Genomic DNA, 54499 nt, shown 5'->3' on the forward strand with positions numbered 1-54499 from the left:
CAAGATATCCAACCCCGTTTCAGCTCCAAGGACACGCAGAGGCAGAACTGCGACCGAAGGACGGCCAAGGCCAAACGGGGCAGTAGGTGGCCGGGCACGGTCTTCGGTCACCGGCGCCACGAACCTAAAGCCAACGCCATGGATGGTGCGGATCACCTCCTGACGCTCACCATCATCGCCAAGCGCCACACGGGCCAACTTGATGCGACCGGCGATGCTGGCATCCGAAACAGCCGCGCCTGGCCAGATCGTTTCGGCCAGCTCACCCTTGCTGACCATGCGGTCGCACTGCCGCACAAGATGCAGAATGACGGCAAAGACCTGCGGCTCCACTGGCACGGGCAGGCCGGCGCGGGTCAGTTCATGCCGCTCCGGGTCAAGCCGAAAGGTGCCGAACGTCCAAACCATGCCAAATAATACACCGAATCCGGCAGTTCTTCATGAAATCTTCAGGGGTCGATCAAGCAGCGCCGGATTGGCCAGACTAGAGTCGTGCAAGGCTGGCAACCGGGAGGAACCGCCATGGATGCGCAAAAGATCAGGACAACCGCCGGGCGCGGACGGCTTTACGAGAGCGTTCTGGACACCATAGGCGACACGCCCGTGATCCGGGTCAACAACCTCGCGCCCGAAGGTATCCGGCTTTACGTCAAGGCCGAGTTCTTCAACCCCGCCGCCTCGGTCAAGGACCGGCTGGCCGTCAACATCATCGAGGCGGCCGAACGGTCGGGCAAGCTGAGGCCGGGCCAAACCGTGGTCGAGGCAACAAGCGGCAACACCGGCATCGGGCTGGCCATGGTCTGCGCCCAGAAGGGCTATCCGCTGGTCGTGACCATGGCCGACAGCTTCTCGGTCGAGCGGCGCAAGCTGATGCGGTTGCTGGGCGCGAAGGTCATCCTGACCCCACGCGCGATGAAGGGTACGGGGATGTACGCCAAGGCGGCCGAGCTGGCCGAAAAGCACGGATGGTTCCTTGCCCGCCAGTTCGAAACCGAGGCCAATGCCGACATCCACGAAGCCACCACTGCGCGCGAAATCATGGCGGATTTTGCTGGCGACCGGCTGGACTATGTGGTGACGGGCTATGGCACGGGCGGCACGCTGACGGGCCTATCGCGCGTGCTGCGCCGTGAAAGGCCGGCTACACAGATTGTCTTGGCCGAGCCGGCCAATGCCGCGCTCCTCTCCAGCGGCGTGGCGCAGGAACGCACCCCGGATGGCGGCCCCGCCAAGACCCATCCCGCCTTTGAACCGCATCCGATTCAGGGCTGGACTCCGGATTTCATTCCGAAGGTGCTGCAGGAAGCTGTCGATCAGCGCTGCTATGACCAGCTGGTGAAGGTGGCCGGTTCCGTCGGGGTGGACTGGGCGCGCAAGCTGGCCCGCCACGAGGGGATCATGACCGGCATTTCGGGCGGCGCCACTCTCGCGGTGGCGATGGGAATTGCCGAAACCGCGGCGCGCGGCACCGTCATTCTGGCGATGCTGCCCGACACCTCCGAGCGCTATCTGACCACGCCGCTGTTCGAGGCGATCCCCGAGGCGATGGACGACGCCGAAGTCGAGATTTCGCAATCCACGCCTGGATACCAAATGGGCTGAGGAAGCGACGATGACAGACCCGGAACGATTGGAAGAGGATGGATCGCTGAACCCGACCGATTGGCAGCAGCGTCAACGGAGCCGCAAGCAGCTTACGCACGGCGGCGGCACAATCCGATACACGGCGGGGACATATGCGCCCTCTGCGGCCTTTCGGCTGAAATCCTCGCACGGGTTAAAGGAACATAGGGGTGTTTCATGAGCATGCTTTCTGCACGCGCGGTGGCGACTTCTGGCGCCATCGATACTGTCTTCAATTTCTTCATGGGCTACCGCGCGGGCGTCGACGACATGAAGGTGCGCGCCGACCTCACCTTCGGCAATCCACATGAAATGCCGTTGCCGGCTTTGGTTTCGGCGATCAAGGCGCGGATGGAACCGCAATCCCCGGACTGGTTTGCCTACAAGACCAGCGAGTTGCAGCCCCGCTCGGTGATCGCAGCAACGCTTTCTGCCGAGCTTGGCCTGCCGTTCCGCTCTGAGGATGTCGCCATGACCCAAGGCGCCTTCGGGGCCATCGCTTTGGCATTCTCATTGCTGCTGGATATTGGTGACGAATGTATCATCCCACTGCCGGGCTGGTTCTGCTACGCCAGCATGCTGCGCGCCCGAAATTCAGTGCCTGTGCCGGTGCCGCTCTCCGAGGGCAGCTTCGATCTGGATGTTGCCGCCATCGAGGCTGCTATCACGCCGCGCACGCGCATCGTCGTGGTCAACACACCCCACAACCCCACCGGGGTGATCTACAGCCGCGCCCGATTGACCGAACTGGCGGATATGCTCACACGAAAATCTGCCGAACTCGCGCGCCCGATCTTCATCCTGTCCGACGAACCCTACCGCCGCATTCGCTTTGACAACGCGGCGTTTACCAGTCCTGCTGCCGTCTATCCTCACACATTGATCGACTATAGCTACGGCAAGGTCCTTCTCGCTCCGGGCCTGCGGATCGGTTATCTCGCGTTCAGCTCCGAAATGCCCGAAGCAGACCGGAAAGCCCTGCGCGCGGCGGCGTTGACATCGCAGATCGGGGGCGGCTGGAGCTTTCCCGATGCGCCATTGCAGTATGCCGTCGGCGATCTGGAGACGATTGGCATCGACATCCGCGCGTTGCAACACAAGCGCGACCGGCTCCACGCGGCGCTGACGCAATGGGGCTATGCCATGACGCATCCTCAAGGCACCTTCTACCTCTGGGGCCGCGCGCCGGGTGGGGATTCTCTCACTTTCACCCGGCGGCTGGCCCAACAGGGTGTGTTCATCATGCCAGGAACGCTTTTCGATCGGCCCGCGTATTTCCGCATCAGCCTTACCGCCACCGCCGAAATGATCGAGGCGAGCCTTCCAGCCTTCGAGGCCGCAGCAAATAGTTGATGGGTCTCCACAGGCCAGATGGCGTGGTTCCCGGCTGCGCGGATCACCGTCATCACCGAAACCTGCGCGCCTCAGATTTGCCGCGCAGGATTTCCCGCCACGCGCGCGCCGGATGCCACGTCGCGCGTAACAACCGATCCCGCCCCGATGAGCGCGCCGTCCCCCACGGTTACGCCCGGCAGAAGGATGGCACCGCCGCCGATCCAGACGTCCTCGCCGATGTTCACCGGCAGTGCGCGCTCAAAGCCGCGGCGTCGCTCTTCTGGCCCGTGTGCATGGTCAGCGCAATAGATATGCACGGCCGGGCCAAGCATCGTGCGCCGCCCGATCCGAACGGGCGCGGTGTCAAGAACGACGCAACCCGCGTTCATGTAGACCCCGTCGCCAAGCACAAGGTTTCGGCCGTAAGCAACGTGGAACGGCGCCTCGATGAAAACGCCCTTACCGAAAGAGGCGAAGATCGCAACAAGCTCTGGGGCGCAACCGCCCCGCAGCGCAGGGTCCATGCTGTTGTGCCGCCAGCAGGCTTGTCGTGCGCTGTTCCGCAGCGCCTCCAGTTCGGGCGTCATGCAGTGATACCATCTGCCATCAGCCAACTCGGCCAGTTCAGCAGGTGGAGGATGAGTGGCTGTCATAAGCGTCACGGCCTGACGTTGAATGTTCACCGATGGGGCTGCCCAATAAGAAAACTGTAACAGACCAGACGCTGCCTTGCGCGGATTCGTTCCGTCAGCTGGACCCGCCGCTGTCCTGCGGCCACCGCGCCTTAACCCAAAGAAAATCCAGCCATTCCAGCGCTTGCCGGTGATCGTACGGGCGATGCCCGACAGCGACTTTTGAAGCCGCCCTTGCCTATCAAAGCCGTCGGCAGCGACGGTGACGATCCGTTCGACGCCATGCCACTCGCGCCGCAACCGCGTTCCGGTGATCGGCCGGTCACGTGACACCCGCGACGGCCTGGACCAACACCGACTTCCCCTTGGCACCGTGGCCATGGAGGAAGACATAGTCCTGCTCGCTGGTCGAGCCCGTCAGGCAATAGTCCACAAGCCGGGCGAGGTAGGCCCGAAGATCCCTGTCACCGCCCGTGATCTCATCCAGGAAACTGCCTGTCACCTTTCAAAGGGTGAAACGCAGGTCTGCCTCGGTTCCGGCCTAGCGGCAATATCCCCGCACAAGAACTCACGAACCGGCTGGCGGCGCATGACCCGCGCACGCCGAATGATGGCCGGGAATGGCCGTCAGGCTGGTCCGGCCCTGGGTAGCAGGTCGGACAGCCGGATCAGTACCAGAGCAGTGCGGCAAAGGTGCCGGCCCAGGCGGCCAGCGCAACAAGGACCAGACCGGGCACAACGCGAAGGGCGAATGCCCATCCGCCAGCGGTCACGGCCATGATGATCTTGCTCAGCGTGTTGGAGGTCAGGCCCGCGATTATCGGAAGGACAGCGTCCTGGGGCAGGACTTTCCCCGACGCCACCAGCGACGCCACCGAGATGGCTGCCGCATGAGTGTCGACCAGTCCGGCAACCACGGCCGCGAGCAGAACACCGTCGTTGCCGAACCGATCTTGCAGGCCTGCCGAGATGACCAGGATGACCGCAAGGATCGAGCCAAAGGCCAGCGCTGTCTTCAGGCTGAAAACTCCGCCGGTCGGCAAGGTATCATTGCCTGGGATGCGCGCGGCCAGGAGCGTGAAGGCGGCCCCGTAGGCAAGGGCGGTGCCCCCGGCAAGCAGGAGGGGTCCCGACAAGTTGGAGAGGGTTGCAATGCTGGTGGCGCCAACGACCACTGCCATCTGGGCAATCGTGGCCACGGTCGACAAGACGGCACCGGCGACACATGCCGCCATGAGATCGCTGGACCTGCTCGCCCGCGAGCCCATCGCCCCGATCGTTGAAGTGCTGGAGATGAAGCCGGATATGGCCCCTGCGAGCGGCAATCCGAACCGCGCACCGAACAGTCGCACTGCCACATAGCCTGCGGCACTGATGGCCATGACCAGCACGATCACGATCCAGAGCGAGCGAGGGTTGAGCGCCAGATAAGGTCCCATCGGGCTGTTCGGCACCAGAGGCAGAACAACAAGTGTCGCGGCGGCAAAGATCAGCGCGTCATCCAGTTCGTCTTTTGAGATCGCGGCGATGACAAGGTTGTGCAACCAGGCCTTCGCGTAAAGCAGCACCGTCACCGCTACGGCAACAGCGGCAGCCGTCTGAGGCGCTTGCATGCACATGCCGCCCAGCAGTGCCGTCAGGACGAGAACGATCTCCGTAGTCAGGCCCGGATCCTGATCTTGGCTGCGCCAGTAGGACACAGCCACCAACACGGCAACGCAAGCCGTCAGGACTGCAAGCAGGACAGCCCCACCGACACTGAACGCAATGGCACCAGCAATCGAAGTGATCGTGAACGTCCGTATGCCTGCGGGGGATCGCGTTGGCCCCTCGCCCTTTCGCCGCTCTCGTTCCGCGCCGATCAGAGCGCCAACTGCAAATGCGATGACGAGATTCAGTACTGGAGGGCCAAGGCTCAGCGCATTTTCCATCAGGCACCACGTGGCCCTTGTCCAAGGTCAATGTCTATACCCGAGATATTCCCTTTGTTCATTCGGATCATCTACAATTATCAAATCGATCGGGACGATCTGACGAGTCGGCTCGCGCATGAAATTGGCAAGGGCACCAGTTCAAACCATCTTCGTGAACTTGTGCCGAGCCCAGGATCGGATCTGACATGTCACGCCTTCACACTCATCCGGAGTCCCACCTCGTCTCCCGCATCGGCTGGCTGCGGGCGGCCGTGCTGGGTGCCAATGATGGCATCGTCTCGACCGCCAGCCTGATCGTCGGCGTCGCGGCAGCTTCGGCCGCGACCTCCGAGGTGCTGGTGGCTGGCGTGGCCGGGCTCGTGGCGGGCGCGATGTCGATGGCGGCCGGCGAGTATGTCTCGGTCAGTTCGCAGTCCGACACCGAACAGGCAGACCTGGCGCGGGAGCGGGCGGAGTTGGCTGGCCAGCCCGCGTTCGAGCGCGAGGAACTTGCCAAGATCTATATCGATCGCGGCGTCGCGCCCGAGCTTGCGCATCAGGTGGCCGATCAGCTGATGGCGAAGGACGCACTCGGCGCCCATGCCCGCGATGAGCTGGGCATCTCCGAGGTGACGACAGCGCGCCCGATTCAGGCCGCGCTGACCTCGGCCGCGACCTTTGCGGTGGGCGCCGCGCTTCCGCTGGCGATGGTGCTGATGATGCCGAGCGAAGCGCTTGTCGCGGGTGTCTCGATCGCTTCGCTGCTGTTTCTTGCGCTGCTTGGCGCGGTCGGTGCCCGGGCGGGCGGCGCGAACGTGACGAAGGCGACGCTGCGCGTGACCTTCTGGGGGGCGCTGGCGATGGCGCTGACCGCCGGGATCGGGGCGGTTTTCGGAACTGTGGCATGATGAGGTCGGCGCATTGCAGCGCCCCGTCCTTGATGCCGGGGAGCGTGCATGGCCAACGTTCCCCCTGATGTGCGCTACTGGAGCGAGGATGCTGCCGCGCTGGCGGCATCTCTGGGTGCGGGACCGGAGGGACTCGGCTCGGAAGAAGCGGCCTCGCAGCTTGCAACCGTGGGCCCCAACAGTGTCGAGGATGCGCCGCGCCTGAGCGCACTGCGCCTTCTGCTGCGGCAGTTCGAAAGCCCGCTCGTCCTGATCCTGGCCTTCGCGGCAACCGTATCCCTTGTCCTTCAGCAATGGGTCGATGCCGGGATCATCCTGACCATCGTGCTGGGCAGTTCGCTTCTCAGTTTCTATCAGGAATACCGCGCCTCTACGGCGGTCGAGGAACTAAAGAAGCGCCTCGCGCTGAAGGCGCGCGTGCTGCGCGACGGGGTGGAGCAGGTGCTGCCGGTGACGCAGATCGTTCCTGGCGACGTCCTCCTTCTGTCTGCCGGAAATCTGATCCCGGCCGACGGAATCATCCTCGAGGCGCAGGATTTCCTCGTCACCGAGGCCAGCATTACGGGCGAATCCTTTCCGGTCGAGAAGCGCCCCGGCATCGTCGCCCCGGATGCCCCGCTTGCCGCACGGACCAACACCGTCCTCCTGGGCGCGTCGGTGCGTAGCGGCACGGCGAAGGTCATGGTGGTCCGGACCGGGCGGCGAACGGAATTCGGCGCCATTGCAGCGAAGCTTCGCGCGCGCCAGCCCGAAACCGACTTTGCGCGCGGCGTGCGGCAGTTCGGCTATCTGCTGATCCGCGTGATGGTCGTCATCGTCCTGTTCGTGCTGACGGTGAACCTGTTGCTGGATCGCCCGGTGATCGAGTCGCTGCTCTTTGCCGCGGCCCTCGCGGTGGGCCTGTCGCCCGAGCTCCTACCGGCGATCATCAGCGTCACGCTGTCTGCGGGCGCGCGCGCCATGAGCAAGCGCGGCGTGATCGTACAGCGGCTGGATGCCATCGAGAACCTCGGCAGCATGAACATCCTGTGCACCGACAAGACCGGCACGCTGACCGAAGGCACCATCGTGCTGAGCGAAGTTCTGGATGCGAGCGCCCGGCCATCAGACGAGGTGCGGCGGCTAGCGTTTGTGAACGCCGAACTGGAAACCGGGATCGAGAATCCGCTCGATGCCGCCATCGTCGCGGCTGGTGCAGCTGCCGGGCTGACCACTGTGGGTCTGACCAAGATCGACGAGATCCCCTACGACTTCGTGCGCCGGCGCCTGACCATCGTGGTGGCCGACAGCGCCGACCCCGGACATCACCTGATCGTCACCAAGGGGGCGTTCGCCGAGGTGCTGGCCAGTTGCACCGCATTCGAGCGTGATGGCGCCGAGGCGCCGCTGGATGAGGCCGCGCGCGCAGACCTCGAGGCCGTGTTCAACGCCAGGGGCGCGGAGGGTTTCCGCGTCCTTGCGCTGGCGGCACGCCGGGTCATCGCCCAGTCCGACTACGACCGCGAGGACGAACGCGACATGGTGTTTCGCGGCTTCCTCGTGTTCCTCGATCCGCCGAAGCCCGAAGCGCGGGAAACGATAGGGAACCTCGCCCGGCTCGGCATCGCCATCAAGGTGATCAGCGGTGACAACCGCCTTGTGACCGCCCACATGGCCGAGGCTGTCGGGCTGGACGCGAAGTCCATGCTGACAGGCAAGGAATTGGCCGGGATGAAGGACGAGGCGCTGTGGCATCTCGCGCCGCGCACCGACCTGTTCGTCGAGATCGACCCGCAGCAGAAGGAGCGCATCGTCCGCGCGCTGCAACGCACCGGCCATTCGGTTGGATATCTGGGCGACGGAATCAACGATGCACCGGCGCTTCACGCTGCCGATGTCGGCATATCGGTCGCCGGCGCCGTGGACGTGGCGCGAGAGAGCGCCGATATCCTCCTGCTCAGCCGCGATCTGGACGTGCTGCGCCAAGGGGTCGAGGACGGCAGGCGCACATTCGCCAATACGCTGAAATACATCTCGATTACCACCAGCGCGAATTTCGGCAACATGATCAGCATGGCGCTGGCCACACCGCTCCTTCCATTCCTTCCGCTGGCGGCCAAGCAGATCCTGCTCAACAACTTCCTGTCCGATCTCCCGTCGCTGGCCATCTCCAGCGACAAGGTGGACCCCGAGCGAGTGTCCGGGCCGCAGCGGTGGGGCGTCAACGACATCCAGCGGTTCATGATCGTCTTCGGGCTGATCAGCTCGGTCTTCGACCTGCTGACCTTCGGCCTGCTGCTCTATGTCTTCCACGCCGGAGAGGCGGTCTTCCAGACCTCGTGGTTCATGATCTCGCTGCTGACGGAACTGGCGGTGGTTCTGGTCCTGCGCACCCGCAAGCCGGCTTTCCGCAGCCGGCCCAGCGGCTTGCTGCTGTGGTCCACCCTTGCTGTCGCGGCGGCCACCCTTGCGATCCCGTTCCTGGGTTGGGCAAGTGCGATTTTCGGTTTCGTGCCGCTGTCGGCCATGGAACTGGCGGTCGTGCTGGCGATCCTCGCCGGGTACATCGTGGCCACGGAGATCGCCAAGGCCTCGTTCTTCCGGCATGAGAATGGCGGCTCACACGCAGCGGCGGCCGATCCGGGCGGACAAAGCTGATGCGGGTGCCGGAAAGCGAGATCCGCCGCGTTTTTCAGATCAGTCTCTGGCTGAAGGGCGCGCATAGTCTGCTGGAAGTCCTGGGGGGTCTTGCGCTTACCTTTGTCAGCCACGACCTCATCCTGCGGATCGTCTCCGCGCTGACCGCAGCCGAACTGTTGGAGGATCCCCGCGACCTTGTCGCGAACGCCCTGCGACAGTTGGCCGAGGGGTTCACCACCGATGCCCAGTCCTTCGCGGCCTGGTATCTGTTCAGCCATGGACTGATCAAGCTGGTGCTGATCGCTGCGGTGCTGGCGAAGCGCATCTGGGCCTATCCCGCCTTCATCGTCGCGATGATCGGTTTCATCCTGTATCAGGGCTACCGGATGAGCCTCGACCTCACGTTCATCCTGGTCGCGATCACCCTCCTCGATCTGGTTGTCCTGGTCCTCGCCTGGCACGAATACGGTCTTGTGCGCCGGGAGCAGCGGCAGAACCCGGATGCACATCGATGACCACGTGGAGCGAACACCTTAGGCAGCGCGCTTCGGAATTCTCCCGCAAACGCGGGATCGACGGGCTTCTGGCCGTACTGATCGCTGTCGGCGCCGTTCTGCTGTTCGTGTTCATAAAGCTCGCGGAAGAAGTCATGGAGGGCGAGACCCGCGCATTCGATGAAGCCATCCTGCTTGCCCTGCGCACGCCCGGCGACCTGTCGCAGCCGATCGGCCCCCTGTGGGTGCAGGAGTTGGTCCGGGATTTCACGGCGCTGGGAAGCACCGGCGTGCTGGCCATACTCACCCTTGGAGTGGTCGCCTGGCTTTTGTTTTCGGGGAAGCGGCGGACAGCGGGGCTGGTCCTTGTCGCGGTGCTGGGTGGGGTCGTCTTTTCGAGCCTGCTCAAGATCGGCTTCGCCCGGCCGCGGCCGGATCTTGTGCCTCACTCGGTCGCGGTCTTCACCAACAGCTTTCCCAGCGGCCATGCAATGATGTCAGCCGTGGTCTATCTGACCCTCGGGTTTCTGGTGGCCCGGACGCAACGCACGGTCGCACTCAAGGTCTACATGCTGGTCTCGGCGCTATTTCTGACATTGCTCGTCGGTGTCAGCCGCGTCTATCTCGGCGTGCATTGGCCGAGCGACGTTCTGGCCGGGTGGGCACTGGGTGCCTGCTGGGCCCTCATGTGCTCATTGGTCATGTCGCGCCTTCAGGGAGCCGGAAGGGCCGAGCCGGAATCCCCTTCTGCTTGATGCCCCCAGCCGGCTTTACTGCGCAACTCTGACCAGGTACGATTCACGTCGTGAATCCAAGCGGTTAGACTGGGCGCATGAGCAAGCCGATACCCGCCCGCTACCACACGACGAACTGGTCCAGCCATACCGCCTCGCTTCGCAAGCGCGGTCGCTGTTGGTCTGGTTGGACAAAGGCATGACCAGGCTCGCGCCGCCTGACAGCAGATCTGGTCGTCCTGCGGTGTTCTCGGATACACGCGACCGAACGCGGTCAGCCCGCCGCTCAGAAAGGCCGCGGTGCGCCCTATCGCGGACCGTAGTCGGGGTGGCGTACCGTTGCCGGGTTGCCGGCGACCAGCGCGCGGGGCGCGACCTTGCGGGTGACGACGGCGCCCGCGGCGATGACGGCCCCCTCGCCGACCTCGATCCCGTCGATGATCACCGCGCCGGTGCCGATGGTAACCTCGGCGCCGATGCGGCAGTTGCCCGAGATGAGGCTGCCGGGGTGGATCGTGCAGCACCGCCCGATCGTGGTGTGATGCCCGATCGCGGTGCGCCGGCCGATCCGCACATGCGCCCCGATCTCGGAGAACCCGGCAATCACGGTGCCCGCATCGACCGCCACGCCGGGGCCAAGGTCGGTGCGCCGCGACACGGTGGCCGAGGGGTGCACCAGCGTCGCGAAGGAGAATCCGCGCGCCTCCATCCCGGCAACCCACTCCTGCCGGCGTGTCGTGGCAAGCGCGCAGATCAGGTCGTGCGTCGGGCGGAGGTGGTCGATCTCCTCGAACCAGTGGACTGGAAGACCGAGGATGCGCTCCGCGCAGCGGCCACGGTCCAGGTTCTCGACGCATCCGGCGAAGCTGAGGCCGGGGATCGCCTCGAAACTGTCGATGAAGACGCCCGCATAGGCGGTCGTCCCGAGGACGAGCACCGGCCTCATCGCCCGCCCCCCGGTGCCGCAAGCGCCGTCAGCCGCGCCGCCAGGCGGTCGAGCGCGCTTTCCTGCGCCATCGTCGCGGCGATGCGCGCGCGGCAGGAGTCCAGCATCGCCAGGCGGCGCGGCTCGTCGGCGACCAGGCGCGCGATCTCCTCGACCAGCGTTTCGGTCGGGGCCTCGAGGTAGTCGACGCCGGGGCGCATCGGCTCAGGCACGCTTAGCGGTTCGCCCGCCACCACGGCGCCGTTCGCAACCGCCAGCATCCAGCGCATCCAGGGCGTGTCCCAGTCGAACTGGTGCAGGTGCAGCAGGACGCGCGCCCGGTTGACGAGCCGCGTCCGATCCTCGCCCCAGATCGGGGCCTCCGGCACATGGACCGACAGCCCGCGCGTCCGGGCCGCCGCAAGGATCGCGTCCAGCGTCCTGCGCCGTCGCGCGTCCTTCCGCGAGCCGATGAAGAGCAAGTCGATGTCGCGCGCAAGGCCGAGGTCGCGACCGAAGGCGGGTTGTTGCCCGACCGGCAGGAACTCCGACGCGATGCCCCAGCCGGCAAGCTGGCGCTGCTTCTGGAGGGTGCTGACGAAGGTGGCGTCGAGCCAGCCGCGGTCGGTGCCGCGGAAGGCAAAGCTCGCCGTGTCGAGGAAAAAGCGCAGCCGGCCGGCGGTCAGGTCGCGGCCGAGCCGGCGGGCCAGCGCGCTGTCATGGGGGCGGGAAAGCAGCCGCATGATCGGCCGCATCCAGCGCCGCCCGGTCCGGATCGCGCTGTAGCGGACGGCACGGCGCACCTCGGGCAGCGTGATCTCGGGCGGCGGCAGCGGCTCGAAAAGCCAGGCCGCGACGCGGGGCCGCGCGGGCCCCGCCCGCTCGATCGCGCCGATGGTGCGGCGCAGCGACGACGGCCCGCCGACGAGAAGGACCACATCTGCCGCCAGCGCCCCTTCCGCCCCGTCGGGCAGGACCCGCGCATCAAGTCCGCGCTGCGAAAGCCCGTCGGCGATCGACCGGCCGATCTCCGGTCGGTTGTGGCAAATGACGGCGACAGTGGCCGCGACCATTCAGACGCGCCCTCCGCCCGCCGGCGGGACACCGTGGCGCGCCGCGCGAGCCCTCATGCGGCTTCCCTTCGTCCGGCGCACCAGTCCAGCACGCCGTCGATGACCCGGTTCTGATCGCCCCCCAGCCCCACCCAGAGCGGCAGACGGAGCAGGCAATCCGCGGCATGGTCCGTGACAGTCATCGGCCCCGAGGGCCGTCCGAAGCGGCGCCCGGCGGGAGAGGAGTGAAGCGGCACATATTGCGGGGCGGCGACGATCCCCCGACGTGCCAGATGCTCGCCCAGGCTCAGGCGCGACCGGGCATCGGGCAGCATCAGGAAAAAGATATGCCCGTTGTGTTCGGTCTCGGGGGGCGGTGCGGGAATGCGGAAATGCCCCTGGCGCGCGGGCTCAGTCAGGGCGGCGGCGTAGCCCTGCCAGATCGACAGGCGGTCCGCGCGGATCGCGTCGGCGTGGTCAAGCTGTGCGCGCAGAAACGCTGCCGTGATCTCGCTCACGATCTGGGATGACCCCAGGTCCTGCCAGGAATAGGCGTTCACCTGCCCGCGCAGGAACCGCTCGCGGTCGGTGCCGCGGTCGCGCAGGATGCCGGCGCGCTCGACCAGGGCCGGGTCGTTCACGACCAGCGCCCCGCCCTCGCCCGAGGTGACGTTCTTGGTCCCGTGGAAGCTGAAGCAGGCGGTCGTCCCGAAGCTGCCCGCGGGCCGGCCGCCGCGCGTCGACCCGTAGGCCTGCGCTGCATCCTCGACCAGGGCAAGGCCCCGTGCACGTGCCAGGCGCGCAAGCGCGTCCATGTCGGCGACGACGCCCGCGTAATGCACCGCGAAGATCGCCCTCGTGCGTGCCGTCACCGCAGCGGCGGCCGCCTCGGGACAGATGTTGAGGGTCACCGGATCGACGTCGACGAAGATCGGCACCGCCCCCCGCAGCACCACCGCGGCGGCGGTGGAAACGAAGGTGAAGGACGGCATCACCACCTCGTCGCCAGGGGCGAGATCGAGAAGGACTGCCGACATCTCCAATGCGGCGGTGCACGAGGGCACGATCGCCGCCCACGGGGCGCCCACCGCCCGGCGGATCACCGCCTCGCAATAGGCGCTCTGGGCTCCGGGGCCGGAGAGCGCGCCCGAGGCGATCGCCTCGCCGATGTGGCGTAATTCATCGCCGGTGAGGTGGACACGGTTGAGCGGAACGGAGCCGGAGTTCATGACGCACGATTTCTGCCTGCCCGCGGCCTTGACGCTACGTCAGCGGGACGATTGGCCGAGTCATAATCTTGCGCAGAGATGGCGGGCAATGGTCTTTCGGCAGGTTTCCGCCGACACTGCGGCCGCGATGCACCTGCGCAACAGGCACTCAGGCGAAAGTGGTTCGGGCGCCACGGCCTTCAACCCTTCCGGGAAATCGGCGCCCCCGCGCCGGAAGCGGTGGTGGGTCGTGAGAGACTCGAACTCCCGACATCCTCGGTGTAAACGAGGCGCTCTACCAACTGAGCTAACGACCCGGCGCACCGGAAATAGCGCGCCAGCGCCGGCGGGGCAAGGGCAACTCGGCGGAACGCCCATTCCTTGCCGGCCCTGGAAAACGGAAACGCGCCCCGACGGACGCGCTTGGGGAAGGATGGTGGGTGATAACGGATTTGAACCGCTGACATCTTCGATGTGAACGAAGCGCTCTACCGCTGAGCTAATCACCCGTCGGGCGGCTAGGTAACGCTATTCGTCCGTCGCCGCAAGAGGCTCCTTGCCGGATTTTTCCGCGCCGCCCCCCGCCCCGGCCCCCGCCCCGGCCCCGGCTCCGCCCCGGCGCAGTTTCAAGGTCAGCACTTCACCCTTGCCTGTCTCCTTGCGCTTGGCGACCGTCAGCTTGCCGAGCGGCGGCAGCGTCAGGTCCTCGTCCCGGCCGAGATGTTCGGCCAGAAGGGCGAGCGTCGCCTCGACCACCTTCTTCACGTCTCCGGGCTTGGCCCCCGACGACGCGGCAACGCGGTCGATCAGGTCCTTCTTGCGCAAGGCCTCGCCCGGTTTGGGTTCGGGCCGGGGCTTGGCAGCGCCCGGCTTCCTTTGCGGCGTCTTTTCAGCTTTGGGCTTGGGCATGGCGGATTTCCGGATGGCATCGCACCCGTGATAGCGGAGTGATACCGCCCCCGCTACAGCTATCTGGCGAGGCGGCCGGGGAATCGCCCCCGGCCGCCTGCTTCGTTCAGTGTGCGACGGCGCCGGCCGCGTCGGACTTGTCCGCAAGCGCCGCCTTGGCCGCGGCCTCCTCGGCCGCCTCATCCCATTCCACCGGCTCGGGCTGACGCACGAGCGCGAGGCGCAGCACCTCGCGGACATGCGACACCGGGATGATCTCGAGCCCCGCCTTCACGTTGTCGGGGATCTCAGGCAGGTCCTTGGCGTTCTCTTCTGGGATCAGCACCGTCTTGATGCCGCCGCGAAGGGCCGCGAGCAGCTTTTCCTTCAGCCCGCCGATCGCCAGCACGTTGCCGCGCAGCGTGACCTCGCCGGTCATCGCGATGTCCTTCCGGACCGGAATCTGCGTCAGCACCGAGACGATGGAGGTCACCATCGCCACGCCGGCCGAAGGCCCGTCCTTGGGCGTCGCCCCTTCGGGAACGTGGACGTGGATGTCCACCTTCTCGAACCGCGGCGGCTTGATGCCCAGTTCGGGGCTGATCGAGCGGACGAAGCTCGACGCGGCGTCGATCGATTCCTTCATCACCTCGCCGAGCTTGCCCGTGGTCTTCATCCGTCCCTTGCCGGGCAGCTGCAGCGCCTCGATCGAGAGGAGATCGCCGCCGACCGAGGTCCAGGCGAGGCCGGTCACGACGCCCACCTGATCCTCCTTCTCGGCCAGGCCATAGCGGAACCGCTTGACACCCAGGAAGTCCTCAAGGTTCGCAGGCACCACCTCGACCCGTTCGACGTCCTTGCGGACGATCTTGGTCAGCGCCTTGCGCGCGATCTTGGCGATCTCGCGCTCGAGGTTGCGCACGCCGGCCTCGCGCGTGTAGGTGCGGATCATCTCCTGCACCGCCGCGTCGGTCAGCGCGAACTCCTTCTTCTTCAGGCCGTGGTTCTGGATCTGCTTCGGGATCAGGTGCTGACGCGCGATCTGCAGCTTCTCATCCTCGGTGTAGCCCGCAAGCGGGATGATCTCCATCCGGTCGAGCAGCGGCCCCGGCATGTTGTAGCTGTTGGCCGTGGTCAGGAACATGACGTTCGAAAGGTCGTACTCGACCTCCAGATAGTGATCCATGAACGTGTTGTTCTGTTCCGGGTCCAGCACCTCCAGCATGGCACTCGCCGGGTCGCCGCGGAAGTCCTGCCCCATCTTGTCGATCTCATCGAGCAGGATCAGCGGGTTGGTGGTCTTGGCCTTTTTCAGCGCCTGGATGATCTTGCCGGGCATGGAGCCGATGTAGGTCCGCCGGTGGCCGCGGATCTCGCTCTCGTCCCGGACCCCGCCCAGCGAGATGCGGATGAACTCCCGCCCCGTCGCCCGCGCGACCGACTTGCCAAGCGAGGTCTTGCCCACGCCCGGAGGGCCGACGAGGCAGAGGATCGGGCCCTTCATCTTGGCCGACCGCTGCTGCACGGCGAGGTATTCAACGATGCGTTCCTTGACCTTCTCAAGCCCGTAGTGATCGGCGTCGAGGATCTCCTGCGCCTTGCGCAGATCCTTCTTGACGCGCGACTTCACGCCCCACGGCAGGCTCAGGAGCCAGTCGAGGTAGTTGCGCACCACTGTGGCCTCGGCCGACATCGGCGACATCGACTTCAGCTTCTTCAGCTCGCCCTCGGCCTTGTCGCGGGCTTCCTTGGAAAACTTCGTGGCGCGGATCTTCTCGGCCAGTTCGTTGATCTCGTTCTGGCCATCCTCGCCGTCGCCCAGCTCCTTCTGAATGGCCTTCATCTGCTCATTCAGATAGTACTCGCGCTGGGTGCGCTCCATCTGGCTTTTCACGCGGCTCTTGATCTTCTTCTCGACCTGCAGGACCGACATTTCGCCCTGCATCAGGCCGTAGACCTTCTCAAGCCGTTCGGCGACGTCGAGCGTTTCCAGAAGCTCCTGCTTCTGGCTCACCTCGATCCCCAGATGCCCCGACACGAGGTCGGCGAGCTTGGCCGGATCGCGGGTTTCCGCGACGGTGGCCAGCGCCTCTTCGGGGATGTTCTTCTTGATCTTGGCGTATTTCTCGAACTCCTCGGCAACCGAGCGCAACAGCGCCTCGACCGCGGCCCGCTCGCCCGGCGTCTCCTCCAGCCGCTCGGCCTCGGCCTCGAAGAAGGAATCGTTCTTCACGAAACCGGTGATGCGCACCCGCGCCTTGCCCTCGACCAGCACCTTCACGGTGCCGTCGGGCAGCTTCAGCAATTGCAGCACATTCGCCAGCACGCCGGCGCGGTAGATGCCTTCGGTCGTCGGTTCATCCACCGAGGGGTCGATCTGGGACGACAGCAGGATCTGCTTGTCGTCGGCCATGACCTCTTCCAGCGCGCGGACGGATTTCTCGCGTCCGACGAACAACGGCACGATCATGTGCGGGAAGACCACGATGTCGCGCAGCGGCAGCACCGGATAGGTCTGTTTGTCTTGCTCGCTCATTTGTTTTCCTTTCCTGCAGGATGGCGCCGGTCCCGCTCTCGGCAACCCCGGCCATCCCCTGTTCCGGCTCTCTAGATGGGGCCGGACCGGCCCTGCTTCAACTCCGCCCGGACTGTCCCGTTTTCGCGCGGCAATGGCAAGGGCGAAGCGACGGCCGACGGGTGCATCCGGCAGCCCCAACGGGCAATCGTCGCGGTTTCGGCACCTCGGGGCCACAATTCCGTCCGATTGCCCTGTGCCAATGCGGAAAACGGGGCATGGGGCGATGCACGCGACACTCGAACAGGTGCTGAGACGGCTTTACCGCGAACGCCGAAGGCTTGCCGTGGTCTCGGTCCTCGTCTTCGTCGCGGGCTACCTGCTTTACGCCCGCTTCGGCCAAATCCAGGTCTGGGGATTGCCCGCGCCGGTTTTCGCGGCGCTTCTCTACACCGGCGTCATCGGCGTGGCGACGCTCCTGACCGCGCTCCTGCTGCCGCGCCTGCGCTTCACCATCGAGGCGATGGCGCTCGCGCGCGTCCTCTTCGCCGCGGCCTCTGCGCTGTCCGCTCCGGGCATCCTGCCCGACGCGCGCGCCCCGGCGCTTCAGGCGACCTTCGTGGTCGCGCTGGCCGTCGTGCTGATGCGGGTCTTCTTCAGCCCCTGGGCCGCGCGCCGCCTGGTGCGCCACGGCTACGTCGCCCGCGTCACACGGGTCAGCACGCACAGCCGCGACGCGCTGCTGCGCGCGCTTGGCGCCGGCGACGCCGGCCGCGCGGGCCATGGCTGGGCCGCGGCGCTGCGCGGTCTTGCCAGCCCCGACGCCACGCTCGACCGCCTGATCGAGGGGGCGGCCGACCCCGCCACCGTGGCCGCGGCCGAGGATCTGCCCGGCGACGCCGGGCGGCGCATCCTGCACCGCACCGACCGCGGGCCTGCCCCGCTCTGGCGCGAGGTCGCGATCGAGGATCTGGGCAACCGGCGGCGGGTCACGCTGACGGTGGGGCATGGCGCCCTGCCCCTCTCTGCCATCGTCACCGCCTGGCTCGACGACAGCTACGGACGTCTCTGCGACCGGCTGATTGGCAGCGCCGAAGCGGTCGTGGCGATCCCTGCCGAAGCCGGGGTGCGCGTCGAGGCCGCCGCCGTCACCGCCTGACGCAAACTCAGATCAGCCCTGTCGCCGCGGCGACAGAGACCGCGTGACTGCCCGTCTTGGCGCGCAGCTTCAGCCGCGCGCCCTTGAGCCGCTGCTTGATCGCCCCCTCGGTGACGCCGAGGATCACCGCGATCTCCTTGATCAGCAGGCCGTCGCGCACCATCGACAGCGCCTCGGCCTCGGCCTGGGTCAGCGCGGCGGGCGGGCGGGCGGCGGCCGCCAGCGCGGCGAAGCGCGCGCGCACCTCGGCCAACTCCGCATCGGTGTATTCGCGATCCGCGCGGGCAAAGGTGCCAAGGCTGCGGCGCGGATCGGCGCCATCCTCGACCAGCGCCACGGCAAGGCCAAAGCGCAACCCGTGACGCGCGGCATCGACAAGCACCCCGCGCGGATCGTCAAGCCCGGTCGCACTCCACCGCACCACGCCCTCGCCGGCGTGCAGCCAGCGGATCAGCGGATCCTGCGGCATGTAGCCCTGGCGGTTGTAGCGTTCGACCCAACTTGCCGGAAGGGCGTTGACTTCCACCTGCGGAAACAGGAAGCCGATGCGCAAGGCGACGAAATACCCGGCCGGGGCCAGATCGGCGAAGGCGCGGCGGATGTCGGCTGCAAAGGGAGGTCGGGCGCTCACATAGTCGTGAACGGGCGTTAATGCGAGTTTCTGCAAATCCGGCCGAAAATGTGCCATGCGAGTCCTATGCCACGGTTGTCGACACAAATAAAGCTGCATTCACCGGGGACGGACGCCACGTCAGAGGCGCGAATCCTGCGTGTGCTGGGCGCCATCGCCGCCGCGGGTCCGGCCGGACATGCTGTCGGGCTTCACGTCGGCTTCAACTGGCCGCGCTACATGCTGCAAGGCTATTCCCGCGCCTGGCAGGACATCTATGCGCGCGAGGCGCTGGTCGCGCGGGATCCGACGGTGGTCTGGGGTTTTGCCAACACCGGCTGGACGCGCTGGAGCGACATCGCGGACTTGGACACCTCGGGCATGTTCGCGCGGGCGGCGGAACACGGGCTTCGCCATGGCTGCACCGTCGCCATCGCGGGGCACTCGACCCGCACCATCGCCAGCTTTGCCCACGACCGGCGGGAATTCACCGATGGCGAGATCATCGAGGTCGCGGCGGTGGTCGCCGAACTGCACGCCCTGACCGAGGATGACGCGGCACTTCCGCCCGCGATCCGGTCGCGGCTGGCGCAGATGTCGGTCCGGCGCGCGCCGGGCTGAGGGTCAGATCGGCTCGATATCGCCCGCGGCGCGCTGCGCATCGAAGGCGCGCGCGAAGGCGTCGAGGCGCCCGGCCGCGATCGCCTCCCTGAGGCCCTGCATCAACTCCTGGTAGTAATGCAGGTTGTGCCAGGTCAGCAGCATCGAGGCGATGATCTCGCCCGCGCGGAAGACGTGGTGCAGGTAGGCGCGGCTGTAGCTGCGGCAGGCCGGGCAGGTACAATCCTCGTCCAGCGGGCGGGGGTCGTCCATGTGGCGCGCGTTCTTGATGTTGACCTGCCCCCGCCGCGTCCAGGCCTGCCCGGTGCGCCCCGACCGCGAGGGGAGCACGCAGTCCATCATGTCGATGCCGCGCATGACCGCGCCGACGATGTCGTCGGGCTTGCCCACCCCCATCAGGTAGCGCGGCCTGTCCGCCGGCAGCAGGCCCGGCGCATAATCGAGGACGGAGAACATCGCCGCCTGCCCCTCGCCCACCGCCAGGCCGCCGACGGCATAGCCGTCAAAGCCGATTTCCTTGAGTTTCTGTGCACTTTCGGCGCGAAGTTCGGGTGTCACCCCGCCCTGCATGATGCCGAAAAGCGCGTGCCCCGGCCTGTCGCCGAACGCGGCCTTCGACCGCTCGGCCCAGCGCATCGACAGCCGCATGCTCTCGGCCACACGCTTCTCGTCGGCCGGCAGCGCCGGGCATTCGTCGAAGCACATGACGATGTCGGAGCCGAGCAGGCGCTGGATTTCCATGCTTCGCTCGGGCGAGAGGTGGTGGCGCGACCCGTCGACATGGCTGCGGAAGGTCACGCCCTCCTCGGTCAGCTTCCTGAGGTCGGCCAGGCTCATCACCTGGAAGCCGCCCGAGTCGGTCAGGATCGGCCGGTCCCAGTTCATGAAGCGGTGCAGGCCCCCCAGACGCGCGATGCGCTCGGCGCTCGGGCGCAGCATCAGGTGGTAGGTGTTGCCCAGGAGGATGTCCGCCCCGGTCGCGCGAACGCTTTCGGGCAGCATCGCCTTGACCGTGCCGGCGGTGCCGACGGGCATGAAGGCGGGCGTGCGGATATCCCCGCGCGGGGTCGAGATGAGGCCCGTGCGGGCCTTGCCGTCGGTGGCGTCGACGCGGAAGGAGAAGGCTGCGGTCATGGCACCGGGCGATATACCAGTTGCGGGCCCGCTGCCAAGGGCCGACCCGGCCCGAAAGCGGAACGGGCGGGAAGACCCCGCCCGCCCGGTTGCGTCACTGCATCAGTTCGGCAGGCGACTTGTCCTTGATCTCGGCCCATTTCGCATCGGCCTGAACGATCATGTTCGGCGCGTCGGCCTGCCACTTCTCGGCGATCGCCGGGGCGACGTTGAGATAGAGCTTGCCGTCGACGATCTTCCAGAGCTCCGGGTCGCCGTCGAGCTTCATGCCCATGGCCGCGCCCATCGCGCAGTAGCCGCCGTATTGCGGCAGGTACTTCGCCGGCTCGGCCTCGAACTTCGCCTTGTTCTCTTCCGAGACGAAGCGATAGACCGCGCCATCGTGAACCGAGGTGATCTGGAAGTCGCCGTCCTTCGGCGTGCCGTCGACAAAGTAGCTGACCGGGTCGACGCCTTCGAGGGCGAGGCCGGTGGAGGACATGTTGGTATCGAAGCCCCCGGCCAGCGCCGAGGTCGCGAGGGTGAGGGCCAGGGCGGTGCCGATGGCCAGTTTGCGAATGAGTGTGGTGGTCATGTGTATATCCTTGGCTGGACCCGGTGATCGGGATAGCCGAGGTAGTGTCTCACCGGCGGCAGAGGCAAAGCACGACTGCGAGAGACCAGCGTGAGGCGCGCGTGATGTTTCAGCCGGACTGGGCGGCCCGCCCGCCGCCATCCCCTTGCACGGACGCGAAAACGCCAGCCGGGCTGCCGGTCACGCAGGCGCCTGCCCCTCACGCCGGTTTGACCGGGCGCGCGCGCCCGGCCGGTCAGGCGACGCGGCCGTAGAAGCCCATCTGCTCCTCGCTGGTGAATCGCGCACCGGGGCGTTCGTAATAGGTCAGCACCGCGACGATGCGGTTCCGCCCGCCCTCGACCGGCGTCACCCGGTGCGCGGTGTTCTTGCCGCGGAACACGTTCAGCGTTCCCGCCTCGAGGTCGAGCCGGCGCAGTTCCGGGTCCGCCCCGTTCAGCAGCCGCGCGACGCCGTCGTAGTTCGGGTCGTCCTCGCTGCGCAGGTCGCTGCGATACTCGAACGATCCGCCCGCATCGGGCGCCTGCAGGAGAAGCGTGACGGTGAATTCGGAGCGGTCGAAATGCCAGTTCAGCCCCTCGCCCGCGCCGTAGCTCATGACGTTGTGGGAGGCGAGAGGATCGGCCATCGGGTAAAGCGCGGGCTTGTCCATCGTGGCGGCGAGGAAGGCCGCGAAGGCCGGCCACTGGTAAAGCTCGGCAAGCGCACCGCCCACCTGATCGGCGCAAAGCGTGTGGTTGACCGTCTCGACCTCGCGCAGCGCCGGGTGATCGGCCGGCAACCCCTCCACGGTCTTGCGGAAATAGATGTTGTGGCGGCGCTTGTGGGTGAAGGCCTCGGTCGCGAACTTCGGCGCAAGCTCCGCCACCGTCGCGGCCCGCGCCACCTCGGCAAGGAAGCCGGGCAGGTTGAACATGCCGTCCCGCGCAAGGTCGGCCTTCGCCCGGTCGACGAGGGCCTGCCACTCCGGCGTTCCGGGCCGGTCGAGCGGATAGCGGTCGAGATCGATGATGGATTGCATGGCGTCCTCCCTTTGGGCGCAGGTTTCCCCGGGCGGCGGCCCGCTTGCAACCAACTTCGTTTTCGATATCCATAAGAAAACCTTTCGGAGAGGACCCTTGACCGCCCTTCCCCCGCTGAACGCCCTGCGCGCCTTCGAGGTCGCCGCTCGCCACCTCAGCTTCGTCGAGGCCGGGCGGGAGCTGGGCGTGACCTCGGCCGCCGTCAGCCAGCAGGTGCGCAACCTTGAGGATCATGTCGACAAGCGGCTGTTCCTCAGGCAGGGCAACCAGTTGCTCCTCACTGACGCGGGCCGCGAAATCCAGCCGCGGCTGGAGCAGGCGCTGACCGAGATCGCGGCCCTGGCACGGCAACTGCGGGAAGGGACTGCGCGGCCGCGCCTTGTCCTCTCCGTCCTGCCCTCGGTGGCCGAGCACTGGCTTGCCCCTGCGCTCGAAGGTTTCGTGCACCGCGCCGGCCTCGACATCCGGGTGGAGGACGACCCGGTGACCTTCGCGCGCGACGGCGCGGACATCCGCATCACCTACGGCGCCACCTACTACGGCGGCCTGCAGATCGAGGAACTGTTCACCGACGTGATCGTGGCGGTAGCTGCGCCGCAGGTCACTGCGGGCCGCACGCTCGGCGATCTCGACGCGGCGGAGTTCATCCACACCCACTGGGGCCCGACCTACCTGACGCAGCCCACCTGGGCGAACTTCTGCGCCCATGCGGAGATCGCCCGGACGCTCGACCCCGCCCGCGGCACCCGCGTCGGGCAGTCGGGCCTGGCGCTTGCGGTGGCGCGCGCGGGCCTGGGCGTCGCGCTGGTGCAGCGCCGGATGGCCGCGCCCTTCCTCGCCTCGGGCGCGCTCGCCCTTCTGCATCCGGCCGAGATGCCGATGCCCGTGCCCTATGTCGCCGTCACCCCCGCCGCGCGGGGTCGGCGGCCCGACGTGCAGGCCCTTGTCGCGCACCTGATGGCAAAGGCGGCGCAGGCGGGCTAGGCTTTCGCCTCTGGACCTCGCCCGCGCCATTCCTTATATATTCTCTCAGGAACCGAACGAGGCGCCATGACAGCCGAACCGAAAGAGCCGATCGAAGGCACCCCGCTGATCCGGCCGTCGACCACGGACCACCCGCTCTACGACAGCGTGGTGGAGGCGTGCCGCACGGTCTACGACCCCGAGATTCCGGTCAACATCTTCGACCTGGGGCTGATCTACACGATTGAAATCTCGCCCGAAAACGAAGTCAGGATCGTCATGACCCTGACCGCGCCGGGCTGCCCCGTGGCGGGCGAGATGCCCGGCTGGGTCGCCGACGCGGTCGAGCCCATCGACGGGGTCAAGCAGGTCGACGTCGAGATGACCTTCGAGCCGCAGTGGGGGATGGACATGATGTCCGACGAGGCGCGGCTGGAACTCGGGTTCATGTAGGGCGGGTCCGGGTCGCGTCCTGGGGTGCCGAAACCGCAAGTAGCGCAGTCATTTCGGGGTGCACTCCGCAAATAGCAACACAAACGGGTTGCATTTATAATTCGCAACCTATATTGGTTGCGCATGAACGCGTTACGCAAAATTGCCGTCCTGACCGGCGACCTTGTAGGATCGGGCCAGATCGGACCCGACAGGGTTGACCGGGCCTTTCGCGCGCTCGAAGCCTGCGCGGCGGCGCAGGAACGCTGGATGCGGGCGCCGCTCAGTTTCACCCGGCATCGGGGCGACGGATGGCAGGTGGTTCTGGCCCGACCAGAGTTGGCGCTGCGTTCGGCACTGGCATTCCGCGCGGCCCTGCGCGCCGAAGGAGATGAGTTCGACAGCTACATGTCGATTGCCGAAGGACCTGCGCCCGACACGATCAACCCGGATCTGAACCGCCACACCGAAGAGGTCTTCGTCAGGTCGGGACAGGGGCTCGATGACCTGAAGGCGTTCAGACTCCCAGGCCGGATTCGGCACGACAGCCTCGGAGCCATCGGCGCGGCCACCATTCTCGCCGATCGCCTGTCGCAGGGCTGGACGCAGACGCAGGCCGTCGCGATCCTGCCCACGCTCGCTCCCGATCATGATGGGACCTATACCGACATTGCGAAACGGCTGGGCAAATCGCGGCAGGCGGTGACAAAATCACTTGCCGCTGCGGCGCACGAAACGCTGGACGCCGCTCTGGCAACGCTTGAAGGAAATGCGCGCACATGACCGAAACCTTCGCCGCACTCCTCTGCGCGCATGTGCTTGCCGATTTCGTCTTCCAGACCCGCTGGATCGCCGGCAACAAGCGCCGTGCCCCCGTCCTTCTCCTGCATGGCGCGGTGGTGCTGGCGACGGCGCAGGCGGCCCTGGGGCGGGTCGATGCGTGGGAACTCCTCGCGCTGGCCGCCCTTCACATCGCCATCGACGGGATGAAGGCGCGGTTCGGGGGCGACAGGCTTGCGGCCTTCCTTGCCGATCAGGGGGCGCATCTGGCGGCGATCGCGGGGCTGGCGGCGCTGCGCCCCGACCTCTGGGCGGGCGGGGGCTGGGCGGCGACGCCCGCGCTTTCCGGCCTCATGGCGCTACTCGCCGGGGCGATCCTGGCCACCCGCGCGGGCGGCTTCGCGGTCGGCCTCCTGATGCGGCCTTGGGCGGATGACGACCTGCCCAAGGGCCTGACGAACGGCGGCGCGCTGATCGGGCTTCTGGAACGCGGGCTCATCTTCCTGCTGGTCATGGTGGGCCAGCCCGCCGGCGTCGGTTTCCTCGTCGCCGCGAAATCGGTCCTCAGGTTCGAGACGACCTCGCAGGACCAGCGCGCCGGCGAATACGTCATCATCGGCACGCTCGCCTCCTTCGGCTGGGCGCTTGTCGTCGCCTATGCCACGCTCGGGCTGATGGCAGCACTTCCCCCGCTTGTGATCGCGCCGCCCGCGCCCTAGATTACATGCACAGGACAAGGAAGACGCGACATGTTCGGCATTCCCGGCAAGGCCCCGGTGACGCTTACCCCGCGCGCGGTCACGCAGATCGCGCGGCTGATGGCGCGCGACGGCGCCCATGGTCTGAAGATCGGCGTCAAGAAGGGCGGCTGTGCGGGCATGGAATACACCATGGAATTCGCCGCCGAGCCCGGCCCGATGGACGAGGTTGTGGAACAGGACGGCGCCCGCGTGATGATCGCGCCGATGGCGCAGATGTTCCTGTTCGGAACCGAGATCGACTACGAGACCTCGCTGCTCGAAAGCGGGTTCCGCTTCAACAACCCCAATGTCGCAGAGGCCTGTGGCTGCGGCGAATCGATCAAGTTCAAGGACCTGCCCGCGGGCGGGGCATGAGCGTCTCGGCCGCGAACATCGCCTTCGCGCTTGAACTGTTCGAGGGGCTGGGTGCCCTGACGCACCGCCGGATGATGGGCGGGCTCTGCCTTTACCGCGACGGCGTGATCTTTGCCCTTCTCCATTCCGACGGCTCGCTCTGGCTCAAGGGCGCGGGCGCCTTCGCCGGGCGCATCACCGCGGAAGGCTGGGATCGCTGGACCTATGCCCGCCCCGGCGGGAAGCCGGTCGCGATGCCCTACTGGCGGCTGCCCCACGCCGCCCTTGACGATCCCGCGCTGGCCTGCGATCTGGCCCGGGAGGCCTTGCGCGAACTCGGCTGAGGGAGGATCGGATGCGGCGGAAACTTGCGGCCGGCAACTGGAAGATGAACGGCACCCCGGCCAGCCTCGACGAGGTGGCGGCACTCGCCGCGGCCCAGCCCGCCCCCGCCTGCGAGGTGCTGATCTGCCCGCCCGCCACGCTGATTGCCGCGATGGCGCGGCTTGCGGGTCGCGGCCCGGTGATGGTCGGCGGCCAGGACTGCCACGCCGCCGCCCAGGGCGCCCATACCGGCGACATCGCCGCCACGATGCTGCGGGACGCGGGCGCAAGCCACGTCATCCTCGGCCATTCCGAACGCCGCGCCGATCATGGAGAGGATGACGCGACGGTGCGCGCCAAGACGCGCGCGGCCCATGCCGCGGGGCTGGTCGCCATCGTCTGCGTGGGGGAGACCGAGGCCGACCGCGACGCGGGCCGAACGCTCGCGGTCGTGGGCGCGCAGCTTCTGGGCTCGCTTCCCGAGGACGCCACCGCCGCCGATACCGTCATCGCCTATGAGCCCGTCTGGGCCATCGGCGCCGGGCGCACGCCGACGCTGGCCCAGATCGGCGAGGTGCACGACTTCCTGCGCGCCGAACTGACGGCGCGCTTCGCCGATGGCGCGGGGTTCCGCCTGCTCTACGGCGGATCGGTCAAGCCCGCGAACGCGGCCGAGATCTTCGCCGTCGCCAATGTCGACGGCGCCCTTGTCGGCGGGGCGAGCCTGAAGGCGCAGGACTTCGGCCCGATCGTCGCGGCACTCTCGGCCGCTCCCTCCTGACCGCCCCCTCCCGGCCGCCACCTTCCCGGCCGCCACCTTCCCGTCTGCGTCATGCAATGGTCGCGAACGGGCGCGCCCGCGTCCCGCGGCGGCGCGACCATCGCCCTGCCCAGAGACGGGCCCAGAGACCGCAGGGATCCCATCGGGGAACGCCATGACCGCCACCACGCCCAGCCCGGCCGACCGCGCCCTGTCGGGAAACCTCTTCACCGCGGGCGCCATGATCATCTGGGCCGCGGGGTTTCCGGCAGGCGACCTGCTCCTGCGCCAGATCGAGCCCCTGCACGTTGCCACCATCCGCGTGATGCTTGCCGCCGCCCTCCTCCTGCCGCTCTGGGCGCTGACCGAGGGGCGGGCGGACGCCGACCGCATCGCCTGGGGGCGTGTCGCCGCCATCGGCGCGATCGGCTTCGGCATCAGTTCGTGGTTCCTGACCTTCGCCCAGTCCCGGACCGATGGCGTCACCGTCGCCATCATCGCCGCGGCAACTCCGGTCGTCGCAATCGCGATCGAACTCATCCTCGACGGCCGGCGCCTGTCCGGCCGGCTTGTCGCGGGGCTCGCCCTCGCGCTCACGGGCGGGATCGCCGCCTATGCCGCCGGCCTCGGCAGCCTCAACCTCGGGCTCGGCGCGCTCGCCATGCTCGGCTCCGTCGTCCTCTACTGCTGGGGCTCGCGCGCGGCCGTGGTCGACCTCGCGCATATCTCGCCCATCGGCCGCGCCGCCCTGCCCTTCGTCGCCGCGGGCCTGACCATGACCGCGATCAGCCTGGCCGGCGGCGGACTCGGCGCCGCTGTTTCGACGGCGGCGCAAAGCCCCGGCTTCGTGGCCGTCGCACTCCTCTACGGCATGGGTTCGATCGGCCTGTCGCAGATCCTCTGGCTCCAGGGCGTGGAGCGGCTCGGCATCGGCATCGCCTCGATGCATTTCAACGCGGCACCCTTCTACGTCATGCTCATCGCCTACGCTCTCGGCGGCGGCTTCAACGGGGTGCAGACCCTCGGTGCGTTCGTCGTCCTTGCCGGCGTGCTTCTGGCGCAGGGGGGAAAAGCGGCGCGAGGGTGAGGGGGCCGAACCCCCGCCTTGCCATCCCCCCCGCTCCTGCGCTTTCCTGACCTTTCCCGCCCCTCCCGGAGCCCCCGATGCAGCGCCTCAGCCAGTCGCCGACCGACCCCGCCTTCGTCCAGAACCCCTATCCGTTCTACGAGCGCGCCCGAAAGGCCGGCCCGCTCTTCTTCTGGGAAGACTACGGCATGGTCTGCGCCACCTCGGCCACCGCCGTCGGCGCGATCCTGCGCGACCGCCGCTTCGGGCGCGAGGTGCCGGAGGACCGCCGACCGCCGGTGCCCGACCACCTGCGCCCCTTCTACGCGGTCGAGGCGCATTCGATGCTGGAGCTTGAGCCGCCCCGCCACACCCGGCTCCGGTCGCTCGTCCTGCGCGCCTTCACCTCGCGCCGCATCGCCGCACTGGGGCCGGAGATCGCGACCCTTGCGCACCAGCTGATCGACGCCTTCCCGACGGGGGGCGCCTTCGACCTGCTGCCCGCCTTCGCCCGCCCGCTGCCCGTCACCGTCATCTGCCGCCTCCTCGGCGTGCCCGAGGCGGACGGCGAGCGGCTTCTCGTCTGGTCGAACGCCATGGTCGGCATGTACCAGGCGCGCCGCACCCGCGCGACCGAGGATGCCGCCGTTGCCGCCACCGAGGCCTTCGTGGGTTACATGCGCGCCCATGTGGACACCCGTCGCGGCAGCCCCGCCGACGACCTCATCACCCATCTCATCGCCGCCGAGGCCGAGGGGGAGCGGCTCTCGACCGACGAGCTGATCACCACCTGCATCCTGCTTCTGAACGCGGGCCACGAGGCGACCGTCCACACGATCGGCAACGGAGTGAAGGCGCTGCTCAAGGGCGGCTTCGGCGGCGAGGTGCTGGTGCCCTCCCGCATCGAGGGCACGGTCGAGGAGATCCTGCGCCAGGACCCGCCGCTGCATCTCTTCACCCGCTGTGCCTACGAGGACATCGAGATGGCCGGCCACCGCTTCCGCCGCGGCGACGAGGTCGGCTGCCTGCTCGCTGCCGCGAACCGCGACCCCCAGGGCTGGGATACCCCCGCGCGCTTCAACCCGGCCCGGCCGGTTCGCGCCAACCTCAGCTTCGGCGCCGGGCTCCACTTCTGCGTCGGCGCCCCGCTCGCCCGGCTCGAACTACAGGTCGCGCTGCCGATCCTCTTCTCCCGCTGCCCCGGCCTCGCGCTCGCAGCACCCCCCCGCTACGCCGACCTCTACCACTTCCACGGGCTCGAAACCCTCATGGTCCGCGCCGGCTGACCCCTTCTTCTTTTCGGAAATATCCTCGGGGGGTCGCCATCGGTCCGCCATCGGTCCGAGGACCAATGGCGACGGGGGCAGACAGCCCCCCGGCCCTGCCTCCCTCACAACGGCAGAAGCGTCGTCGACTTGATCTCCTCCATCGACAGGAGCGCGGTGACGTTGTGGATCTTCACCTCCGAGATCAGCGCCTGATAGAAGGTGTCGTAGGCCCGCGCGTTCTTCACCCGGACCTTCACGATATAGTCGATGTCGCCCGCCAGCCGGTGCGCCTCCAGCACCTCGGGCCGCTCCCGCAGCGCCTTGAGGAACTTCTTCTGCCAGGCCGCCTCGTGCTCCGAGGTGCGGATGAGGACGAAGAAGCAGGCCTCGAGACCCAGCGCCTCGGGGTCAAGGATCGCCGTCTGCCGGCCGATCACGCCCGCCTCCTTCAGCTTGCGGATGCGGTTCCAGACCGGGGTCTTCGACGACCCCACCTTGCGGGCGATCTCGTCCAGCGACTGGCTCGCATCCTCCTGCAGTTCGGCCAGAATTTTCCGGTCCATGTCATCAAGGCGGACAGACATTCGCGTTTTTCCCCGGTTTCAGGACAGGCGTTCCACACCGCCCGGACAGAAGAACAATCGTCCTTATTCGCGCGGGGCAATGGCGGAGATACGGGAAAATTTCCTATATTGGAAGGGCAATTTCACCACCACGAGTCCGCCATGGCCCGCAGCTACACGCCGAAGATCGTCACCGCGAACGCGCTTATCGAGGGCGACGTGGTCTACCTGACCGCCGACGACCGCTGGTCGCGCCGGCACGAGGAGGCCGAGTTGATCGAGGACGAGGCGCATGCCCAGCTGCGCCTGCTGCATGCGCAGGCGCAGAAGAACCTGATCGTGGGCGCCTATCTCGCCGATGCGAAGGCCGGGCCCAACGGCCCCGAACCCGTCCACTTCCGCGAGGCGTTCCGCACCCGCGGCCCCTCGAACTACGCGCACGGCAAGCAGGAGGCCGGTCATGTATAAGTATTCCGACTTCGATGCCGCCTTCGTGGCCGAACGCAACGCGCAGTTCCGCGGCCAGGTCGAACGCCGCCTCTCGGGCGCGCTGACCGAGGACGAGTTCCGCCCCCTCCGCCTGATGAACGGGCTCTACCTCCAGCTTCACGCCTACATGCTGCGCGTGGCCATCCCCTATGGCACGCTGTCCTCGGCGCAGATGCGGCAACTGGCCTACATCGCCGAACGCTGGGACAAGGGCTACGGCCATTTCACCACGCGCCAGAACATCCAGTACAACTGGCCGAAACTGACCGACGTGCCCGACATCCTCGATGCGCTGGCCGAGGTGCAGCTGCACGCGATCCAGACCTCCGGCAACACCATCCGCAACGTCACCGCCGACCATTTCGCCGGTGCCGCCGCCGATGAGGTCGAGGATCCGCGCCCGACGGCCGAACTGATCCGGCAATGGTCCACCGACCACCCGGAGTTCCAGTTCCTGCCGCGCAAGTTCAAGATCGGCATCACCGGCGCGCCCAACGACCGCGCGGTGATCAAGTCGCACGACATCGGCCTGCGCCTGGTGCGCGGCGGGTCGGGCCGTGTCGGCTACGAGGTGATCGTGGGCGGCGGGCTTGGCCGCACGCCGATGATCGGCCAGGTGATCCGGCCCTTCCTGAGGAAGGAAGACCTGCTGCCCTATCTCGAGGCCATCGTCTCTGTCTACAACCTGATGGGCCGGCGCGACAACAAGTACAAGGCGCGCATCAAGATCACCGTGTTCGAGAACGGGATGGAAGCCTTCCGCGACGCCGTCGAGGAACGCTTCAAGGCCACCCGCGCCGAATTCTCCGGCGTCGACCAGGAGATCCTGCGGGAAATCGAGGCGCAGTTCGCCGCCCCCGCCTTCCGCAACGCGCCCGAGGAAGGTTACGAGGCCGTCCGCGCCGCCGACCCGGTGTTCCGGGCCTGGACCGACACCAACCTCGCCGCCCACCGCGCGCCCGGCTACGCGATCGTCACCGTCTCACTCAAAGCCCATGGCGAGACGCCGGGCGACGCGACGGCGGCGCAGATGCGGACGCTGGCCGACCTCGCCGACCGCTACGGCCACGGCGAACTTCGGATCAGCCACGAACAGAACGTGATCCTGCCGCATGTCCACAAGTCCGACCTACCCGCGCTCCACGCGGTGCTGAAGGACGCGGGGCTGGCCACCGCCAACGTTGGCCTCATCTCCGACATCATCGCCTGCCCCGGCATGGATTACTGCGCGCTTGCCACCGCCCGCTCGATCCCAGTGGCGCAGGAAATTGCGACCCACTTCAAGGCCATCGGCCTTGAGGAGGAGATCGGCGCGCTGAAGATCAAGATCTCGGGCTGCATCAACGCCTGCGGACACCATCACGTCGGCCACATCGGCATCCTCGGCCTCGACCGCGCGGGGGTGGAGAACTACCAGATCACGCTGGGCGGCGACGCGACCGAAAACGCCCGCATCGGCGAGCGTGCCGGCCCCGGTTTCGCCTACGATCAGGTCGTGCCGGCGATCGAACGGCTTCTGCGCGCCTATCTCGCCCTGCGGCTTGGCCGGACGGAAACCTTCGCCGACGCCTATCAGCGTCTGGGGGCGGAACCGTTCAAGGCCGCCCTCTACCCCGCCGAGGCCGCCCGAGATGCCGCTTGACGAACGTGCCGGCGCGCTTGCCCGCAAGGTCGCGGACCTCAACGACCGTTATCGCCACCATTCGGCGACGGCGGTCCTCGAACGCGCGCTGAAGGACCCGGAGGTCGGCGATCTTGCGCTTGTCTCGTCCTTCGGGGCGGAATCGGTCGTGCTCCTGCACCTCGTCTCGGTGATCGCGCCGGGCACGCCGGTCCTGTTCATCGACACGCGGATGCTGTTTGCCGAGACGCTGGCCTACCAGCAGGAGCTTGCGGCCACGCTGAACCTGACCGACATCCGCACCATCCGCGCCGACCTGACGCTTCTGGGCCGCGACGACCCGGACGGAACGCTGCACCAGTTCTCGACCGATGCCTGCTGCGGGCTTCGCAAGGTGGCCCCGCTCGAACAGGCGCTGAAGGGGTTCGACGGCTGGATCACCGGCCGCAAGCGGTTCCAGAACGCCGACCGCGCCGCGATCGACTTCTTCGAGGTCGAGGACGGCCGCAGGCTCAAGGTCAACCCGCTGGCCCACTGGGGCCGCGCGGACCTTGAGGACTACATGGTCAACAACCGCCTGCCGCGCCACCCGCTGGTGGCGAAGGGCTACCCCTCGATCGGCTGCGCGCCCTGCACCACCGCGGTCAAGCCAGGCGAGGACCCCCGCGCGGGCCGCTGGCGCGGCACCGCCAAGGACGAATGCGGCATCCACTTCATCAACGGCCGCGTCGTGCGCGGCCCGCTGCCCGCCGAAGAGGCGCTGGCAGCCAGCGAGGACAAGGAGAACGCGGCATGAGCGTGATCGTGCGCGACGACGGCTTTCACGTCGACGACTTCCAGGGCGGGGCCGCCATCGACATCGCCGCCGATACCCAGCCCGCCGACCTGCCCGCCCGCTTCGACGGGGTGGAGATGATCCGCGTGTCCTTCCCCGTCTTCAGCGACGGGCGCGGCTTTTCGCTCGCGCGGCATCTGCGCGCGCGCGGCTTTACCGGGCGGCTGAGGGCGCAAGGCCACGTCATCGCCGACCAGTACGCGATGGCCCGCCGCGCCGGCTTCGACGAGGTCGAGATCGCCGAGGACCTGGCCGCGCGCCAGCCCGCCGACCAGTGGATCTTCCGCGCCGACTGGCGCGCGCATGACTATCGGTCGCGGCTCAAGGGCTGAAAAACGCTTTTCCCAACGCCCGAATGCCTGTAAAAGCGGGGCCGACGGCCCCGAATTTGTTTCTATACTAACAATCGACCCGAGGCTCCCCCGTGAACGACATCGCCGCCACCCCCGCCGTGAAGACCCTGCCGGATGCGCAGACCGTGACGCAGGTCCGACACTGGACCGACCGGCTGTTCTCGTTCCGCGTGACGCGGCCGCTCACGCTGCGCTTCCGCTCGGGAGAGTTCGTGATGATCGGCCTTCTGGACGACCGCGGCAAGCCGCTCCTGCGCGCCTATTCCATCGCCTCGCCGTCCTGGGACGAGGAGCTGGAGTTCTACTCGATCAAGGTGCCGGACGGGCCGCTCACCTCGAAGCTCCAGCATATCCAGCCGGGCGACGAGATCATCCTGCGCCCGAAGCCGGTCGGCACGCTCGTCCACGACGCGCTCCTGCCCGGCAAGCGGATCTGGTTCCTTGCGACCGGCACCGGCATCGCCCCCTTCGCGAGCCTCATGCGCGACCCCGAGACCTATGAGAAATACGACCAGGTGGTGATGATGCACACCTGCCGCGAACAGGCGGAACTGGCCTACGGGCGCGAGCTTGTCGAAAGCCTCGCGGACGATCCCTTGATCGGCGAGATGGTGGCGGGCAAGCTGCTCTACTACCCGACGACCACGCGCGAGACCTCCGACCGGATGGGCCGCATCACCGACAACCTGACCTCTGGCAAGGTCTTCGCCGATCTCGGCATCCCGCCGATGGACCCCGCGACCGACCGCGCCATGGTCTGCGGCTCGCTCGCCTTCAACATCGACGTGAAGGCAGTGCTCGAAGGCTTCGGCCTCCGCGAGGGCGCGAATTCCGAACCGCAGGAATACGTGGTCGAAAAGGCCTTCGTCGGCGACGGCATCTGAGGCCTGCCGACGGCACCATGCATAAGGCCGCGGACATCGCCCGCGGCCTTTGTCGTTCTGCGGCAGGGATCAGAGGCCGAGCGCGGCCTTGACCTGGTCGATCACCGACTGAACCAGCGCCGGGTTCGCCGCGGCGCCGTCGACGGCGGTCTTGAGCGTGGTCTTGGTCGCGTCATCCAGAGCCGAGCCGTCGATCGCGGCCTTCACCTTCGCGGCGTCGAAGCTGGCCGGGTCGAGGGCCGCGCCCAGATCGGCAGCGGCCTCGGCAGCCTTCGCGGCTTCGTCGGCAGCGGCGGCAGCAGCAGCCTCGGCAGCCTTCGCGGCCTCTTCGGCGGCCTTCGCGGCAGCGTCCTCGGCCGCCTTCGCAGCTTCTTCGGCGGCCTTGGCGGCGGCTTCCTCGGCGGCTTTCTGGGCCGCGGCGGCTTCCTCGGCCGCCTTGGCCGCGGCTTCCTCTTCGGCCTTCTTGGCAGCTTCGGCCGCGGCGGCCTCAGCCTCCTGGGCAGCCTTCTGGGCTGCGGCGGCTTCCTCGGCGGCCTTCTGCGCCGAATAGTAGTAGTAACCGCCACCCGCGAGCACGACGATCAAGAGGGCAATCAGAACGTTCCGGTTCATGGCACAATCCTTTCGATTGCAGCAGGATGTTTCATGCGCGCTGCTATGACACATCCAGCCGCCCGCGCAACCCCCTGCGCCCGAAGGGGCATGGAATCCGGGTTGAATCGGCCCTCGCCCGCGTCTATTTTGCGCGCCGAACCAACCGGCCGCCATAGAAGGAACGCCACCATAGCCCGCAGACCGCACAACGCCCCGCCGCAACGCGATACGGGACCCCGCGTCAACGAGCGCATCCGCTCCCCGGAAATCCGCCTGATCGGTGCGGACGGGGAAAACGTGGGCGTCGTCACACCGGCACGCGCCATGGCCATGGCCGAGGAGGCCGGGCTCGACCTGGTCGAGATCTCGCCCAACGCGGAGCCGCCGGTCTGCAAGATCATGGACTTCGGCAAGTTCAAGTACGAACAGCAGAAGAAGGAAGCCGAGGCGCGCAAGAAGCAGAAGATCATCGAGATCAAGGAAATCAAGTTCCGCCCCGGCACCGATACGCATGACTACGACGTCAAGATGCGCTCGGTGCGGAAATTCCTCGAGGAAGGCGACAAGGTGAAGATCACGCTCCGCTTCCGCGGCCGCGAGATGGCGCACCAGGAACTGGGCCTCGAACTTCTCAAGCGGGTGGCGGCCGATGTCGAGAGCGTCGCCAAGATCGAGAACATGCCGAAGCTCGAGGGCCGGCAGATGGTGATGATGATCGCACCTAGGTAAACCTCCGGGGTTTCCGGGGCGCGGACGCAGACCGCCGCGCCCTGATTCCTTTTCCCCGGCCAGACCGGCGCGAGCCGAACGATTTCGGGGGCGTGGTGCTTTCCTACCAGCACGGCTATCACGCGGGGAACCTGGCCGACGTGCACAAGCACGCGCTTCTGGCCACGATGCTCGATTACCTCACCCGCAAGGACAAGCCGCTCAGCTACATCGAGACGCATTCCGGCCGGGGTCTTTACCGCCTGGACGCGGAAGAGGCGCTGAAGACCGGCGAGGCAGAGGCAGGCATCGGGCGCCTTGGGGCCGCCTTCCCGCCCGGCCACCCCTATGCGCGTGTGCTGGCGCGGGTGCGGCAGGATCACGGATCCGCGGCCTATCCCGGTTCGCCGCTTGTCGCGGCCCTGCTCCTGCGCCCCGGCGACCGCATGCACCTGGCAGAGCTTCACCCCCGCGAACATGCCGCCCTGGTCGAAACGATGGCCCCCCATGGCGCCGATGTCCGCAAGGAAGACGGCGTCGCGATGGCGCTGGCGATCACCCCGCCGACACCCCGGCGCGGCCTTCTGCTGATCGACCCGAGCTACGAGGTGAAGGCCGAGTATGCGGCGGTCGCGCGGCTGGTCGGCGATGTGGCGCGCAAGTGGAACGTGGGGGTGATCGCGCTCTGGTATCCGATCCTGGCCTCGGGCGCGCACGGGCCGATGCTGCGGTCGCTGGAAGAACGGAACCTGCCCGGCGTGCTGCGCCACGAGGTCCGCTTTCCCCCCGCGCGCGCAGGCCACGGCATGACCGGCAGCGGCATGTTCATCGTCAACGCGCCCTTCGGGCTGGCCGACGAATGCGCCCGTCTCGACGCAATCTTCGCCAGGCTCGGGCGCTGATCCGCGGCGACCGCACTGGACAGCCGGCCCCGCCGCGTGTTCTTGAGCGAAGCAGAGTTTCACGTTCATTCATTTCGGATCATGTCCATGGCGAGCAGCAGACGGAAATCCGGTTCGGGCCTTCTTTATCGCGCCATTCCCGACGACGGGATCGTCCGCATCCGCATCGGCACCGACGGCCGGCCGGAGCCGCTCTATCCCAACCGCATGATCCTCGGCCGCGCGGTCGAACGCGACCTGTCCCGCGACGCGGCGACGTTCTGGTTCCCACCGCAGGGGGCGACCGAGGTGCAGGGCATTTCCTGGATCGTGAACTACTGCGCCGACGATGACGACTATGGCGCAGCACTGCGCGCGCTCCTGTCGGGGTTCGGCGACCGCGTGCCGATCTTCAACCATCCCGCCGCCGTCGCTGACAGCCGCCGCGACCGCGTGGCGCGGCTTCTGGACGGCATCCCCGGCCTTGTCGTGCCGCGCTGCATCCGCGTCGTTCCCGAAAGCGCCGACGCCTTCCAGAAGGCCTTTGCCGCAAGCGGGATGCGCTATCCCGTGCTGGTCCGCCCGGCCTCGTCGCAATCGGCAGAGGGGCTGATCCGGGTCGACCACCCCTTCGGCTGGGAGGCGCTGTTCGCGACCCCCTGGCTGCGCCGACCGCATTACATCACCGAATTCGTCGACACCCGCCGCACCAGCGGCGACTACCTGAAACTGCGGCTCTGCTTCATCGGCGACGAGATCACGCTGCGCTCCTACCGGGCGACGCCGGGCTGGCTGAACAAGGGCATGATCGAGGCGATACCGGCCGACTTCGACATCATGTTTGCCGCGCGCGACCGCTTTGCGCAGTGGGGGGCGCTCCAGCGTGTCGCGCGCGACATTCACGCCCGGCTCCGGCTCGACTTCTTCGGCGCCGACATCGGCGTGATGGAAGACGGCCGCTTCGTCCTTTACGAGGCGAACGCGGCCATGACGATGGCCGAACCCGTGGTGCTGACCCCGGACCTGATCCGCCGGATGCAACCCGTCATCGACGAGGTGGAAGGCGGCCTCAGGCGGCACCTGGCCGATCCGTCGCGCTGGCGCATGGCGCCCGGGCGCGCGGGATGAAAAAAACGCTGCGGGGGGAGGCCCGCAGCGTTTTCAGGACCGACAGCCGGAAGGGGGGGCTGTCTTTAGGTTCACGCGGCGTCAAACGCCAGCCAGGGAGAGACGCGAACCCGTGCTCTCAACATAGCGATTCCCGCCGGCCCTGCCTTGACTTGTGTCAAACCGCCGGACGCATCCGCGTCAGAAAACAGTTGTTTCGCGCCGACCGGACGTCGACGAAGGCCACTTCCGGCTGCGACAAAAGCGCCCGCGCCCGCGCCTCGACCGCTTCGGCGGGAACGACGCCGCCGGTGCCGTAGACGATCCGGTGATCCGCGCCATAGCCCTTGAGGAGGTAGTCGGGGCTCGCGCGAAGGACGGGCGGAACGCCTTCGCCGGTCCAGGGCGCGCAGTCCCCGGCGCACAGGAAGATCGGCCCGGTTTCCGCATAGGGCTGTGGCTCTGGGAAGGGCCGGTGCGCGCAGACCAGCATCTCCGCCCCCTCGGGGATCAGGTCGAGGCAGTGGCGGCAGGGGTTGCCGGTGCCTTCCGCTTTCAGGCGTTCGGCGGGCTGGCCGTTGGCATCGGGCCCGCCCGCGCGCAGCGCGCGGACGGTTTGCGTGGCGATCGGTTCGAAGATCAGGTGCATCGGGGTCTCCCTTTCGGTTGCCCCGACACCCTCGCCGACGCCGCGCGCGACGGCGACCCGATCCTTGCGCAAAGGCCGCCCCGGCCTCCGCCTTCGCTCAGCCCTCGGTCAGAAGCGGCGTGATCCGGCGCACCGCCGCGCGGCGGTTGGCGCGTTCGTCGCCCTCGGTCGGGATCTTCAGGAACGCCTCGCCATAGCCCTGCACCACCAGGTTCTCGGGCGGCACGTCGAAATACTCGGTCAGCGCCAGCGCGACCGATTCCGCCCGCCGGTCCGACAGCGCGAGGTTCGAGGCGGCGGAGCCCACGGCGTCGGTATGCCCCTCGATCAGGAAGACCTCGGACGGGTCCTCGTCGACATAGCTGCGGATCAGCCGGCCAAGGCGCGACAGCGCCCGCGCCTGATCGGGCCTGATTGCGGCCGAGCCGGTCTCGAAGGTGATCGCGTCGAGGTCGATCACCGGCACCAGTTCGCGCACTTCGCGGATCTCGCGCACCTGGGCCAGGCTGAAGGCACGGCCAAAGCCTTCCTCGCGCGCAAGGGCCGCGCGCAGTTCCGCCTCGGTCAGGTCGGCCGACAGGTAGGTGTCGCGCGGCGGTGCGGGCAGGCGCGCGACATCGACCGGCTCGAAGTCGCGGGTGTCGTCGATGAGGAGCGTCTGCCGCCCGTCCGGGTCAATGTGGACGCGCCGGAGCACGCGATACTCGGCATCGCGGATGGTGACGATGCGCGACCCGTCCTCCCGGGTGACGGTGGTGCGGGTCGAACCGTCGTCGAAGGTTTCCGTCCGCACCCGCGATCCCGGCTGACGCAGCAGCGCGTTGTCGTCCTTGATGATCTGGTAGCTGCCATCGGGCCGCGTCACCACCACGCGGTCGCCCGAGTTCAACTCGACCTTGCGGTTGTTGGAGATGATCGCACCGATGGCGATCGCGCCAAGGCCGATCAGCAGCGCCTTTTCCCCCTTCGACAGGCCGTCATCGTCGTCGGCCGCGGCAGCGGGGGCGGCGGCGGTCTGGTTGACGCGGTTGGCGAAGTCCTCGTCCGAGGATCGTGCCGTTTCCTCGGTGACAACCTCCTCGGTCACCTCGGCACCGGCCACGGGTTCATCCTCCGGCACCTCCGCCGCGGCCGCGACCGGCGCCTCGCCCGTCGCCGCGTCGGGCTGCACCGGGAGTTCCGGGACGGCAGTCTCCTCGACCGCCTCGCCCGCCTGTTCGGCCAGCGCCTTGGCCAGGTCGTCCTCGCTGGTGACACCCGCGGCGGGTTCCCCGGCGGCAGGCTCGGCGGCGGAGTCTTCCGGCGCGGGCTCCTCGGCGGCAGGTTCTTCGACGATCACCTCCTCCGCGGCCGGTTCCTCGGCGGCGGGCTGCTCGGCGGCCGGTTCCTCAGCCACGGGCTCCTCGGCCGCAGGCTCTTCTGCCACCGGCTCCTCCGCGGCCGGTTCCTCGGCAGCGGGCTGCTCGGCGGCCGGTTCCTCAGCCACGGGCTCCTCGGCCACAGGCTCCTCTGCGGCGGGCGCCGCCTCGGCCTGAGCAGGGGCAGGCTCGGCGGCCGGTTCCTCCGCGGGCGCTTCTTCCGCGGGCGCCTCTTCCACAGGCGCGGCTTCGACCGGAGCCGCCTCCGCAGCCGGTTCCTCCGCGGGTGCTTCCTCCGCAGGGGCCGCCTCGGCCGGGGCTTCGGCGGCGGGGGCTTCGGCGGCGGGGGCTTCCTCCGGCGCCGGGATCGGCTCGACCCCTTCCGGGCAGGGCAAGGCGGAGCCGTCCGGGCAGATCAGGGGCGTTTCCTGCGCGACACCGGGCGCGGGCGCGATCAGGGACAGGCTGGCGATCAGGGCCGTCGTGGTTCTCATGGCGCGGGGCATCGTGGTCTCCTCGGTCTGTCCGGCGTTTCGGGCGATTCTTATCATCCCTCGGGGGCGATTGTCCCGCGCCGCGGGCCGCGGACCGCCGGGCGGCGCCTATCCGCCGAGGCGGCTGCGGCGCCACGCCCGGGGCTTCGCGCGGCGCCACGAGCCTTCGCCCACCAGCGAGTCAACCTCCGCACCGTCGCATGTCACCGGCGTCAACAGATATCCCGAATGGACGTCTTTGAATCTCCGGGCGAAACGATTTGCCCCAGAAATGCCCTGATTTCGCCCCGCTTGCGTCAGACTCCTTGCGCCCGCCGCGCAAGCGCAGGAAGAATGATCGCGGGTAAATGCCTCCATGGCGGGGACAGGATGCAGGACGACAGGCTGCGGGACAGCGACGTGCGGTCGCTGACGGATGCTGAATGGTTTCAAAGACTTGAAGCCATCGGGGAGGAGTCGGGGTACTTCGCCCCGCTCGGCTCCATGCATTCCGCCATGTTCCTCGACGACGCCTCCACCCTTCTCGTCACCTTCGACACCGTCAAGGGTATCCGCCAGTCGCAGGGCGCGCAACTTCCGCTCGGCCACCTGATCGCGAAAAGCCGCCGCTGGTCGCATCTCGGCCTGATCGCGCACCACGACACCTGGTTCCGCGACCGCTCCGTCTACGGCTTCTTCGACCGCCTGATCGAGGATGCCTTCTTCGAGGATTTCGACCAGGTCGTCTTTTACGGCGCCGGCATGTGCGGCTATGCCGCCGCCGCCTTTTCGGTCGCCGCCCCCGGCGCGACGGTGATCCTGATCCAGCCGCAGGCCACGCTCGACCCGCGCATCGCCGGATGGGATCCCCGCTTCACCGAGATGCGGCGGACGGACTTCACCGACCGCTACGGCTTTGCCCCCGACATGACCGAAGGCGCGGGGCCGGTCTACGTGATCTTCGATCCCGAACAATCGCTCGACGCGATGCACGCGGCCCTTTTCGCGCGGTCCTACACCACGCTCCTGCCCTGCCCGCATCTGGGCCGCGACATCGCCGGCGCGCTTGACGGCATGCGCATCCTGCCCTCGATCCTGACTGCCGCCGGCACCGGCGCCTTCGACGCGCGCCTGTTCCGCACCTTCTACCGCTCGCGCCGGAACTACCTGCCCTATCTGAAATCGCTGATGGCACGGCTCGACCGCGACGGGCGGCCGTATCTGAACGCCTTCCTGTGCAACAACGTCGCGCAGCGCCTGAACGCGCCCGACTTCGCGCGCCGCCTGGCCGAGATCGAGGCCGAACTGATCCGCGCCGGCCTTCCCTTCCCCCCGATCGCGACTGTCGGGGCCTAGCAGCGGTAGGCCTTGGCGTGCAGCTTGTAGACGTCTGCCCCTGGCGTCGCCTGCTCGAACACCACCGTGTTGGCCCCCGAATCGAGTGCCTCGGCCAGGATCGTGTTGCGCGCGTATTTCAGCGCCTCCTGCCCCAGCACCGGCCCGTAGAGCGAGGGCCGCATCGAGATGTCGCTGACATAGCTGCAAGCCAGCACCTCGCTCGCCTGCGCCTCGCGCACACCCGAGACACCGGTGAAGCCGGGGTCGTTGGTACACCCCGCCAGCACCGCCAGCCCCGCAAGCATGGACATTTTCCGCACGTTCCGCCCTCTCCTCGTCCCGACGGTCGCTGCCGCCTTGCGCACAGCATGCCAAAAACCCGTGCCCCGGCGCAAGCGACACCGGGGCACGGGCACGGATATCGGCGAAAAGCGTCCTAGTCGGCGGGCACGGCCAGCCGGTAGAGATGCCAGGTCGCGTGGCCGAGGACCGGCAGCGCCACCGCCAGCCCGAGCAGAAGCGGCAGCGACCCCGCCGCAAGGCAGGCCGCGACGATCGCCCCCCAGGCCGCGACCGGCCCCGGCGCTGCCCGCGCCACCCTGAGCGAGGTCAGGATCGCCACCGGCAAACCCACGTCCCGATCCAGCAGCAGCGGGAACGACACCACCGTGCCGGCCAGCACCACCGCCGCAAAGACCGCCCCCGCCGGAATGCCGATCGCGATCATCGCCCAACCCGCAGGCGTGGTGAGGATCTCCCTCAGGAAGGCGACGGCACTGGAAGGAACCTCGGGGCCCATCGTCGCCTGGAAGATCGCATAGGCCACCAGCAGCCAGGTCACGAAGACCGCCGCCAGCATCATCGCCCCGGCGAAGATCACGCCGAAGGCCGGCGAGGCCAGCACGCGGATCCCGTCAAGCCAGCCCGCGGGTTGCCCCGCCTCGCGCCGCCGGCTCATCTCGTAGAAACCGACCGCGGCGGCGGGCCCGACCAGCGCGAATCCCGCCGCGATCGGGAAGATCAGCGGCAGCAACGCCCCGTGCCAGGCCGCCCAGACCAGACAGGCGCCCGCGACCGGATAGAGCATCGCCGCGGCGATGACATCGGTGCGCAGTGCCCCGAAATCCTGAAGCCCTCGGCGCAGCGCCACGCCAAGGTCAGCATAGCTCAGCACCCTGACGGCGGGAACGGCGCCCGCCCCGCCCAGCCGGCGCGTGACATCGCCGATGTCGCGCCCGGCCCCCTGCAACTGCCTCAGGCCCCAGCTCAGGGGATTGCCGATTGTCTGGACCATGGTCGCCTCCGTTGATCCGGTTGGCAGACGCGCCTCTGCGGCGAGGGGATCGCCGCGCCCGGCCCGTCCCGATGCGGCCATCCTATCATGAATCCCCCCGATCCCGCCGCACGATTGCGCGACGCCGCGTGAACGGCTAAGGGGCAGGCATGACCCAGACCCTCACGCTCCGCCGCCCCGACGACATGCACCTGCACCTGCGCGACGGCGCGATGCTGGCTGCGGTCCTGCCCGAAAGCGCGCGCCACTTCGCCCGCGCCATCGTCATGCCGAACCTCGTGCCGCCGGTCGTCACCGGGGCCGAGGCCGCCGCCTACCGCGACCGGATCCTTGCCGCGCTGCCCGAGGGCATGGCGTTCGAACCGCTGATGACGCTCTACCTGACCGAGGCGACCGACCCCGCCGATGTCGCCGCCGCCCATGCCTCGGGCCTCGTCAAGGCGGTCAAGCTCTACCCGGCCGGCGCCACCACCAACTCCGCCTCGGGGGTGCGCGACTTCCAGAAGGTCCGCGCCGTCCTCGAGACGATGGCCGAGATCGGCCTGCCGCTTTGCGTCCACGGCGAGGTGACCGACCCCGCCGTCGACATCTTCGACCGCGAGGCGGTGTTCATCGACCGCGTGCTGGACCCGATCCGCCGCGCCACGCCGGGCCTGCGCGTGGTCATGGAGCACATCACAACCGAGGAGGGCGTGGACTACGCCCGCGCGGGCGGCGACGACCTTGGCGCGACGATCACCACCCACCACCTGATCATCAACCGCAACCACATCCTCGCCGGCGGCATCCGGCCGCACTACTACTGCCTGCCGGTCGCCAAGCGCGAGCGCCACCGCCTGGCGCTGCGCGCGGCCGCGACCAGCGGCCAGGCGCGCTTCTTCCTCGGCACCGACAGCGCGCCGCACCCCGACCACCTCAAGGAACACGCCTGCGGCTGCGCGGGCTGCTTCACCGCGACGAACACGATGCCCCTTCTCGCCCATGTGTTCGAGGAGGAAGGCGCGCTCGACCGGCTCGAAGCCTTCGCGGCGCTCAATGGCGCCGCCTTCTACCGGCTGCCCCCGAACCCCGGCACGCTGACGCTGATGAAGGGCGACGCCGCCCCCTTCCCGGCGAAGATCGAAACCGGCGCAGGCCCGGTGACCGTCTTCGACCCCGGCTTCCCGGTCCACTGGAAAGTGCTGGACTGACCTTTCATTCTGGTCCAAATACTCCCGCCGGAGGCTCCCGGCACCGGCCCCTGAAGCCTCCGGCGGGAGTATTTTCGCCAGACTGAAAGCCCGAAGCGAGGAGCGCCCGATGATCCCCACATCCTTCCCTCCGAAAGAAGAGATCGCCCGGCTGACGGCGCGGATGCTTTTGGAGATCCGGGCCGTGCATTTCAACGCGGCGGAGCCCTTCACGCTCGCCTCGGGGCTCCCCTCGCCCACCTATATCGACTGCCGCAAGCTGATCTCCTACCCCCGCATCCGTTCGACGCTGATGGATTTCCTCGCCGTCACGGTGATGCGCGAGGCGGGCTTCGAGGCATTCGACAACATCGCCGGTGGCGAGACGGCGGGCATCCCCTTCGCCGCGATGGTGGCCGAACGGCTGGCGCTGCCGATGACCTATGTCAGGAAGAAGCCCAAGGGTTACGGCCGCAATGCCCGCATCGAGGGCGTGATGACCGAAGGGGATCGCGTGCTTCTGGTCGAGGATCTGACCACCGACGGCGGATCGAAGCTGTCGTTCGTGGACGCGATCCGCGAGACCGGGGCCACCTGCGCCCATACGGCGGTGATCTTCTACTACGGCATCTTCCCCGAGACGATGCGGACGCTCGCCGGCCACGGCGTCGCGCTCCATCACCTCTGCACCTGGTGGGACGTTCTGGCGGAGGCGCGCGATTCGGGCGCCTTCGACGCCGAAACGCTGGCCGAGGTCGAAGCCTTCCTGCGCGACCCGCGCCCCTGGCAGGAAGCGCGAAAGAAGGGCTGATCCCGCTTTCGCGCCCGACAAGGGCTTGGCGGCGCCGGCATCGCAGATGTTGACAGGCCGGGGCCGGCACCCGCAATATGTGGGATCGACCGCTTATCCACAGTGCCGTCCACAGGCTTATACAAGTTGCGCCGCCCGTCGGGATGGCGCATATCCCTTGGCCGACAACGGGGGACGAGATGAACGACGTGGCGAAGATCCGGGCGGTGGAGCAGTCGCCCGAGCCCGAGGCGCTTCCGCACAACATCGAGGCCGAGCAGCAGCTTCTCGGCGCGATCCTGACCAATAACGACATCTACGACCGCATCGCCGCGCTGGTGAAGGCGGAGCATTTCTTCGAACCCGTCCACCGCCGCATCTACGAGATCGCGGTGGCGCGGATCCAGAAGAACGCGCTCGCCTCGCCGGTCACGCTCAAGGGTTTCCTCGAGGAGGACGAGGGGCTGAAGACGCTGGGCGGGCCGGCCTATCTGGCGCGCCTCGCCGGGGCGGCGATTTCCGCCTTCGCCGCGCGCGACTACGCGCAGATGATCTACGAACTTGCCGTCCGGCGCGAGCTGATCCGGCTCGGCCAGGACATTTCCGACCGCGCCCGCACCATCGAGGTGGAAAACGACCCCAAGGACCAGATCACCGAGGCCGAGCAGCGCCTTTATACGCTCGCCGAACAGGGCACCGCCGAACGCGGCTTCGTCTCGTTTCTCAAGGCCACGACCGAGGCGGTGCAATCCGCGCTTGCCGCCTATCAGCGCGAGGGCTCGCTCTCGGGCATCTCGACCGGGCTTGTCGATCTCGACAAGAAGCTGGGCGGGCTGCATCCCTCCGACCTCCTGATCCTCGCCGGGCGCCCGTCGATGGGCAAGACGTCGCTCGCCACCAACATCGCCTTCAACATCGCCCGCGCCTACCGCAAGGGCCAGCGCCCGGACGGCTCCGAAGGCGCGGTCGACGGCGGCGTCGTCGGCTTCTTCTCGCTCGAGATGTCGGCCGAGCAGCTGGCCGCGCGGATCCTGTCCGAGGCCTCCGAAGTGCCGTCGGAACAGATCCGCCGCGGCGACATGACCGAGGCCGAGTTCCGCCGCTTCGTCGAGGCGGCGAAGGCGCTGGAAGCCTGCCCGCTCTACATCGACGACACGCCGGCGCTGCCGATCAGCCAGGTCACCGCGCGCTGCCGGCGGCTGAAGCGCACCCACGGGCTCGACGTCGTCTTCGTCGACTACCTCCAGCTTCTGCGCGGCACCGGTCGGGGCGACAACCGGGTGCAGGAGATCGCGGAGATTTCCATGGGTCTCAAGGCCTTGGCCAAGGAACTGTCGATCCCGGTCGTCGCGCTGTCGCAGCTGTCCCGCCAGGTCGAAAGCCGCGACGACAAGCGCCCGCAGCTCTCCGACCTGCGCGAAAGCGGCTCGATCGAGCAGGACGCCGACGTCGTGATGTTCGTCTTCCGCGAGGAATACTACAAGGAACGCGAAAAGCCGGGCGACCACGACCTCGAGGCGATGGCGAAATGGCAGGAGGTCATGGAACAGGTCCACGGGCGCGCCGAGGTGATCATCGGCAAGCAGCGCCACGGCCCCATCGGCACGGTGGAACTGAGCTTCGAGGGCCGCTTCACCCGCTTCGGCAACCTCGCCAAGGCCTGGCAGGGCGACGGCGGGTTCTGATCGGGCGATTGTGACTGGACAGGGCCGGACCGCCTGCGCGACGCTTGGCCCATGCGCCTTGCCGCCCTGCTTTTCCTGATCCTGACCGCAGCCCCCCTGCGCGCGGAGGAGGTCGACCTTGAGCTTCTGCTGCTTGTCGACGTATCGCGCTCCATGTCCCCCGAGGAACTGGAGATCCAGCGCCAGGGCTATGCCCGCGCGCTGACCAGCGATGCGGTCGCCGCGGCACTCGGCCGCTCGCTTTCGGGCCACATCGCGCTGGCCTATGTCGAATGGGCGGGAGAACATCGCCAGACCGTCCTGCAGGACTGGACCCTGATCGCGGGGCGCGACGACCTTGCCGCCTTTGCCGCGGCGCTCCTGCGGGCGCCCTCCGTCACGCAAAGCCGCACCTCCATTGCCTCGGCGCTCCGCTTCGGCGCCTTCCTGATGGATGCGAACGCCCATGAGGGGCTGCGCCGCGTCATCGACATTTCCGGCGACGGGCCGAACAACCAGGGCGGCCTTGTCACCGAGGCGCGCGACGAGGTTCTGGCCGAGGGCATCACCATCAACGGCCTGCCGCTGATGACGCGCGACCCGCAAGGGGCACGCTGGCGGCTTGAGGATCTCGACGTCTACTACAGCCGCTGCGTGATCGGTGGGCCCGGCGCCTTTGTCGTTCCGGTGACGGAGTGGCGCGACTTCACCGATGCCGTCACCCGCAAGCTCGTCCTCGAGATCGCGGGCGTCTGGCCCGAACGGCTTTTCCCCGCGCAGACCGCGGCCCCCTACGACTGCCGGATCGGCGAAAAGATCTGGCAGGACAACCGCGACCTCTTCGACCTGCCCTGAGGGCACCGGGCGGGCCGGGTTGGGGCAAAGCGCTTGCCACCGGCGGGCGCGCCTGCGAAAAGACGCGCCATGAGCCAGGCCAAACTCACCATCGACCTCGACGCCGTCGCCGCCAACTGGGCCGCCCTCGCGCGCCTGTCGGGCGGGGCCGAGGCTGGCGCCGTGGTCAAGGCCGATGCCTACGGGCTCGGCATGGAGCGCGTCGCGGCCCGCCTCGCCTCGGAAGGCGCGCACAGCTTCTTCGTCGCCGAGGCGGCAGAGGGGGCCGCGCTGCGTGCTGTGGTGGGTCCGGCGGCCGACATCTATGTCTTTTCCGGCCACATGGCCGGCGATGCCCCGGCGATCGAGGGGGCCGGCCTGATCCCGCTCCTGAATTCCCCCGAACAGGCCGCGCGCCATCGCGCCGCCCTGCCCGACCATCCCTTCGGGGTCCAGCTCGACACCGGCATGAACCGTCTGGGGATGGAAGAGGACGACTGGCGCGCATCTTCCGGCGACCTGCTGCCGCTGCAGCCGCGGCTCCTGATTTCGCACCTTGCCTGCGCGGACGAGCCGGACCATCCGATGAACGCGCTCCAGCTGGCAGCGTTCCGGCGGATGACCGACGGCACCGGCACGCGCCGGTCGCTGGCCGCAACGGGGGGCATCCTGCTTGGCCCCGACTACCACTTCGACCTGACGCGGCCCGGCATCGGCAGCTACGGCGGCCTGCCCTTTGCCGAGGCGCAGCCGGTCGTCCGCCTGTCGATTCCGGTGATCCAGGTCCGGACCGTCGAGGCCGGCGAGACGGTGGGCTACGGCAACGCCTGGACGGCCCCGCGCACTGCCCGCATCGCAACGCTGGGCGCGGGCTATGCCGACGGGCTCCTGCGCGCGCTTTCGGGGCGCGGGCAGGTATACGCGGGCGATACCGCTTGCCCGCTGGTCGGGCGGGTGTCGATGGACCTGATGGCGGCCGATGTCACCGATCTCGCCCATCCGCCCGAACGGCTCGACATCCTCTGCCCCGCGCAGGGGGTGGACGCGCTGGCCGGGGCCGCCGGCACCATCAGCTACGAGATCCTGACCGCGCTCGGGCGCCGCTATACCCGCCACTACACCGGAGACGGCGCATGACGACCCTCCTCCTCGCGCCGCTCCGCGGGATCGGCCGTACCACCCTTGGCGCGCTGGCCGCCATCGGCCGCATCGCGCTTTTCGGCGGCTCCGCGATCAGCCATATCCTGCGCCCACCCTTCTACCCGAAGGAATTCCTGCAGGCGCTTGTTCATATAGGTTATTTCAGCCTTCCCGTGGTGGGGATGACCGCCCTGTTCACCGGCGGCGCCCTGGCGCTCCAGATCTATTCCGGCGGCGCGCGTTTCTCGGCCGAAACCGTCGTCCCCTCCATCGTCGCGATCGGCATGGTGCGCGAGCTTGGTCCCGTGCTCGGCGGCCTCATGGTCGCGGCGCGCGTCGCTTCCTCCATCGCGGCCGAGATCGGCACGATGAAGGTGACCGAACAGATCGACGCGCTGGTGACACTCTCGACCCACCCGATGAAGTATCTCACGGCGCCCCGCGTGCTGGCCGCGACCCTCGCGGTGCCTGCACTGGTGGCGGTGGGCGACAGTATCGGTATCTTCGGCGGCTACCTCGTCGGCGTGAACCGGCTCGGCTTCAACCCCGCCACCTACCTGAAGAACACGCGCGACTTCCTCGAGACCTGGGACATCGTCTCGGGCCTGTGGAAGGGCGCGGCCTTCGGCTTCATCGTCGCGGTGACGGGTTGCTACTACGGCATGAACTCCGGCCGCGGCGCGCAGGGCGTGGGCCGGGCCACAAAGGCCGCCGTGGTCGCGGCCTCGGTCCTCATCCTCGCCACCAACTACATCCTGACCGAGCTTTTCTTCTCCGCATGATCACGCTTTCTGGCATCCACAAGTCCTTCGGGCCGAACCAGGTCCTCCGCGGCGTCGACCTCGTCGTGCCGACCGGGCAAAGCATGGTCATCATCGGCGGCTCCGGCACCGGAAAATCAGTTCTTCTCAAATGCATCCTCGGCCTTGTTCAACCGGACGCCGGGAGCATCTCCATCGACGGAGAGGATGCCACCACCGCCGCCCGCGACGTCTTCCTCGCGCGCTTCGGCATGCTCTTCCAGGGTGGCGCGCTCTTCGACTCTCTGCCCGTCTGGCAGAACGTGGCCTTCCGCCTCCTGCGCGGGTCGCTGAAGCGCCCGCGGGCCGAGGCGCGCGAGATCGCGATCGAGAAACTACGCCGCGTCGGCCTCAAGCCCGAGACGGCAGACCTCTACCCGGCCGAGCTTTCGGGCGGCATGCAAAAACGCGTGGGCCTCGCCCGCGCCATCGCCGCCGAGCCCGAGATCATCTTCTTCGACGAACCGACGACCGGGCTCGACCCGATCATGGCGGGTGTCATCAACGAGCTGATCCGCGAGATCGTGACCGAGATGGGGGCGACCGCCATGGCCATCACCCACGACATGTCCTCGGTCCGCGCCATCGCCGACCGCGTGGCCATGCTACACGGCGGGGTCATCCAGTGGACGGGACCGATCTCGGAAATGGACGCGACGCCAGACCCTTACGTCCAGCAGTTCATCCACGGCCGCGCCGAGGGCCCGATCGAGGCCGTCCGCTGACCGTCCCCGGAACCCCCGCCATGCTCCGCTTCGCCAACCTCGCGCTTCTGGTCCTCTTTCCGGTCGCCTGGTTCGCGCCGATGCTACGCGCGGGCCTGCTGCCGTTCTTTGCGCTCGACGAAATCTCGGTCCTCACCGGCCTCCAGGCGATCTGGGAAAAAGACATCGCGCTCGCGCTCGTGGTCACTTTCCTTGCCCTCTTCGCGCCCTATGCCAAGGTTCTGGGCCTCGCGCTGGTACAGTTCGGCCTGGCCTCGCCCCGCCTCCTGCCCGCGCTGCACGCGCTCGGGAGGCTGGCCATGGCCGACGTCTTCCTGATCGCCATCTACATCGTCGCCGCCAAGGGCGTCGGTGTCGGCCGGCTGGAGACCGCCTGGGGGCTTTACCTCTTCACCGCCTGCGTGATTGCAAGCTTCCTGATCGCGCGGAAAAGCAACGCGCACTAGGCCCCGCCCCCTTCATTCTGGCGAAAATACTCCGGGGGTGAATGCGGCGAAGCCGCAGAGGGGGCAGCGCCCCCTTCCCCCTCTATTCGGCGGCTTCCGCGCGGGCGGCCTCGATCTCGGCCGCGCGACGCTCCACCAGGTCGACGATGTGATCGACCATCTCGGCGTTCGACATGCGGTGGCTCTGCTTGCCCGCCAGATAGACCATGCCGGTCCCGGCGCCGCCGCCGGTGAAGCCGATGTCGGTCATCAGCGCCTCGCCCGGTCCGTTCACGACGCAGCCGATGATCGACAGGCTCATCGAGGTGGTGACATGCGCCAGCCGTTCTTCCAGCGCCGAGACCGTCTTGATGACGTCGAACCCCTGCCGCGCGCAGGACGGGCAGGAGATGATGGTGACGCCGCGGTGGCGCAGGCCCAGCGACTTCAGGATCTCGAAGCCGACCTTCACCTCCTCGACCGGATCGGCCGAGAGCGAGACGCGGATGGTGTCGCCGATCCCCATCCACAGAAGGTTGCCAAGCCCGATCGCCGATTTCACCGTCCCCGACATCAGCCCCCCGGCCTCGGTGATACCCAGGTGGATGGGCGCATCCGTCGCCTCGGCCAGTTGCTGATAGGCGGCGGCGGCCAGGAACACGTCGGAGGCCTTCACGCTGATCTTGAACTCGTGAAAGTCGTTGTCCTGCAACAGCTTGATGTGGTCGAGGCCGCTTTCCACCATCGCCTCGGGGCAGGGTTCGCCGTATTTTTCCAGGAGGTGGCGCTCCAGCGAGCCGGCGTTCACGCCGATGCGGATCGAACAGCCGTGGTCGCGGGCGGCCTTCACCACCTCGCGCACACGGCTCGCCGAGCCGATGTTGCCGGGGTTGATGCGCAGGCAGGCGGCACCCGCCTCGGCCGCCTCGATGGCGCGGCGGTAGTGGAAATGGATGTCGGCGACGATGGGCACCGGGCTTTCAGCCACGATCTCGCGCAGGGCCCGGGTCGATGCCTCGTCGGGGGTGGAGACGCGGACGATGTCGGCCCCGGCGATGGCCGCGCGCTGCACCTGCTCCAGCGTCGCCTTCACGTCGGTGGTCAGCGTGTTCGTCATCGTCTGCACCGAGATCGGCGCGTCGCCGCCCACGGCGACCTTGCCCACCATGATCTGGCGCGACTTGCGGCGGTAGATGTTGCGCCAGGGGCGGACGTGGTTCAGATGGTCGGAAGACATGGGCGGCCTCGCTTCCCGTCGCGGTCAGCGCCTAGATAGTGCCTTGGCCGGTGAAGGGCAATCGGCGGCGACGGGCTTACTGGTCCGCGGGCGCCGCTTCGACGGCCGTCGCCTCGGCCACGGCGACGAACTGCGCCAGGTCGGCGTCCTGCGACACATCGGCCACCGCGAAGGCCGCGGTCAGGGCTTCGGGCGCCAGCGCGAGGTTCTTGACGACCTGCGCCCCCTCGGCGGCCGGGCCGTAGGTCTGGCCGGCGACGGCGAAATAGACCGAGCCGGAGTTGCCGGCGCGCAGGACCGGGGGCGCATCCATCGCCGGAACGGCATAGCGTTCGCCCGCGTCGAGGATCTTCTCGAAAAGCACGGTTCCGTCCGCGGCCGACACCCGCACCCAGGAGGGGCGCACGGCCAGGATCTCGACCCCCGGTGCTGCCTCGGCCACCACCTGCACCGGCGTTTCGCCAAGCGCGGGAACCTCGGCCACGGGGGCGGTGTCGCCCGCGGTCGCGGCCTCGGCCAGCGCGCCGACGGTGCGCGGGTCGATGGCGGCAATGGGCCCGTCGCGCGCGACAAGAACCGGCACGTCCAGCGCCTCGGGGCGGTAGAGACGGTCGTAGATCTCGGGCGAGGTCGGCGCATCGGTGCCCGGCAGCGCCGCCAGATCGCCGGGTGCCGCCACCGACTGGCCCGACAGGACCGCGCCGGCGGTGGCGAGCGGATCAAGCTCGGCCACGATGCCCGGCGCCTGGTCGACCGGGGCCAGCTGCACGCGCTGCACCTCCTGCAGGAGCGACCAGCCGCCGTAACCGATCCCCGAAATGAGGACGAGCAGCACCGCGATCGACCCCAGCGCGCCGGGCTGGATGTTCGACAGCATCGCCTCACCGCGCGGGACGAAGGGAACGGAGGGCTGGGCGAGCGCGTCGGCACCTTCGCGCGGGGTCCGCTGCGGCCGCGTCTTCGGGCCGGAGGCGGCGGGCGACATGCCGTGATGGACGGCAAAGTTCGCCTCGGTGCAAAACTTGGCATAGGCCCATTCGGGGTCGAGCCCGAGGTAGCGCGCGTAGGAGCGCACGTAGCCCGCAACGAAACCGGGCGTCTCGAAGGCCGAAGCATCGGCGTTTTCGATCGCGGCGATGTAGCTGGCCTTGATCTTGAGTTCGCGCTGCACGTCGAGAAGTGACTTCGACAGCGTCGCGCGTTCGCCGCGCATGACGTCGCCGAGCCGCAGGTCGTAGTCATCAAACCCCTTGGGTTTGTCGACCCCCTGCGTCGAAGGATGGACCCTCCGCCCGATCATGCCACTGCCCCTGGACCGTTATCCCCAATATGCCCGACGATTCGGGTCATCGCGCTCAGCCGTATTCAGGATTCCATAACACAGGGCAAGGCGGAATGCGACCGCCGAACCCTCACGCGGACAGTTGTTGGCGGTTCAGCGCGCAATGCGACCAGAGCGCGTCCATCGCCTTGACCAGACGGTCGATATCCTCGGCCGTGTGGACCGGTGAGGGGGTGAAGCGCAACCGCTCCGTCCCCCGCGGGACGGTCGGGAAGTTGATCGGCTGGACGTAGATCCCGTAGTGTTCCAGCAGCATGTCCGAGATCTTCTTGCAGTGCACCGGGTCGCCCACGTGCACCGGCACGATATGGGTGCCGTGGTCGATGATGGGCAGGCCAAGCGCCTTCAGCCGCGCCTTGAGAATGCGCGCATTCTCCTGCTGCTTGTCGCGCAGGTGCTGCGCCGTCTTCAGGTGGCGGACCGAGGCTGCCGCCCCCGCCGCCACCGCCGGCGGCAGCGAAGTGGTGAAGATGAAGCCCGGCGCGTAGGAGCGGATGGCGTCGCACATCTTCGCCGAGGCTGCGATATAGCCGCCCATCACCCCGAATGCCTTGGCAAGCGTGGCGTTGATGATGTCGATGCGCCCCATCAGGCCCAGTTTCTCGGCAACGCCGGCGCCGCGGGGGCCGTACATGCCGACCGCGTGCACCTCGTCGAGATAGGTCAGCGCGCCGAATTCCTGCGCGATGTCGCAGATCGCCTCCATCGGGCTGATGTCGCCGTCCATCGAATAGACGCTCTCGAAGGCGATCAGCTTCGGCGTCGCCGGGTCGTCGGCCGCCATGAGTTCGCGCAGATGCGCGAGGTCGTTGTGCCGCCAGATGCGCTTGGCGCCGCCGTTGCGCTTGATCCCCTCGATCATCGAGGCGTGGTTGAGTTCGTCCGAATAGATGATGAGACCGGGGAACAGCTTCGGCAGGGTCGACAGCGTGGCGTCGTTGGCGATGTAGGCCGAGGTGAAGAGAAGCGCTGCTTCCTTCTGGTGCAGGTCGGCGATCTCCGCCTCGAGCCGCTTGTGATAGACCGTCGTGCCCGAGATGTTGCGCGTGCCGCCCGAGCCTGCGCCGGTGGCGTCGATCGCCTCATGCATGGCGGAGAGCACGACCGGATGCTGGCCCATGCCGAGGTAATCATTGCCGCACCAGACGGTGATTTCCTTCCGGCTGCCGTCGGGGCGGTTCCACATCGCCTTGGGGAAATGCCCGCGCTGACGCTCGATGTCGATGAACGTGCGGTAACGACCCTCGTCGTGCAGGCGCTTGAGCGCCGCGTCGAGCTGTGCGTTGAAGTCCATGTCCGTCTCCTCGGCGCCGTTTATTTGTGTCGCTTCTACGGCTTTCGTTCGCGTGCGACCTTGATAAAGGTCAAAGCGCCCGATGGCGAGGGTACAATTTGCCGCGTCCCCCCGCAGTCGCCGCCGCCGCGGGCCCCGGCGCCCCGGCGCTGGACATGGCCGGTCCGCCTGCTAACGTGCCCCCGCCGCATAGCCTGAGGAGCCCGCCATGAGCCTTGATGCCGTCCTGTCCCGCATCGACGAAACCCTGCCCGAAGCCCTTGATCGGCTGTTCGGGCTGCTGCGCATCCCCTCGATCTCGACCGATCCGGCCTATCGGGGCGACTGCGCGAGGGCGGCAGACTGGCTGGTTCAGGACCTGCAATCGCTGGGCTTCGAGGCCGCGGCGCGGCCCACGCCGGGCCATCCGATGGTGGTGGCCCATGGCGGCGCGGGCGGCCCGCACCTGCTGTTCTACGGCCATTACGACGTGCAGCCGGTCGATCCGCTGAGCCTCTGGCACCGCGACCCGTTCGACCCGGCGATCGAGGAGACGGCGAAGGGCAAGGTGATCCGCGCGCGCGGCTCGTCCGACGACAAGGGCCAGTTGATGACCTTCCTCGAGGCCTGCCGGGCGTGGAAGGCGGTGCACGGCGCCCTGCCCTGCAGGCTGACGATCCTGCTGGAGGGGGAGGAGGAATCGGGTTCGCCCTCGCTGGTGCCGTTCCTGAAGGACAACGCGGAGGAGCTTTCGGCCGATCTGTCGCTGATCTGCGATACCGGGCTGTTCGATTCCGCCCGCCCCGCGATCACCACCATGCTGCGCGGTCTTGCCAAGGTGGAGTTCACCATAAGCGCCGCCGACCGCGACCTGCATTCGGGCATGTACGGCGGCCTTGCGCGCAACCCGATCCATGTGCTGACCCGCATCCTTGGCCGCCTGCACGACGATCACGGGCGGGTGCAGGTGCCGGGCTTCTACGACGATGTCGACGAACTGCCCGAGGCGATCCGCGCGCAGTGGCAGTCGCTTGCCTTCGACCACCGCACGTTCCTGGGCGATGTCGGCCTGTCCATCCCTGCGGGCGAGGACGGGCGCACGCCGCTCGAGATGATCTGGTCGCGCCCGACGGCCGAGGTGAACGGCATCTGGGGCGGCTATACCGGGGCGGGCTTCAAGACCGTGCTGCCGGCCGAAGCGCATGCCAAGGTGTCGTTCCGGCTCGTCTCGCGGCAGGATCCCCAGAAGGTGCTGGAGGCCTTCCGCGGCTGGATCGCGGCGCAACTGCCCGCCGACTGC

57 protein-coding genes, 2 tRNA genes and 2 pseudogenes (2 of these 61 running past the window's edge) are annotated in these 54499 nt (G+C 68.0%); 36 read left to right on the top strand and 25 right to left on the bottom strand.

Annotated features, from left to right (window positions below):
• On the bottom strand, positions 1-408 hold the beginning of the coding sequence (locus N5I32_RS05490) for a winged helix-turn-helix domain-containing protein (protein ID WP_261494391.1). 1116 nt of this gene lie to the left of the window's left edge; only the first 408 of its 1524 coding nucleotides appear in the window; its start codon is at positions 406-408; its stop codon lies off the left edge, out of view.
• A 114-nt stretch (positions 409-522) separates the two neighbouring features.
• Here N5I32_RS05490 and N5I32_RS05495 point away from each other — a divergent pair, with 114 nt between their 5' ends.
• A complete protein-coding gene (locus N5I32_RS05495) occupies positions 523-1602 on the top strand; it encodes a PLP-dependent cysteine synthase family protein (RefSeq protein WP_261494392.1) in 1080 nt (359 codons plus the stop codon).
• A 198-nt stretch (positions 1603-1800) separates the two neighbouring features.
• Complete coding sequence (locus N5I32_RS05500) at positions 1801-2976, top strand: aminotransferase class I/II-fold pyridoxal phosphate-dependent enzyme (protein WP_261494393.1); 1176 nt, start codon at positions 1801-1803, stop codon at positions 2974-2976.
• A gap of 71 nt (positions 2977-3047) precedes the next feature.
• Here the strand turns inward: N5I32_RS05500 and N5I32_RS05505 are convergent, their stop codons facing one another.
• From N5I32_RS05505 to N5I32_RS05520, 4 genes and pseudogenes are all read right to left on the bottom strand, one after another.
• Positions 3048-3611, bottom strand: a complete 564-nt coding sequence (locus N5I32_RS05505) for a sugar O-acetyltransferase (protein ID WP_261495937.1) — start codon at positions 3609-3611, stop codon at positions 3048-3050.
• A 111-nt stretch (positions 3612-3722) separates the two neighbouring features.
• Positions 3723-3935 (bottom strand): annotated as a pseudogene (locus tag N5I32_RS05510) (DUF2924 domain-containing protein); the annotation flags it as partial.
• The gene (locus N5I32_RS05515) at positions 3913-4092 is read right to left on the bottom strand and encodes a hypothetical protein (RefSeq protein WP_261496022.1); all 180 of its coding nucleotides are present in this window, start codon (positions 4090-4092) and stop codon (positions 3913-3915) included. The pseudogene N5I32_RS05510 and the gene N5I32_RS05515, both read right to left, overlap by 23 nt.
• Before the next feature lie 166 nt (positions 4093-4258).
• Positions 4259-5521: an MgtC/SapB family protein gene (locus N5I32_RS05520; protein ID WP_261494394.1), complete on the bottom strand. Its 1263-nt coding sequence runs from the start codon at positions 5519-5521 to the stop codon at positions 4259-4261.
• Between the two features lie 188 nt (positions 5522-5709).
• Here N5I32_RS05520 and N5I32_RS05525 point away from each other — a divergent pair, with 188 nt between their 5' ends.
• From N5I32_RS05525 to N5I32_RS05545, 5 genes and pseudogenes are all read left to right on the top strand, one after another.
• On the top strand, positions 5710-6411 hold the full coding sequence (locus N5I32_RS05525; protein ID WP_261494395.1) for a VIT1/CCC1 transporter family protein: 702 nt from the start codon (positions 5710-5712) through the stop codon (positions 6409-6411).
• A 48-nt stretch (positions 6412-6459) separates the two neighbouring features.
• Positions 6460-9048: a magnesium-translocating P-type ATPase gene (gene mgtA / locus N5I32_RS05530; RefSeq protein WP_261494396.1), complete on the top strand. Its 2589-nt coding sequence runs from the start codon at positions 6460-6462 to the stop codon at positions 9046-9048.
• Positions 9048-9545 carry a DUF2127 domain-containing protein gene (locus N5I32_RS05535; protein ID WP_261494397.1) on the top strand — a complete coding sequence of 166 codons (498 nt, stop codon included), beginning with the start codon at positions 9048-9050 and terminating at the stop codon, positions 9543-9545. The genes mgtA and N5I32_RS05535 overlap by 1 nt, the downstream gene beginning before the upstream one ends.
• Positions 9542-10279, top strand: coding sequence for a phosphatase PAP2 family protein (locus N5I32_RS05540; RefSeq protein WP_261494398.1), 738 nt, complete (start codon positions 9542-9544; stop codon positions 10277-10279). Before N5I32_RS05535 ends, N5I32_RS05540 begins: the two co-directional genes overlap by 4 nt.
• Positions 10280-10356: 77 nt before the next feature.
• Positions 10357-10514: pseudogene (locus N5I32_RS05545) on the top strand (IS5/IS1182 family transposase); the annotation flags it as partial.
• A gap of 51 nt (positions 10515-10565) precedes the next feature.
• Here N5I32_RS05545 and N5I32_RS05550 read toward each other — a convergent pair.
• From N5I32_RS05550 to lon, 7 genes are all read right to left on the bottom strand, one after another.
• Positions 10566-11204, bottom strand: a complete 639-nt coding sequence (locus N5I32_RS05550; protein WP_261494399.1) for an acetyltransferase — start codon at positions 11202-11204, stop codon at positions 10566-10568.
• Positions 11201-12256 (bottom strand): glycosyltransferase family protein, encoded by a 1056-nt coding sequence (locus tag N5I32_RS05555; protein WP_261494400.1) that lies wholly within the window; start codon positions 12254-12256, stop codon positions 11201-11203. The genes N5I32_RS05550 and N5I32_RS05555 overlap by 4 nt, the downstream gene beginning before the upstream one ends.
• 53 nt (positions 12257-12309) lie before the next feature.
• On the bottom strand, positions 12310-13464 hold the full coding sequence (rffA, locus tag N5I32_RS05560) for a dTDP-4-amino-4,6-dideoxygalactose transaminase (RefSeq protein ID WP_261494401.1): 1155 nt from the start codon (positions 13462-13464) through the stop codon (positions 12310-12312).
• A 220-nt stretch (positions 13465-13684) separates the two neighbouring features.
• Positions 13685-13760 (bottom strand) — tRNA-Val (locus N5I32_RS05565).
• Positions 13761-13877: 117 nt separating this feature from the next.
• Positions 13878-13952, bottom strand: a tRNA-Val gene (locus N5I32_RS05570).
• 19 nt (positions 13953-13971) lie between these two features.
• Positions 13972-14352 (bottom strand): HU family DNA-binding protein, encoded by a 381-nt coding sequence (locus tag N5I32_RS05575; protein WP_261494402.1) that lies wholly within the window; start codon positions 14350-14352, stop codon positions 13972-13974.
• A 106-nt stretch (positions 14353-14458) separates the two neighbouring features.
• Complete coding sequence (lon, locus tag N5I32_RS05580) at positions 14459-16867, bottom strand: endopeptidase La (protein WP_261494403.1); 2409 nt, start codon at positions 16865-16867, stop codon at positions 14459-14461.
• A gap of 265 nt (positions 16868-17132) precedes the next feature.
• On the opposite strand from lon, the gene N5I32_RS05585 reads away from it, so the two are divergent.
• Complete coding sequence (locus N5I32_RS05585; RefSeq protein WP_261494404.1) at positions 17133-18005, top strand: hypothetical protein; 873 nt, start codon at positions 17133-17135, stop codon at positions 18003-18005.
• Between the two features lie 7 nt (positions 18006-18012).
• Here the strand turns inward: N5I32_RS05585 and N5I32_RS05590 are convergent, their stop codons facing one another.
• Complete coding sequence (locus tag N5I32_RS05590; RefSeq protein ID WP_261494405.1) at positions 18013-18693, bottom strand: helix-turn-helix transcriptional regulator; 681 nt, start codon at positions 18691-18693, stop codon at positions 18013-18015.
• Between the two features lie 9 nt (positions 18694-18702).
• Between N5I32_RS05590 and N5I32_RS05595 the strand changes: the two genes are divergently transcribed.
• The gene (locus tag N5I32_RS05595) at positions 18703-19236 is read left to right on the top strand and encodes an autoinducer binding domain-containing protein (RefSeq protein WP_261494406.1); all 534 of its coding nucleotides are present in this window, start codon (positions 18703-18705) and stop codon (positions 19234-19236) included.
• A 3-nt stretch (positions 19237-19239) separates the two neighbouring features.
• Here N5I32_RS05595 and tgt read toward each other — a convergent pair whose 3' ends face one another.
• The 3 genes from tgt to N5I32_RS05610 all read right to left on the bottom strand — a co-directional run bounded on the left by tgt (position 19240) and on the right by N5I32_RS05610 (position 21965).
• The gene (tgt, locus tag N5I32_RS05600; protein ID WP_261494407.1) at positions 19240-20370 is read right to left on the bottom strand and encodes a tRNA guanosine(34) transglycosylase Tgt; all 1131 of its coding nucleotides are present in this window, start codon (positions 20368-20370) and stop codon (positions 19240-19242) included.
• 94 nt (positions 20371-20464) lie between these two features.
• A complete protein-coding gene (locus N5I32_RS05605) occupies positions 20465-20944 on the bottom strand; it encodes a YHS domain-containing (seleno)protein (RefSeq protein WP_261494408.1) in 480 nt (159 codons plus the stop codon).
• Between the two features lie 235 nt (positions 20945-21179).
• On the bottom strand, positions 21180-21965 hold the full coding sequence (locus N5I32_RS05610; protein WP_261494409.1) for a HalD/BesD family halogenase: 786 nt from the start codon (positions 21963-21965) through the stop codon (positions 21180-21182).
• A gap of 97 nt (positions 21966-22062) precedes the next feature.
• Here N5I32_RS05610 and N5I32_RS05615 point away from each other — a divergent pair, with 97 nt between their 5' ends.
• The 9 genes from N5I32_RS05615 (at position 22063) to N5I32_RS05655 (ending at position 28671) form a co-directional block, all read left to right on the top strand.
• Positions 22063-22950, top strand: coding sequence for a LysR substrate-binding domain-containing protein (locus N5I32_RS05615; RefSeq protein ID WP_261494410.1), 888 nt, complete (start codon positions 22063-22065; stop codon positions 22948-22950).
• A 66-nt stretch (positions 22951-23016) separates the two neighbouring features.
• The gene (locus N5I32_RS05620) at positions 23017-23382 is read left to right on the top strand and encodes an SUF system Fe-S cluster assembly protein (RefSeq protein WP_261494411.1); all 366 of its coding nucleotides are present in this window, start codon (positions 23017-23019) and stop codon (positions 23380-23382) included.
• A 123-nt stretch (positions 23383-23505) separates the two neighbouring features.
• The gene (locus N5I32_RS05625) at positions 23506-24144 is read left to right on the top strand and encodes a hypothetical protein (RefSeq protein WP_261494412.1); all 639 of its coding nucleotides are present in this window, start codon (positions 23506-23508) and stop codon (positions 24142-24144) included.
• Complete coding sequence (locus N5I32_RS05630; RefSeq protein WP_261494413.1) at positions 24141-24860, top strand: DUF3307 domain-containing protein; 720 nt, start codon at positions 24141-24143, stop codon at positions 24858-24860. The genes N5I32_RS05625 and N5I32_RS05630 overlap by 4 nt, the downstream gene beginning before the upstream one ends.
• Before the next feature lie 30 nt (positions 24861-24890).
• Entirely contained in the window at positions 24891-25256 is a 366-nt protein-coding gene (locus N5I32_RS05635; protein ID WP_261494414.1) for a HesB/IscA family protein, read from the top strand.
• Positions 25253-25579: a TfoX/Sxy family protein gene (locus N5I32_RS05640; protein ID WP_261494415.1), complete on the top strand. Its 327-nt coding sequence runs from the start codon at positions 25253-25255 to the stop codon at positions 25577-25579. Before N5I32_RS05635 ends, N5I32_RS05640 begins: the two co-directional genes overlap by 4 nt.
• Before the next feature lie 11 nt (positions 25580-25590).
• A complete protein-coding gene (gene tpiA / locus N5I32_RS05645) occupies positions 25591-26340 on the top strand; it encodes a triose-phosphate isomerase (RefSeq protein WP_261494416.1) in 750 nt (249 codons plus the stop codon).
• A 154-nt stretch (positions 26341-26494) separates the two neighbouring features.
• Positions 26495-27406: a DMT family transporter gene (locus N5I32_RS05650; protein ID WP_261494417.1), complete on the top strand. Its 912-nt coding sequence runs from the start codon at positions 26495-26497 to the stop codon at positions 27404-27406.
• A gap of 77 nt (positions 27407-27483) precedes the next feature.
• Positions 27484-28671: a cytochrome P450 gene (locus N5I32_RS05655; RefSeq protein ID WP_261494418.1), complete on the top strand. Its 1188-nt coding sequence runs from the start codon at positions 27484-27486 to the stop codon at positions 28669-28671.
• A gap of 104 nt (positions 28672-28775) precedes the next feature.
• Here N5I32_RS05655 and N5I32_RS05660 read toward each other — a convergent pair whose 3' ends face one another.
• Complete coding sequence (locus N5I32_RS05660) at positions 28776-29237, bottom strand: Lrp/AsnC family transcriptional regulator (RefSeq protein WP_261494419.1); 462 nt, start codon at positions 29235-29237, stop codon at positions 28776-28778.
• A 141-nt stretch (positions 29238-29378) separates the two neighbouring features.
• Between N5I32_RS05660 and N5I32_RS05665 the strand changes: the two genes are divergently transcribed.
• From N5I32_RS05665 to N5I32_RS05685, 5 genes are all read left to right on the top strand, one after another.
• Positions 29379-29684, top strand: coding sequence for a DUF2849 domain-containing protein (locus tag N5I32_RS05665; protein ID WP_261494420.1), 306 nt, complete (start codon positions 29379-29381; stop codon positions 29682-29684).
• Positions 29677-31347, top strand: a complete 1671-nt coding sequence (locus N5I32_RS05670) for a nitrite/sulfite reductase (protein WP_261494421.1) — start codon at positions 29677-29679, stop codon at positions 31345-31347. Before N5I32_RS05665 ends, N5I32_RS05670 begins: the two co-directional genes overlap by 8 nt.
• Positions 31337-32122: a phosphoadenylyl-sulfate reductase gene (locus N5I32_RS05675; RefSeq protein ID WP_261494422.1), complete on the top strand. Its 786-nt coding sequence runs from the start codon at positions 31337-31339 to the stop codon at positions 32120-32122. The genes N5I32_RS05670 and N5I32_RS05675 overlap by 11 nt, the downstream gene beginning before the upstream one ends.
• On the top strand, positions 32119-32493 hold the full coding sequence (locus N5I32_RS05680; RefSeq protein WP_261494423.1) for a DUF934 domain-containing protein: 375 nt from the start codon (positions 32119-32121) through the stop codon (positions 32491-32493). Before N5I32_RS05675 ends, N5I32_RS05680 begins: the two co-directional genes overlap by 4 nt.
• Positions 32494-32585: 92 nt before the next feature.
• A complete protein-coding gene (locus tag N5I32_RS05685) occupies positions 32586-33398 on the top strand; it encodes a ferredoxin--NADP reductase (RefSeq protein WP_369414253.1) in 813 nt (270 codons plus the stop codon).
• Between the two features lie 69 nt (positions 33399-33467).
• On the opposite strand, the gene N5I32_RS05690 is transcribed toward N5I32_RS05685, so the two are convergent.
• Complete coding sequence (locus tag N5I32_RS05690) at positions 33468-34010, bottom strand: hypothetical protein (RefSeq protein ID WP_261494424.1); 543 nt, start codon at positions 34008-34010, stop codon at positions 33468-33470.
• Positions 34011-34139: 129 nt separating this feature from the next.
• Here N5I32_RS05690 and infC point away from each other — a divergent pair, with 129 nt between their 5' ends.
• From infC to N5I32_RS05705, 3 genes are all read left to right on the top strand, one after another.
• The gene (gene infC, locus N5I32_RS05695) at positions 34140-34721 is read left to right on the top strand and encodes a translation initiation factor IF-3 (RefSeq protein ID WP_261494425.1); all 582 of its coding nucleotides are present in this window, start codon (positions 34140-34142) and stop codon (positions 34719-34721) included.
• A gap of 95 nt (positions 34722-34816) precedes the next feature.
• A complete protein-coding gene (locus N5I32_RS05700; protein WP_261494426.1) occupies positions 34817-35602 on the top strand; it encodes a 23S rRNA (adenine(2030)-N(6))-methyltransferase RlmJ in 786 nt (261 codons plus the stop codon).
• Positions 35603-35689: 87 nt separating this feature from the next.
• Positions 35690-36709, top strand: a complete 1020-nt coding sequence (locus tag N5I32_RS05705) for an ATP-grasp domain-containing protein (protein ID WP_261494427.1) — start codon at positions 35690-35692, stop codon at positions 36707-36709.
• A gap of 157 nt (positions 36710-36866) precedes the next feature.
• On the opposite strand, the gene N5I32_RS05710 is transcribed toward N5I32_RS05705, so the two are convergent.
• Together N5I32_RS05710 and N5I32_RS05715 are read right to left on the bottom strand one after the other, a co-directional pair.
• Positions 36867-37337, bottom strand: a complete 471-nt coding sequence (locus N5I32_RS05710) for a DUF1203 domain-containing protein (protein ID WP_261494428.1) — start codon at positions 37335-37337, stop codon at positions 36867-36869.
• A gap of 97 nt (positions 37338-37434) precedes the next feature.
• Positions 37435-39201 (bottom strand): OmpA family protein, encoded by a 1767-nt coding sequence (locus tag N5I32_RS05715; RefSeq protein ID WP_261494429.1) that lies wholly within the window; start codon positions 39199-39201, stop codon positions 37435-37437.
• Positions 39202-39558: 357 nt separating this feature from the next.
• Between N5I32_RS05715 and N5I32_RS05720 the strand changes: the two genes are divergently transcribed.
• Entirely contained in the window at positions 39559-40524 is a 966-nt protein-coding gene (locus N5I32_RS05720; RefSeq protein WP_261494430.1) for a phosphoadenosine phosphosulfate reductase, read from the top strand.
• Here N5I32_RS05720 and N5I32_RS05725 read toward each other — a convergent pair.
• Together N5I32_RS05725 and N5I32_RS05730 are read right to left on the bottom strand one after the other, a co-directional pair.
• The gene (locus tag N5I32_RS05725; RefSeq protein ID WP_261494431.1) at positions 40521-40817 is read right to left on the bottom strand and encodes a hypothetical protein; all 297 of its coding nucleotides are present in this window, start codon (positions 40815-40817) and stop codon (positions 40521-40523) included. The genes N5I32_RS05720 and N5I32_RS05725 overlap by 4 nt on opposite strands.
• Before the next feature lie 125 nt (positions 40818-40942).
• On the bottom strand, positions 40943-41800 hold the full coding sequence (locus tag N5I32_RS05730) for a DUF2189 domain-containing protein (RefSeq protein WP_261494432.1): 858 nt from the start codon (positions 41798-41800) through the stop codon (positions 40943-40945).
• A gap of 149 nt (positions 41801-41949) precedes the next feature.
• Here N5I32_RS05730 and pyrC point away from each other — a divergent pair, with 149 nt between their 5' ends.
• The 8 genes from pyrC to N5I32_RS05770 all read left to right on the top strand — a co-directional run bounded on the left by pyrC (position 41950) and on the right by N5I32_RS05770 (position 49368).
• Positions 41950-42990 (top strand): dihydroorotase, encoded by a 1041-nt coding sequence (pyrC, locus tag N5I32_RS05735; protein WP_261494433.1) that lies wholly within the window; start codon positions 41950-41952, stop codon positions 42988-42990.
• A gap of 109 nt (positions 42991-43099) precedes the next feature.
• Entirely contained in the window at positions 43100-43780 is a 681-nt protein-coding gene (locus tag N5I32_RS05740) for an orotate phosphoribosyltransferase (protein WP_261494434.1), read from the top strand.
• Positions 43781-43959: 179 nt separating this feature from the next.
• The gene (locus N5I32_RS05745) at positions 43960-45444 is read left to right on the top strand and encodes a replicative DNA helicase (protein ID WP_261494435.1); all 1485 of its coding nucleotides are present in this window, start codon (positions 43960-43962) and stop codon (positions 45442-45444) included.
• 51 nt (positions 45445-45495) lie between these two features.
• Positions 45496-46278, top strand: a complete 783-nt coding sequence (locus tag N5I32_RS05750; protein WP_261494436.1) for a DUF1194 domain-containing protein — start codon at positions 45496-45498, stop codon at positions 46276-46278.
• A 69-nt stretch (positions 46279-46347) separates the two neighbouring features.
• The gene (alr, locus tag N5I32_RS05755; protein ID WP_261494437.1) at positions 46348-47394 is read left to right on the top strand and encodes an alanine racemase; all 1047 of its coding nucleotides are present in this window, start codon (positions 46348-46350) and stop codon (positions 47392-47394) included.
• Entirely contained in the window at positions 47391-48179 is a 789-nt protein-coding gene (locus N5I32_RS05760) for an MlaE family ABC transporter permease (protein WP_261494438.1), read from the top strand. The genes alr and N5I32_RS05760 overlap by 4 nt, the downstream gene beginning before the upstream one ends.
• Positions 48176-48922: an ABC transporter ATP-binding protein gene (locus tag N5I32_RS05765; RefSeq protein ID WP_261494439.1), complete on the top strand. Its 747-nt coding sequence runs from the start codon at positions 48176-48178 to the stop codon at positions 48920-48922. Before N5I32_RS05760 ends, N5I32_RS05765 begins: the two co-directional genes overlap by 4 nt.
• A 20-nt stretch (positions 48923-48942) precedes the next feature.
• Positions 48943-49368, top strand: a complete 426-nt coding sequence (locus N5I32_RS05770; protein ID WP_261494440.1) for a paraquat-inducible protein A — start codon at positions 48943-48945, stop codon at positions 49366-49368.
• An 82-nt stretch (positions 49369-49450) separates the two neighbouring features.
• Here N5I32_RS05770 and ispG read toward each other — a convergent pair whose 3' ends face one another.
• The 3 genes from ispG to hemA form a co-directional block, all read right to left on the bottom strand.
• Positions 49451-50584 (bottom strand): flavodoxin-dependent (E)-4-hydroxy-3-methylbut-2-enyl-diphosphate synthase, encoded by a 1134-nt coding sequence (gene ispG / locus N5I32_RS05775; RefSeq protein ID WP_261494441.1) that lies wholly within the window; start codon positions 50582-50584, stop codon positions 49451-49453.
• A gap of 76 nt (positions 50585-50660) precedes the next feature.
• Positions 50661-51884, bottom strand: coding sequence for a helix-turn-helix domain-containing protein (locus tag N5I32_RS05780; protein WP_261494442.1), 1224 nt, complete (start codon positions 51882-51884; stop codon positions 50661-50663).
• 112 nt (positions 51885-51996) lie between these two features.
• Positions 51997-53220, bottom strand: coding sequence for a 5-aminolevulinate synthase (gene hemA, locus N5I32_RS05785; RefSeq protein ID WP_261494443.1), 1224 nt, complete (start codon positions 53218-53220; stop codon positions 51997-51999).
• Positions 53221-53428: 208 nt separating this feature from the next.
• Here hemA and N5I32_RS05790 point away from each other — a divergent pair, with 208 nt between their 5' ends.
• Positions 53429-54499, top strand: partial view of a M20/M25/M40 family metallo-hydrolase gene (locus tag N5I32_RS05790; protein ID WP_261494444.1) — the 5' portion only. The gene runs 303 nt beyond the window's last position; the window shows 1071 of its 1374 coding nt (coding positions 1-1071); the start codon lies at positions 53429-53431; its stop codon lies beyond the right edge, outside the window.

This window comes from Albidovulum sediminis (assembly GCF_025380365.1).
GTDB classification, from domain to species: domain Bacteria; phylum Pseudomonadota; class Alphaproteobacteria; order Rhodobacterales; family Rhodobacteraceae; genus Albidovulum; species Albidovulum sediminis.

Coding starts and splice junctions, on each gene's coding strand:
- N5I32_RS05650 (WP_261494417.1), top strand. CDS start 26,495: ATGACCGCCACCACGCCCAGCCCGGCCGACCGCGCCCTGTCGGGAAAC.
- tpiA (WP_261494416.1), top strand. CDS start 25,591: ATGCGGCGGAAACTTGCGGCCGGCAACTGGAAGATGAACGGCACCCCG.
- N5I32_RS05705 (WP_261494427.1), top strand. CDS start 35,690: ATGGCGAGCAGCAGACGGAAATCCGGTTCGGGCCTTCTTTATCGCGCC.
- N5I32_RS05770 (WP_261494440.1), top strand. CDS start 48,943: ATGCTCCGCTTCGCCAACCTCGCGCTTCTGGTCCTCTTTCCGGTCGCC.
- hemA (WP_261494443.1), bottom strand. CDS start 53,220: ATGGACTTCAACGCACAGCTCGACGCGGCGCTCAAGCGCCTGCACGAC.
- ispG (WP_261494441.1), bottom strand. CDS start 50,584: ATGTCTTCCGACCATCTGAACCACGTCCGCCCCTGGCGCAACATCTAC.
- mgtA (WP_261494396.1), top strand. CDS start 6,460: ATGGCCAACGTTCCCCCTGATGTGCGCTACTGGAGCGAGGATGCTGCC.
- lon (WP_261494403.1), bottom strand. CDS start 16,867: ATGAGCGAGCAAGACAAACAGACCTATCCGGTGCTGCCGCTGCGCGAC.
- alr (WP_261494437.1), top strand. CDS start 46,348: ATGAGCCAGGCCAAACTCACCATCGACCTCGACGCCGTCGCCGCCAAC.
- N5I32_RS05505 (WP_261495937.1), bottom strand. CDS start 3,611: ATGACAGCCACTCATCCTCCACCTGCTGAACTGGCCGAGTTGGCTGAT.
- N5I32_RS05690 (WP_261494424.1), bottom strand. CDS start 34,010: ATGAACCGGAACGTTCTGATTGCCCTCTTGATCGTCGTGCTCGCGGGT.
- N5I32_RS05605 (WP_261494408.1), bottom strand. CDS start 20,944: ATGACCACCACACTCATTCGCAAACTGGCCATCGGCACCGCCCTGGCC.
- N5I32_RS05595 (WP_261494406.1), top strand. CDS start 18,703: ATGCCACGGTTGTCGACACAAATAAAGCTGCATTCACCGGGGACGGAC.
- N5I32_RS05680 (WP_261494423.1), top strand. CDS start 32,119: ATGAGCGTGATCGTGCGCGACGACGGCTTTCACGTCGACGACTTCCAG.
- N5I32_RS05715 (WP_261494429.1), bottom strand. CDS start 39,201: ATGCCCCGCGCCATGAGAACCACGACGGCCCTGATCGCCAGCCTGTCC.
- N5I32_RS05520 (WP_261494394.1), bottom strand. CDS start 5,521: ATGGAAAATGCGCTGAGCCTTGGCCCTCCAGTACTGAATCTCGTCATC.
- N5I32_RS05495 (WP_261494392.1), top strand. CDS start 523: ATGGATGCGCAAAAGATCAGGACAACCGCCGGGCGCGGACGGCTTTAC.
- N5I32_RS05665 (WP_261494420.1), top strand. CDS start 29,379: ATGGCCCGCAGCTACACGCCGAAGATCGTCACCGCGAACGCGCTTATC.
- N5I32_RS05675 (WP_261494422.1), top strand. CDS start 31,337: ATGCCGCTTGACGAACGTGCCGGCGCGCTTGCCCGCAAGGTCGCGGAC.
- N5I32_RS05655 (WP_261494418.1), top strand. CDS start 27,484: ATGCAGCGCCTCAGCCAGTCGCCGACCGACCCCGCCTTCGTCCAGAAC.
- tgt (WP_261494407.1), bottom strand. CDS start 20,370: ATGACCGCAGCCTTCTCCTTCCGCGTCGACGCCACCGACGGCAAGGCC.
- N5I32_RS05575 (WP_261494402.1), bottom strand. CDS start 14,352: ATGCCCAAGCCCAAAGCTGAAAAGACGCCGCAAAGGAAGCCGGGCGCT.
- N5I32_RS05780 (WP_261494442.1), bottom strand. CDS start 51,884: ATGATCGGGCGGAGGGTCCATCCTTCGACGCAGGGGGTCGACAAACCC.
- N5I32_RS05740 (WP_261494434.1), top strand. CDS start 43,100: ATGATCCCCACATCCTTCCCTCCGAAAGAAGAGATCGCCCGGCTGACG.
- N5I32_RS05765 (WP_261494439.1), top strand. CDS start 48,176: ATGATCACGCTTTCTGGCATCCACAAGTCCTTCGGGCCGAACCAGGTC.
- N5I32_RS05635 (WP_261494414.1), top strand. CDS start 24,891: ATGTTCGGCATTCCCGGCAAGGCCCCGGTGACGCTTACCCCGCGCGCG.
- N5I32_RS05670 (WP_261494421.1), top strand. CDS start 29,677: ATGTATAAGTATTCCGACTTCGATGCCGCCTTCGTGGCCGAACGCAAC.
- N5I32_RS05555 (WP_261494400.1), bottom strand. CDS start 12,256: ATGGTCGCGGCCACTGTCGCCGTCATTTGCCACAACCGACCGGAGATC.
- N5I32_RS05525 (WP_261494395.1), top strand. CDS start 5,710: ATGTCACGCCTTCACACTCATCCGGAGTCCCACCTCGTCTCCCGCATC.
- N5I32_RS05625 (WP_261494412.1), top strand. CDS start 23,506: ATGAACGCGTTACGCAAAATTGCCGTCCTGACCGGCGACCTTGTAGGA.
- N5I32_RS05620 (WP_261494411.1), top strand. CDS start 23,017: ATGACAGCCGAACCGAAAGAGCCGATCGAAGGCACCCCGCTGATCCGG.
- N5I32_RS05760 (WP_261494438.1), top strand. CDS start 47,391: ATGACGACCCTCCTCCTCGCGCCGCTCCGCGGGATCGGCCGTACCACC.
- N5I32_RS05630 (WP_261494413.1), top strand. CDS start 24,141: ATGACCGAAACCTTCGCCGCACTCCTCTGCGCGCATGTGCTTGCCGAT.
- N5I32_RS05660 (WP_261494419.1), bottom strand. CDS start 29,237: ATGTCTGTCCGCCTTGATGACATGGACCGGAAAATTCTGGCCGAACTG.
- N5I32_RS05750 (WP_261494436.1), top strand. CDS start 45,496: ATGCGCCTTGCCGCCCTGCTTTTCCTGATCCTGACCGCAGCCCCCCTG.
- N5I32_RS05745 (WP_261494435.1), top strand. CDS start 43,960: ATGAACGACGTGGCGAAGATCCGGGCGGTGGAGCAGTCGCCCGAGCCC.
- N5I32_RS05710 (WP_261494428.1), bottom strand. CDS start 37,337: ATGCACCTGATCTTCGAACCGATCGCCACGCAAACCGTCCGCGCGCTG.
- pyrC (WP_261494433.1), top strand. CDS start 41,950: ATGACCCAGACCCTCACGCTCCGCCGCCCCGACGACATGCACCTGCAC.
- N5I32_RS05535 (WP_261494397.1), top strand. CDS start 9,048: ATGCGGGTGCCGGAAAGCGAGATCCGCCGCGTTTTTCAGATCAGTCTC.
- N5I32_RS05500 (WP_261494393.1), top strand. CDS start 1,801: ATGAGCATGCTTTCTGCACGCGCGGTGGCGACTTCTGGCGCCATCGAT.
- rffA (WP_261494401.1), bottom strand. CDS start 13,464: ATGAACTCCGGCTCCGTTCCGCTCAACCGTGTCCACCTCACCGGCGAT.
- N5I32_RS05725 (WP_261494431.1), bottom strand. CDS start 40,817: ATGTCCATGCTTGCGGGGCTGGCGGTGCTGGCGGGGTGTACCAACGAC.
- N5I32_RS05610 (WP_261494409.1), bottom strand. CDS start 21,965: ATGCAATCCATCATCGATCTCGACCGCTATCCGCTCGACCGGCCCGGA.
- N5I32_RS05720 (WP_261494430.1), top strand. CDS start 39,559: ATGCAGGACGACAGGCTGCGGGACAGCGACGTGCGGTCGCTGACGGAT.
- N5I32_RS05550 (WP_261494399.1), bottom strand. CDS start 11,204: ATGAGGCCGGTGCTCGTCCTCGGGACGACCGCCTATGCGGGCGTCTTC.
- N5I32_RS05585 (WP_261494404.1), top strand. CDS start 17,133: ATGCACGCGACACTCGAACAGGTGCTGAGACGGCTTTACCGCGAACGC.
- N5I32_RS05730 (WP_261494432.1), bottom strand. CDS start 41,800: ATGGTCCAGACAATCGGCAATCCCCTGAGCTGGGGCCTGAGGCAGTTG.
- N5I32_RS05640 (WP_261494415.1), top strand. CDS start 25,253: ATGAGCGTCTCGGCCGCGAACATCGCCTTCGCGCTTGAACTGTTCGAG.
- N5I32_RS05540 (WP_261494398.1), top strand. CDS start 9,542: ATGACCACGTGGAGCGAACACCTTAGGCAGCGCGCTTCGGAATTCTCC.
- N5I32_RS05590 (WP_261494405.1), bottom strand. CDS start 18,693: ATGGCACATTTTCGGCCGGATTTGCAGAAACTCGCATTAACGCCCGTT.